The sequence below is a fragment of the Geobacillus sp. GHH01 genome (assembly GCF_000336445.1).
Lineage (GTDB): Bacteria > Bacillota > Bacilli > Bacillales > Anoxybacillaceae > Geobacillus > Geobacillus zalihae.
This window is the reverse complement of the sequence record NC_020210.1, coordinates 1,830,067-1,887,737: the sequence shown is the minus strand read 5'-3', so window position 1 is coordinate 1,887,737 and position 57,671 is coordinate 1,830,067. Positions and strand designations below refer to the sequence as shown.

The window sequence follows — 57,671 nt, the reverse complement described above, 5'->3', positions numbered from 1 at the left end:
AACGGCTCGAGCAGCTGAATGAGCGGCTCGCGGTGGAGGATGCGTATTATCGGGCCGCAGAAGATGAGAGGGCGCGCGAACGGTATTACCGCCATCTGCCGCTTGAAGGGGACGGATTGATGTTGTTTGTCCGCTATCATGAACTGGCGGCGCACACCCATAAGCGGCGGCTGCCGTATTTTTTCAGCAAGGATGAGTATTTGTACACATGGGTCGACTTGCACCCGGACGGAACGGTGCGCAGCTTGTATTCCGGCGAGCGGAAAGATCCACGAACACTGATCGTTCAAGATGTGGAAACGATGAAGCGGCGTTATGAAGAGTTTCGTCAACTGTTGAGAAGGACGAAAAATGGATGGGGCGATGTGCACGAGCGGGTGAACACGATCGAGCAGCAATGGAAATTCAATGCGGAACATGTTGTCCCGCAGTCGTGGTTTGGCGCCCGCGAACCGATGAAAGGCGATTTGCATCATTTATTCGTTTGCCAGCCGGAGTGCAATACGATGCGGTCGAATTTTCCGTACGCGGATTTCCCGTTTTACAATCCGGAAGATCCCGACGAGCAAATCCAAAACCGCTGCGGCGTCGTCCATAACGGCTATTTCGAGCCGGAATACGGCAAAGGGACGGCGGCAAGGGCGATGCTTTACTTTCTGCTTCGCTACCCGAAGGCGATCGCGAAATCATTCCGGCGCAAAATCGATATTCCGCTCCTTGTCCGTTGGCACGAACAATTTCCGCCAACGGTGTATGAGCATCATCGCAACAGCGCGATTTTCTTCATCCAAGGCAACCGCAATCCGTTCATTGATTTCCCGGAACTAGCGGGAAGGATGGTGTTTCCGTTTGAGGGGGCGCTGTGAAATGAGATTGAGGGCGGATGTCCGCTTTTTGTTTCCAAAGAGCGCCTAATCGTCCGAGAGCGGAAAAACAGCGTGATAATAGGCAGAAAAGCTGTCTCCGAAAAACGGTCGTTTCATTTCGGGAGACAGCTTTTTTGCGGCTAAACAAAGCGTGAGAGAGGTCAAGCGGAAATCGTTTGTTCATCCGTTGCCTGGCGGTCTGCTTGTTTGCGGAAGTACGTTGCGACAATCGGGCCGGAAATATTGTGCCAGACGCTGAAAATAGCGCTTGGAACGGCGGCGAGCGGCGAAAAATGGGCGGTCGCTAAAGCCGCACCAAGCCCAGAGTTTTGCATGCCCACTTCAATGGAAATCGCCTTTTGTTTTGGCGGCGACAGGCGAAACAGTTTGGCAAACCAATACCCAAGCAGCAAGCCCAATCCGTTATGAACAACGACAATAAGAAAAATCAGAAGCCCGCTTTTGGCAATGGCCGCTTGGTTTTGCCCGACGACGGCGGCGACGATGGCAACAATGGCGATGACCGAAACGAGCGGCAGCGCCGGGATGCACGCTTTTACTTGCTTTTGGAACAGCGCCTGGGCGATGAGCCCTAAAACAATCGGAATCAGCACGACTTTAACGATCGACCAAAACAAGGCGGCAGCGGACACCGACAGCCATTTTCCCGCTAAAAGCAAAATGAGCGACGGCGTCAAAATCGGCGCTAAAATCGTCGAAACAGAAGTGACGGCGACCGACAGCGCCGTATCCCCTTTCGCCAAATACGTCATGACGTTGGACGCCGTCCCGCCCGGGCAGCAGCCGACTAAAATAATGCCGAGCGCCACCTCACGTGAAACCGGCAGAAAGTAAGCGAGCAAAAACGCGACAAGCGGCATGATGAGAAACTGGGCAACGACGCCGATTAACACATCAAGCGGACGCTTGAACACCTCTTTAAAATCGTTCGCTGACAGCGTCAATCCCATGCCAAACATCACGATGCCTAGAAGCGGCACGATATACGGAGCGATCCACGTAAATGCGCTGGGAGCGAAAAAGGCGAGCGCTCCAAACAGAAGCACCCAGATGGCAAAGGTGTTGCCGACAAAGTTGCTGATTTTTCCTAGTGTGTTCATTGAGCTTCCTCCTTGAGCAAAGATGGGAAAGATATACAAAAGATTATATACACTTTTCAGAAAAATTCAACTGATGAGGTGGCGAATTTTGAAGAAATGATGACAATGAGGAATGATTGTGAAAAAAGTCACTCCTTTCTTCTTTGCTTATGGTATGATTGGAATTGAGAAGAAGAATCATTATTGAACCACAGGAGAGACGGATAGAAAAACAGGGGGAAATGATCATGGTGCTGACTGATTTGCATAAAGGGGAAACAGCGGTCGTCGTCCGTCTGGCCATTGAGCAGGAGGCACTGAAACAGCGTCTTCTTCATCTAGGGGTGAAAGAAGGGAAAACGGTGCGGTTGAAAGCCGCGATGCCGTTTGGCGGACCGGTGATGATCGAAATCGATGGACAGGCGATCGGCTTGCGGCGCAAAGAGGCGTCATCGATCGAGGTGAAATAAATGTCCTACATCGCTTTATTTGGCAATCCAAACACCGGCAAAACGTCATTGTTTAACTGCTTAACTGGGTCTTATGAATATGTGGGCAACTGGAGCGGGGTGACGGTCGAGAAAAAAATCGGAGTGCTCCGCCAGCACGGGGTTTCGGTGGTCGACTTGCCCGGCGTGTATTCGCTTCAGCCGCTGTCGCGTGATGAAGGAGTGGCGACCGATTTTTTATTGACCGAGCCGTGCTCAGCGATTGTCAATATCGTTGACGCGTCGCAGTTGCGCCGCAATTTGCATTTGACCGTTCAGCTGCTGGAATTTGGCCGTCCCGTTGTCATCGCGCTAAACATGGTCGATGTGGCGGAAAAACGGGGCGTGAAAGTGGACGCCGCTAAACTGTCGAAGTATCTTGGCGTTCCTGTTATCCCGGTCATCGCCCGAACAGGAAAAGGAACGAACGAATTGGTTCACGCCGTTTTGGCGGCAAAAGACAAGCCTCATTCCTCCATCGCCGTCGATTACGGCGTCGAGGTGGAGAATGCCATCCGGAGCATTGCCGAGCAGCTGCCGGACGATGTGCCTGGAAACAAACGATGGGTGGCGTTGCAGTTTTTGGAGGGGAATGAACGCATCGCCGCCTATTTGCGCGGGCGATTCGATTTGTCACCGTTGTTGGCGATCCGTGAGGAGACGGAACAGGCGCTCGGCTGTCAGGCAGCCAAGCATATTTATGAAACGCGTGACCGTTGGATCAGTGAAACAATCGCTGCGACGGCCATCGAGTTTGAGCAAAAACCGCTGACGCTAACGGAAAAAATCGACGCGGTTGTAACAAACCGTTATGTCGGGCTGCCGATTTTTTTGGCGCTGATGTATGTGGTGTTTATGCTGACGTTTAACTGGCTGGGGACGCCGCTTGCCGATCGGCTTGATGCGTTTTTCTCCGGGCCGCTTGCGGATTGGCTGTCCCGTCTTCTCGACTGGGCGGGGGCGTCGCCGTTTATCAAGGCGCTCATCTTGGACGGCATCGTTGCTGGGGTCGGCGGGGTGTTGGTGTTTGTCCCGCAAATTTTCATTTTGTTTTTTTTCATCTCGCTTCTCGAAGACTCCGGATATATGGCGCGCGTGGCGATGGTGATGGATCGGATGATGGAAGCGATCGGGTTAAACGGCAAGGCGTTCATCCCGATGATCATCGGCTTTGGCTGCAACGTTCCCGGAGTGATGGCGGCGCGGACGATCGAGCAGCCGAAAGAACGGCTGTTGACGATCTTGGCGCTGCCGTTTATGTCGTGTTCCGCCCGCTTGCCGGTGTACGCCTTGTTTGCCGGCACGTTTTTCGTCCGCGAACAGGCGCTTGTCGTCTTTTCGCTTTACGTGCTTGGCATTGTAGTGGCTTTGGGGCTCGCCAAGTTGTTCTCATCGACGCTCTTGAAAAACGAAAGTTCGCTGTTTGTCATTGAACTGCCGCCATACCGTATGCCGCAGGCGCTGACGTTATGGCGGAGCACATGGGAGAAAGGAAAAGGGTTCATCCGCAAGGCAGGGACGTTTATTTTCGGTGGTTCGGTCGCCATTTGGCTGTTGACGTACATCGGCCCGCGCGGAGTCGGCGTCGCGATGGATGACAGCTTTCTCGCCGCCATCGGCGGCCTCATCGCTCCGCTGCTCGCCCCGCTTGGCTTTGGCGCCTGGCAGGCGGGCGCGGCTTTGATCACCGGCTTTTTGGCGAAAGAAGTCGTGGTGTCGACGATGAATATTATTTACCACGTTCATGAGGAGAACGGGCTGAAGCAGGTGATCGCCTCCCATTTCACGCCGCTGTCGGCGTTCAGCTTTATGGTGTTCGTCCTGCTTTATACGCCGTGTCTAGCGACGGTGGCGGCGATTCGCAAAGAAACCGGGTCGCGGAAATGGACGTTGTTGTCAATCGGCTGCGCGCTGACGGTTGCGTATGTCATTTCGTTTGCCGTCTATCAGTTTGGGCATATGCTTGGTTATTCATGAAAGGAGAGAGAATCGATGATCGCGAATCTTGTGATTGGCGGAGCGATTTTTGCCTACGCCAGCTGGACGCTTGTCCGCCACGTGAAAAAAAGCGCCAAAGGCGCATGTGCGTCATGCCATGCGGCGAACCATTGCCGAGGCAACTGCGGGACAGAGAGGTAACCTGTTAAGGGCAAACGGATTCCTGACGATGATCGGAATCCGTTTTTCTCATTTTCCGACGAAAGACTTTCGCTTCCATGTTGTAGGATAGCCAAAAAATAAGGGGGGATGAATGGGCAAACTTTCGTTTCAACGGGCTCTGGAGGACAAAAGATCAGGCCGCCCTTTGTTTTGGCTGTTGGGTGTTGTTGCCTCAATGATGGCCGAAAACATCGGGGGTAGAAAGCTTTTTTCGTTCAACCGTTGAAACTCAAGGGAAGACCGTGAGTGTGGAGGATAAACTTTTGACAATACCCAATACCTGCCGCAAGGTAAAAGTATGAAAAGCTGCGAATAGCGAAAAGGCGGCTTTGGATCAAGGTTCGCACAGTTGCGTAAAAACAAAGCAGCAAAAAACGATGTTGTTGTCCTGTCATCCAAGTTTACTGGGTTGGCGATGGAATTTCACGCAATAATTGAACTTGACCCGGCTTTGGCCCGCTCTTTTCCTCACTCTTTTCCTCACTCTTTTCGTTTTTGGATGGGACGGATGTAACTCTCTAATTCGTGGGCAAGATGCTGGATGCAATCATTTCCCCGGAACTTGGCATCCTCGACAAGGTACACCGTGAAATCTTCCGCTTCTTTATTGGTCATAGTGAACTCATATCCATTCAAATCAAGGAACGTGACGAATACGGTTAAAGCCGTCCGCTTATTGCCGTTGTGGAAAATATGACCTGTCGTGATGGAATGGTAATAGCAGCAAGCCTTTTCAATAATCGAAGGGAACTGTTCCTCCCCGAACAATTTCGTTTTCGGTCTTTCCAACATCCACGCGAATTTATCGGGGAATTGGATCCCCGCTTGTTCTGCGTCGTCGTACATTTCCATGACCGTGTAATGGATAAATATGATTTCTTCCGCTGTCAAATAATAAACCATGTTTTCCTCCGGTTGCTCCTTTATCTATATTTCAAGTTGCGCAGCGCTTCGTCATATTTGGAGATCGCGCGGTTCATCGCCATCACGACTTCAGGACGGACTTCTTTTGGAATTCGGTTTGCGCGTTTCATCACGATTTCCCCTCGTTCCTTGTCGTAATATATTTCGATTTCATCGCCTTTATTTAGGTTTAGCATCGTGGCTAAATCTTTCGGGATGCTAACGGACAAACTATTCCCGACTTGGCTAATCCGACGTGTATACGTTTTGTCATTCTTGCTTCCCAACATTTCCGCGTCCATTTCTTTTCCATCTCCTTTCCATAATATGGACAAAAAGGACGTTTTTATCCATAAAATTATTACTGTATAAACAATTATAACAATAATCTTCCGAAAAGCAATACGGAATAATAAAAAAGGGCTTTTTGTCTTTCAACGAGAAAAACGCATGCCGCATTTTTAGAATCGATGTCGTTAGGAGGGAAAGAGGAGTGCCGCATAAAGTGAGCTTGTACGGATATGCCGTCTGTGTGTTATGCCATGCCGGACATAGTGAGGTCGGAAGCGTCAAGCAGTGGAACATGAAACAGCCGCGTCACGGAACGGATCAACGACGGCTATCTTTATTATTGCTTGGGGGATTTAGTTGGTTTATCAAATATCTTTGTCTTGCAGAAGGAATGAGGGATATTCATTGTTGCGACGGACCATCCGTTTATTATCTTGCGCCGTGAAGCCAATCCACATAAGCTTGGAAGCGGAACGGTGAGATGAACGAGGATGGCTTGCTGGCTGTGGGCAGGCGCGCCCAAGAATCTCCTGCCGCTAAGTGTTTGCGCAGTCGGGGGATCATTCCATTGAGGGTAGGTTCTTTTTCACTATTCAATGGATATACATGACGCTGTTTTTGTCGTTTCTTGTTTCAAAGAATGACGAAAACGAAAAGAAGGAAACGATATTCATCAAAATTTGTTTGTAGTTAGGACGAACGGACTATTTACATGGAATGAAAAAAACGGTAAAAATAGAAGCGAGGATAGCAGTTTAGAAAAAAGAGAAAATTCTGTTTATCAAGGGGACAGCATTATGGTTTACGATGGAATCATTTTGTCGTTGTTGATCGGCTGGTTTCGCGGCGGAAGCCTGAAAGGGTTGGCCAACATGAAATTGCGCGGCGGTTGGTTGTTTCCGCTCTTGTTGGCGGTGCAGTTTATCGTCTTTTTCCTTCAAGAACGCATCGAGTGGATCGCCAAAATGAGCAACGTTATTTTTCTTCTCGTCTATATCACAGGACTCGCATTTCTGTGGCTCAACCGCCATCAGCCGGGGTTTCCGGTCATCTTCGCCGGCGTCTTGCTTAACTTTATCGTCATGGCCGTAAACGGCGGACGGATGCCGGTATCGATCGAAGCCGCCCAATTTCTCGGCCGCGAATACATCGAAGCGTTAAAAGCCGGTCTGTACGGCAAGCACCAGGCGATCACATCGGATACACTTCTGCCGTTTCTCGGCGACATCATTCCGCTGTCTCCGCCGTACCCGCGCCAACAAGTCATCAGCATCGGCGACGTTGTGATGAACGTAGGGGCGTTCTTGTTCATCCAGCATCTGATGCTCAGCGCACCGCGCCATGGGGCAGACGATGCTGAGAAAGAAACAACGGCCGCTCCTGCGAATCAATAAACTAATTTTTAAGGGGGAAAAGGACATGAAATTCAAAGTAAAACAAGTATTGATCAATTTGTTCATCCTTGGTTCGGTGATTGTGGCATTGACTTCTGGATTTAGACTGATTGAATAGTTGTGGCTTTTCTGCAAGATTTGATTTAAGATGTTTTCAACACTTGATTAAGAAAATGATTTCATGTATTGCGTCTCTTTTTAGTCTTATTAATCGAATTTTATTCACATGAGAGTGGTTATATATGGCGTTGAATTTTAAAGAAACAGAAAAAATTTATATTATCATAATTTCATTTTTAGGTTTGTCCAGCTTTTGGATTAATCTTGATTTCTTTGCTCAATCCCTTTGGGATTGGGTTTTAATTTATATGTTAGTTGGTTCCATTATTTTGTTGAATTTTTTTCCGATTAGTTTACCTCCTAAAGCTAATTCTTTCTCAATGGACTCATCTATTTATCTTGCTATTTTATTTTTATATGGCATTAGTTTTACTCTGAAAGTTTTGTTTATTTATAGTGTTGTGGAACTGTTTTATAGGCGAAAAATGTCTTTTTGGAGGCATTTATTTAATTTTTCAATGTATTGTTTGATGATATCAGGTGCCTATTATTCCTTTTTGTTTTTCCACGGAGAAATTGGAAAGATAAATTACTACAATCTCCTGCCTTATTTAGTTAGTTTACTGGTTTATTTCGGGATTAATGTTATTTTGATATTGCTTTTCTTTCTCTGCGTGGGTCAAATCTTTAAAGGGGCCCTAGAACTAGGAATTTTAAAAGAGGCATGTGTCAGCTATTCTATTACTCTATTACTTTCATTAGTTTTAGCTATTTTGTTATGGGAAGCAAAATACTTTGGGCTATTCTTACTGATTATTTTAGTGACATTGTTATCTTTTATCTTTAAAAAATTTTTGCAATTATACCAACTAGTCTCCAACCGCGCCAACAAAGACCACCTCACCGGTCTTTACAACCATGGTTTTTTCAAGGAAGCGCTCAAGGAGCAGTTTTCCGACTGCAAACTGCTTAAACAGCCGTTGACATTGGCGTTCCTTGATCTAGACGATTTTAAAAAATACAATGACCGAAACGGCCATTTGCAAGGCGATCGTTTGTTGACTTTTTTCGGGAAACTGCTGCAAAAAGCAGTCGAAGGGACGAACTTCACGGTCGCCCGCTATGGCGGAGAAGAGTTTGCCATTTTAATGCCCAACACGACGAAAGAAGACGCGTACGCGTTTTTAAACCGACTGCGCAAAGAAGTGAACGATACATATTTTGAAGGCGTCGAGCATATTCCGTATCGTTGCCTGTCGTTTTCGTGCGGCATCGCCGAGATGGAAAAAGATATGTACGAAAGCGAGGAATTGATCCATCGCGCCGATCAAGCGCTGTATTACGCCAAGGCGCAAGGGAAAAACAACGTGCAGCTGTATGATAAGCACAATATGTGCTTGGATGAGATTAAGTTTAAGCAAGATTTGGAAGCGCTCGAGCAGCAAGTGAAATTTTTTCTTTCCAAAGATGTCTATACATACCGCCATAGCAAACGGGTGTTTAAATATGCGTTGGAGTTTGGCAGTCGTCTTGATGAGTTGACCGACCATGAACGGCAGACGCTCATTTTAGGGGCGCTCATCCACGACATTGGCAAAATTGAAGTGCCGCGCGATATTTTAAATAAGCGGGGAAAGTTGGAGAAGCATGAATGGGAGATCATCAAAAAGCACGTAACGTGGGGGCGCGAGATTGTGGCGGCGGAGAAGCGATTCGATGAGTTGCTTCCGCTTGTCGAGCTGCATCACGAACGATATGATGGGAAAGGGTATCCGTACGGGCTGAAAGGGGAAGAAATCCCGAAATTGGCCCGCATTTTGTGTATTATCGATTCATTTGACGCGATGACGACTGAGCGGCCGTACCAGCCGACGAAAACGTTTGACGAGGCGCTTGAGGAAATCGAACGTTGCGCAGGAACGCAGTTTGATCCGGTCTATGCGGCGAAGTTTGTCGCGTTTGTGCGGAAGCATTATTTGCCGCTTGCCGAGATGGAGCAACTGAATTAAGTGAAAGAAGGCACTTGCCGATGGCAAGTGTTTTTATTTTGGTTTCGAATGTTTTTGAATGGTTTTTCTTATTTATTGAATGATATTGATAGAAAATGAATGTTTTTGATTGATTTTTTCGTTGTCTTGGGATATGATAGAGTTGTAAGCGATATCCCCGGTGATCGGAGGTGGGAGTGTGCTAACCGAAGAACGCCACCGCTTCATTTTGGAGCTGTTGGCGCAAAAAGGGGTTGTCAAGCTGCAAGAGCTCGTTGACGCGACCGGGGCGTCAGAGTCGACGATTCGCCGTGATTTGACGCAGCTTGAGACCGAAAAGAAACTGCGCCGTGTGCACGGCGGGGCGGCCTTGTTGCAGCAAAAACGCGAAGAGTTGAGCGTGTCGGAAAAGTCGCTGAAATATATAGAGGAAAAGCGGCGGATCGCCGCCTATGCGGCCAGCTTGGTGCAAAAAGGAAACTGCATCTATTTGGACGCGGGAACGACAACGTGGGAAATGATTCCGCACTTGGCTGGCAAAGAGGTCATCGTGGTCACGAACGGCGTGATGCATGTCGAGCGGCTGCTTGAGCATAACGTCACGACGTATTTGGTCGGCGGCATGATCAAGCCGAAAACGAAGGCGTTGATCGGGCGGGGCGCCATCGAGTCGCTGCGGCAGTACCGCTTTGACCAATGCTTCATCGGCGCCAATGGCGTTCATTACGATTATGGTTATACGACGCCGGATCCGGAAGAAGCGCTGGTGAAATATACGGCGATGCAGCTGGCGCAACGTGCGTATGTGCTTGCTGACCATTCGAAGTTGAATGAAAGCTCGTTTGCGAAAATTGCGGATTTGCATGAAGCGGTGTTGATCACCGATGAATTGGATGAAGAGTGGAAAGATTTGTATCGAACTAAAACAACGGTAGAGGTTGTGGCTCCATGATTTACACATGTACGTTGAATCCATCTGTGGATTATATCGTTCACCTCGATGAGTTGCATGTTGGTGAACTGAATCGTTCGGTGAAAACGTTCACATTTCCGGGCGGGAAAGGGATCAATGTATCGCGCGTGTTGAAGCGTTTGGATGTTGACAGCACGGCGCTTGGATTCGTCGGCGGGTTCACCGGCGGGTTCATTGAAAGCGAGCTTCGGAAAGAAGGCATTGCCTGCGATTTTGTTCATGTCCCAGGGCAAACGCGCATTAACGTCAAACTGAAAGCTGGGCGGGAGACGGAAATTAACGGTGAAGGCCCGATGATTGCCGATGACGATGCAACGCAATTGATCGCGAAAGTCGGAGCGCTTTCGGCCGGTGATGTGCTTGTGCTCGCCGGAAGCGCGCCGATGTCGCTGTCGGCGGACATGTACGAGCGATTGGCGGCTCGAGCGGTGAAACGGCGTGTTCGTCTTGTTGTCGATACGAGCGGTCCGGCGCTCGAGGCGCTGCTCGCCTGCCGGCCGTTTCTTGCCAAGCCGAACCACCATGAGCTGGCCGAACTGTTTGGCGCCGCTGTGCTGACGAAAGAAGACATCATCCTCTATGGCCGCCGGTTGGTTGAAAGAGGAGTAGAGCATCTCATCGTCTCGATGGGCGGCGCGGGGGCGTTTTACTTCGGCCGGGAAGCAACGCTGTTTGCCGAAGCGCCAAAAGGAACGGTGAAAAATTCGGTCGGGGCGGGTGATTCGATGGTCGCTGGGTTTTTAGCCGCCCATACGAGCGGAAAACCGATCGAGGAAGCGTTCGCTTACAGTGTCGCCGCCGGAAGCGCGACCGCGTTTTCGGAAGATTTATGCACGAAAGAGGAAGTCGAAGCGCTCGTCGACCGCGTCCGCGTCGTGCGTTTATAGGAGGAAATCAAGGGGGGGCGTACAGATGAACGTCACGGATTTGTTAACAAAGGAAACGATGATTCTTGAACTTCGGGCAAAGACAAAAGAGGAAGTGATTGATGAATTGGCCGCGAAACTCGCCGAGGCGGGGGCGGTCAGCGATGTGGAGGCGTTCAAACGAGCGATTTGGGCGCGCGAACAACAAAGCACGACCGGCGTTGGAGATGGCGTCGCCATTCCGCACGCCAAAACGGCGGCGGTCAAGCGCCCGGCGGTGGCGTTTGGCCGTTCGACCGCCGGGATTGATTACGAGTCGCTGGACGGCCAGCCAAGCCATTTGTTTTTCATGATTGCGGCCCCGGAAGGCGGGGAACAGACGCATTTGCAGGCGTTGGCGAAACTATCGTCGCTGTTGATGGATGCCTCGTTCCGCACCCGGTTGGAGCGTGCTTCGGATGAAGAGGAGATCCTCCGTTTGTTCAAAGAGAAAGAGAACAAAGGGGAAGAACCGTCTCTGCAAGGCGCGCCATCTGGCGGCGGACGGAAAGTGCTGGCGGTGACCGCTTGTCCGACAGGAATCGCTCATACGTATATGGCCGCTGATGCGCTGAAAGCGAAAGCGGCGGAAATGGGGGTGGCGATCAAAGTCGAGACAAACGGCTCCGATGGAGTGAAAAACGCTCTGACGGCGCAGGAGATTGAAGAAGCAACGGCGATCATTGTGGCGGCCGATAAACAAGTCGAGATGGACCGTTTTGACGGCAAACATGTCATTCAAGTGCCGGTCGCCCAGGCGATCCGTGAGCCAGAGAAGCTCATCGAGCAGGCGCTGCGCCAAGACGCGCCGATTTATCGGGCAAGCGGTGCGGCACGGGGCAGCGTGGGAGCGGCGAAACCGCGAGCCGGTTTTTACAAGCATTTGATGAACGGCGTATCGAATATGCTGCCGTTTGTCGTCGGCGGCGGGATTTTGATTGCGCTTTCCTTCACGTTCGGCATTAAGGCGTTTGATCCGAAAGATCCGTCGTATCATCCGTTTGCCAAACTGTTAATGGACATTGGCGGCGGCAATGCGTTCGCGTTAATGGTCCCTGTACTGGCTGCATTCATCGCCATGAGCATTGCCGACCGGCCGGGGTTTGCGCCGGGGATGGTCGGCGGCTTTCTGGCGGCGAACGGCGGCGCTGGGTTTTTGGGCGGATTGATCGCCGGCTTTTTGGCCGGGTATTTAGTCGTCGGGCTGCGGAAACTGTTCAGCCGCTTGCCGCAGTCGCTTGAGGGGATTAAACCGGTGCTGCTCTATCCGGTATTCGGCATTTTTCTCACTGGCGTCATCATGATGTATGTGGTCATCGATCCTGTCAAAGCGTTGAATGAAGGGTTGAAACATTGGCTTTCCGGCATGGGAACCGCGAACTTAGTGCTGCTTGGTGCGGTGTTGGGCGGCATGATGGCGGTTGATATGGGCGGACCGATCAACAAAGCGGCGTATACGTTTGGGCTAGCCATGATTGAAGCGGGCAACTTTGCGCCGCATGCGGCGATTATGGCTGGCGGGATGGTGCCGCCGCTCGGCTTGGCGCTGGCGACGACGTTCTTTAAAAAGAAATTCACGAAAGCCGAGCGGGAAGCTGGAAAAACGTGCTATGTCATGGGCGCTTCGTTCATTACCGAAGGGGCGATACCGTTTGCGGCGGCTGATCCGGTGCGGGTTATTCCATCGATTATCGTCGGCTCGGCTGTAGCCGGAGCGTTGACGATGTGGTTCCATATCGGGCTGCCGGCGCCGCACGGCGGAATTTTCGTCATCCCGATCGTCAAAGGCAGCGCATGGCTTTATATATTGGCTATTTTGATTGGTTCCATCGTGACCGCATTGATGGTCGGGTTGTGGAAAAAAGAAGTGGAAGAATAATAGAAGAAGAGGCGTTTCGCCAAAGGCGAAGCGCCTTTTTGATTTTTCTTGCCAAATTTTCATGACAATGGCCATTTCTCATGGTAAAATGAACGGTTGTAAATGAGAGGAGAACCCATGATGAACACGTTTTTGCAGCTGAATACGATTTTTATCAGTATATTGATTGAATCGTTGCCGTTCGTCGTGCTTGGGGTGTTTGTTTCCGGAGTCATTCAAATGTTTGTCAGTGAAGAGACCGTACAACGGTGGGTGCCGAAAAATCGCTTTTTGGCAATTGTTTATGCGGCGTTGATCGGGGTGTTTTTCCCTTCATGCGAATGCAGCATCGTGCCGATCACCCGCCGTCTCGTCGCCAAGGGGGTGCCGCTTTACGCGGCCGTGCCGTTTATGTTAACGGCGCCCGTCATCAATCCGGTTGTGCTGTTTTCGACATATATCGCCTTCGGAAGCAGTTGGACGATGGTATTGTGCCGGGCGCTGTTCGCTTGCGCCGTCGCCGTCGCTGTCGGTGCCGTGATAGCGATTCGGCATGAAGGCAGCGAGTTGCGCCATGAACGGCGCGAGATGCCGATGATGCCCCGTACTTGGAAAGAGAAAATCGTCGGCACCCTGCGCCATACGATCGATGAATTTTTTGCGACCGGGAAGTATTTGATCATTGGGGCGTTCATTGCTTCGGCGATGCAAACGTATGTGAAAACGTCGGCGCTTGTGTCGATCGGCAATGGGAAAGTGGCGGCCTCTTTGGTCATGATGGCGCTCGCCTTCGTGCTGTCGCTCTGTTCCGAGGCGGACGCCTTTATCGCCTCGTCGTTTCAAAGCACATTTCCGTTTCACGCGCTGGCAGCGTTTCTCGTTTACGGGCCGATGCTCGATGTGAAAAATACGCTCATGTTGTTTCAGTCATTCCGCGCCCGGTTTGTGTGGAAACTGATTTCCTATATCACGTTGTTTGTGTTTGCCGGATCGCTATTGATCTAGCAAGGAGGTGGCGGCATGATTCGCATGTATATTTTGCTTGGGTTTGCGTTTTTGTTTTTTCATTTATATATTACTGGAGAGTTGAGCAAATACATTAATATGCGGTATTCGTATATTTCGTTTAGTGCGATGTTTGTGTTTGCTTTTTTAACGATCGTGCAATTTGTGCTGGCAAGCCGCAACGAGGAACCGCACGATCATGGGGAAGAATGCTGCGGCCATCATCATGAGCCGTCCGCGCGCTGGAAGCGGGCGGTGAATTACCTTATTTTTGTTTTTCCGCTTGTTTCCGCCTTCTTGTTTCCCGTTGCGACGCTGGATTCTGAAGTCGTAAAGGCGAAAGGGATTCATGTTCCTGGGATGGCGGCTGACAGCAGCGATCCGTTTGCCCAGCGGCAGTTTTTGCGTCCGGATACGAGCATGTATTATGGGCGGGATGATTATCAAAATGCCATGGAAAAAGAGCTGAAAAAATACAGCCGTCTCCCTCGCTTGGAGTTGAATGATCAAAATTATTTAAATGCCATGGAAACGATTTATCAGTTTCCTGGCGAATTTGCCGCCCGCGACATTGAATTCACCGGGTTTGTCTACCGTGAAGAAACGGCGCGCGCCAATGAGGCGTTTCTCCTTCGCTTTGGAATCATTCATTGTGTTGCGGATTCAGGGGTGTACGGGCTGCTCCTTCAGTTTCCAAAGACGGCGCCGCTTCAAAATGATGAATGGATTCATGTGAAAGGTACGCTATCCACCATGTATTACCAGCCGTTTCATATGACGCTTCCGTATGTAAAAGTGACGTCATGGGAGAGGGTGGCCAAACCGAAGGAGCCGTACGTATACCGCCAATTCAATGAATAAGAGCGAGCCGCGGACTGGCTCGCTCTTTTGGATAAAGTTGCGCTCATTCCTTTTGCCGCGCTTGTTTCACCATGGTGATTGCGCTTGTTTGGCTGAACGAATTGTCGAATGGGGAAAGGGCCGTCAACGCTTGGGCGGCATCGATCACCTCGCCGAGTTTCAAGCAAAGCAAGCGCTCCTCTTCCAATCCGCGCCGCCGCCATTCAGCCCATAGGCGGTCAAGCGCTTCTTTCGGCGTATCGTCCGCGAGGCGGAACGCCCCGTAATGCATCGGCACAAACAGCCGGGAGCGGCAGTCCAAAAACGCCTGCACCGCTTCTTCGGGTGTGGTGTGCTGCGGCCCCATGAACCATTCCGGTTCGTACGCGCCGATCGGCAAGAGCGCATAGTCGATGGAAAAGCGTTCGCCGATGTCGCGAAAGCCGCGGAAGTAGCCGCTGTCGCCGGCGAAGTAGATGGTGGGCGCGCCGTTTGATGTGATCACCCATCCGCCCCAATGCGACGTGTTCGTGTCCCACAGCGTCCGCCGCGTCCAATGCTGGGATGGAACAAACGTCAGCGACACATCACGGAAGACGACCGTTTCCCACCATGACAGTTCGGTGACATGGCGGTAGCCGCGGCGGCGGAACAAGCGGCCGAGGCCGACCGGCACGAACACGTGCGGATCGCCTTTTAAGCGGCGGAGGCTGCCGAAATGCAAATGGTCGTAGTGGCCGTGGGAGATGAGCACAACGTCCACAGGCGGCATCTTGTCAAGCGGAACACCGGGAGCCGTCAAGCGTTTGGCCGCGCCCATCCAATTCGCCCAGACGGGATCGGTGACGATGGTGATGCCATTGAGTTGAACGACAAAGGTCGAATGGCCGACCCAACAGAGCTGCGGCCTGCCATTCGGCTCCTGAAGCCTCTCGTATTGAGGCGGTGAAACATGCGGCACGACGTAGGACAAATCTTTTTGTTTTTGTTTCCGCTCCCGCTGCCAGCGGCGGAAATCGGCCCATGTTTTGTGCGTCGAGACGCCGTCTAAGTTTTCATAGCGCTTGGCCAACGATTTCTCACTCCATTTTTTGTGTTATATTATTTAGAGTAGCAAACCTTTTTTGCGAAGTACAAAATGTTTGCCCAGGTGGTGGAATGTATGCTTCGTTCGTTTACAATCCGCACGGCAAAGCGGGATGAAATGATCGACATTACTTCATTCGTCGAGGAGACGGTGCGCCAGGCTAACGTGACGGAAGGGATCGCTGTCGTTTATTGTCCGCATACAACGGCTGGCATCACCATTAACGAAAACGCGGATCCAGATGTCAAGCGCGACATGATGCGCCGCTTTGATGAAACATATCCGTGGGAGCATCCGCTTGACCGCCATATGGAGGGAAACACAGCCGCCCATATGAAAGCGAGCACGGTCGGTGCGTCGCAGCACGTCATCATTCATGAAGGCCGTCTGCTCCTTGGGCGGTGGCAAGGCGTCTATTTTTGCGAGTACGATGGGCCGCGCCACCGGACGTTTTACGTGAAAGTCATTGGAGGATGAAACCATAATTATATTATGTGAATATTAAACATAAGGAAAGACGATGGCTGAATCATACCGTCAGCAAATGGGGAAAAGCATAGAAAAGACCCGGGCGAATCGTTTGCCCGGGTTTTTCTATTGGCAAAAAGCCGGCTGGCGCCGTTGCCCTTACGCCGGCGTCGTCAAAATGAGCGGTCCGTTTTTCGTAATGGCGATCGTATGTTCATATTGCGCTGAATACGAGCCGTCGATCGTTCGCGCCGTCCAGCCGTTCGGATCCATTTTGCTTTGCCATGCCCCCATGTTGACCATCGGTTCGATCGTGATGACCATCCCTTCCTTTAAACGCATCCCTTTTCCTTTTTCACCGAAGTGGGGGACATACGGTTCTTCGTGGATCGTCGGGCCGATGCCGTGTCCGGTGAAATCGCGGACGACGGAAAAGCCGTGCGCTTCGACGTACGTTTGAATGGCGTGGCCGATGTCGCCGATCCGATTGCCGAGAACGGCTTGCTCGATTCCTTTATAGAGCGACTGCTCGGTGACGTTAAGCAGTTTTTGCACGTCTTCACCGACGTCGCCGATGGCGTACGTCCAGGCGGAATCGGCGAGCGCTCCGCGCAAATTGACGACAAAGTCGATCGTGACGATATCGCCTTCTTTCAGCGGCTCGTTGCGCGGAAACCCGTGGCAAATTTCATCGTTAATGGAAGCGCATGTCGCATACGGATAGCCGCGGTATCCTTTTTGTTCCGGTTTGGCGCCGTATTTAGCCAAAAACGTTTCAACGAACCGGTCGATTTCCATCGTTGTGACGCCCGGTCCGATGCGTTTGGCGATCTCTTGATGACAGGCGGCCAAGAGTTTCCCCGCCTCGCGCATCAATTGAATTTCCCGTTCCGTTTTGACGTGAATCATGCAACTGTCTCCTTTTCCCTCGATGTGTTTCGCTTCGATAAGTATTGTAGCAAAAAGAACGGTGATGTGAAACCGCGGCAATCCATTCTGAACTGCGGATCGATTCCAAGATTTCACCTCAAAATAGGATGCGAAAGAGGCGAAGATGCTCAGGAAAAAGAAAGGCCCTTTGATGGGGGCATACAGAATTTCGAGTGATTGATCCTTGCCTGCAAAAAGCTTTTCCAGCTCGCCTCTGCTATGTCAAAAGGCGGCAAACAGCTGTTTTTCTTTATCAGAAATCGTTGAGGAAGAAGGAGACGGTGCGAGCGGCAAATAAATCGACACCGTCGTTCCTTTATGTATTTCGCTTTCGATGCGAATCGTTCCGTTCATCGATTCAATGATGCGGTAGACGACCATCATCCCGAGCCCCGTGCCTTTGACGCCTTTCGTCGTAAAATACGGTTCGCCAAGCCGTTCGAGCTGTTCTTTCGTCATGCCAACGCCGGTATCGGCGATGCGGATGAGCACGCGTCCGTTGTCAATGGAGACGTATACTTGCAACGTCCCGCCGTTAGGCATCGCTTCGATGGCGTTTTTCATTACGTTGAGCAAACATTGACGGAATTTTTCGCGCTCACCGATGACGGAAAATGGCGCAAGCGTCGCTTGAATATCGACGCAGCTCATATTGGCGAGCGGGCGGAGGATGTCAATGACTCGCTCGATTTCGAGCTTCACGTTCAGCTTTTCCGGCGTCTCGGGCGCCGGCTTGGCAAACGTCAAGTAATCGGTGATGATCGCTTCAGCTCGGTCAAGCTCCTCAATGGCGATGCGCGCATACTGGCGGCGTTTGTCGGCAGCGAGCGGCTGCTCTTCGATCAGTTGGATAAACCCACGCGCCGCGGTGAGTGGATTGCGAATTTCATGGGAGATGGAAGCAGCTAAATGGGTGACGGCTTCCATTTTCTCGGCCCGAATCACTCGTTTGCGCAGCGCGATGTTATGGTGCACCATTTCCTGAAACGAACAAACGATGAGCATGCTGATGGGCTGTACAAACAAAAAGATAAGCGCAACGGAAGGCGGAGGAGAAACCGCAGCAGCCATCCACTCCGCTATGGCGACGGTCAATAGGCCAGAGCCGAAGCTGAGCGATGCAGCGAACAGCGTGCGCTGTTTGGTTGGCAGCTCGACAAACCGTTTTGTCAATAAACTGCTTGTTGCAGCGATGGCGATGGAAACGACGACGGTGACGAAGACGCCAGCTCCGCCGAACAGCGAGCGGTAGGCGATCGATGTCAACGCTAAAACCGTCGCCGCCCCCGCTCCGCCGTACAAACCGCCAAGCCATAGAGGAATTTGCCGCAAGTCGAAGATAAAGTCATTCTCTGTTCCGACCGGGAGGGTGATGCATAACATGATCACGACGGCGTAACAAATGGTCGGCAAATAAAGGCGGAATCGTTTTGGCCTCTTCTCCTGCTCCGTACAGAGGGGAACGAGGAACACCGGCAGAAGGATGAAAAACAAGTTGAGCAAAAAGTCTTTAAAAATATTCAGCATCGCGGCACCTTCTTTCCCATCGTCAAGCTGCATAACCAGAATTTCTACAAAAACTGCGAATATATTACATTGTAACCGGAAACCGACCCGCATGTTAAGGTCGAATTCATAGCCTTTTTTTGATATAAATCTTGTTTTTTCGACAAGAGCAGGAAAAAAGAACTATTTTTTGTTTATTTAGTAAAGTAGCGGTTTATTATTATCAAACTATTTTGTAATATTTTAATTGTATATATATTCTATCATAGTGAAGGAGGGGTTTTTCTGTCTAAGCGTTCGATCACTTCACTCGTTGCCGCGCTGTCGCTCGGCATCGGGCTGTGGGCATCTCCGGCGGAAGCGCCGAAAGCGGCTAACGCCCCCGGCATTCCGGCTGTGAAGCAAGGGGGACCGGTCGATTTTGCGATTGCCAATGAGGAAAAGCTGGCGGAAATGTTGAAACGGAGCGGAAAGCTTCGCGCTGATGCGACTCCTGCTGAGGTGGAACAAGCAGTGCGCGACTATTTGCGGCAAAAGGCGATTCATATGCCGCGAGGAAAAGGAGAATTATACGATAAAGAGGCAAAGCGCGCCGAGGCGATGCAGGACGGACAGCAGACAAATGGCGTGCTGAACGGGAAAGGGAAAAAGCTCGGACAATCGAAAACGGCTTCCGTGCCATCCGTCAAGCCGGAGCCATGGAACGGCGGCAAGCGGGTCGACCGTGTACTCGTTTTGCTCATCGAATATCCGGACTTTCCGCATAACAACATTCAGCCAACTGAAACGGATATGTATTATAAAGATTATACACGCGAACATTATGAAGATATGATTTTCGGCGGCGATGACGGCTATTACGATGGGCCGAATGGCGAGAAGCTTATCTCAGTAAAAAAATATTATGAAGAGCAATCAGGCGGCAGCTATTCCATTGAAGGAAAAGTGGCAGGCTGGTATCAGGCGAAGTATCCGGCTAAATACTATGGCGGAAATGTACCGGCGCCGGATGGCAATGACGCCAATCCACGGGCGCTTGTGCGCGAAGCGCTGGCGGCAGCCGCCCAGGACCCGACCATTGATTTGCGTGAGTTTGACCAAGAGGATCGGTATGATTTGGATGGCGACGGCAATTATCGCGAACCGGACGGTTTGATTGACCATTTAATGATCATTCACTCCAGCGTCGGAGAAGAATCGGGCGGCGGTTCGCTCGGCGGCGATGCCATTTGGTCGCACCGCTGGAATTTAGGATCGGTGTACCGCATTCCGAATACGACGACGGATGTGCCGTATTGGCGCGGTCAACTGGCGGCTTACGATTATACGATTGAACCGGCTGACGGGGCGGCGGGGGTGTTTGCTCACGAATACGGCCACGATTTAGGGTTGCCGGATGAATACGATACGATTTACTCCGGTCTGGGCGAGCCAGTTGCCTATTGGTCGATTATGTCAAGCGGAAGTTGGGCGGGACGCATTCCGGGCACCGAGCCGACCGGCTTCAGCGCCTGGGCGAAACAGTTTTTGCAGTCGACAATGCCCGGCAGCAACTGGCTGAGCGGAACGACCGTTGAGTGGAACGAAGTGACGCAAAACGGTGTTGAAGTCGTGCTCGATGAAGCGAGCACGAAAGGGACGAACAACGATGCCGTGCGCATCAATTTGCCGAAAAAAGAGACGGTCGTCACCATTCCGCCAAGCGGTGCGTATGCATATTTCTCCGGCAGTGGAAACAACTTAGATCATACGATGTCAACGACGATCGATTTGACGGGAGCGTCCAAGGCGACGCTGGCTTTTGATACATGGTATGCGATTGAGAAAGACTGGGATTATGGGGCGGTAGAAGTAAAACCGCATGGCAGCAACGAATGGACAACAATTCAAGGAAACATTACGACGACCGACAACCCGTACGGACAAAACCCGGGCAACGGCATTACCGGTGCGTCAAACGGCTGGGTGAAGGCGGAATTTGACTTGTCGGCCTATGCAGGACAAACGATTGACCTTCGCTTCCATTACATCACTGATGTAGCGGTGTCGGAAGCTGGCTGGTATGTTGACAACATTCAAGTGACGGCAGATGGCGCAGCTGTGCTTGCCGACGGCGCCGAAGGGGACAGCTCCTTTGTGATGACCGGCTTTGAAAAGAGTAATGGTAAGCGATACTCGGATCATTACTATTTGCTTGAATGGCGCAACCACCGCGGCGTCGATGAAGGGCTCGCCCATATTTTGCGCGGCGGCCGGCTCCTTTCGTACGATCCAGGTCTTGTCGTCTGGTATGTAGATGAAGGCTATGACAACAACTGGACGGGCGTCCATCCGGGCGAAGGGTTTCTTGGCGTTGTGGATGCCGACCAGCATACATTGAAATGGTCGGGCAACACGACAGCGTCGACTCGCTATCAAGTGCACGATGCGGCGTTCAGCCTGCAAAAAGGAGCCTCATTCCGCGTGGCGATCAATGGCTCACAGCTGATCGACAACGATACATCGCCGACGCCGGTGTTTGACGACAGCCGGTCGTATGACAATAAAGGGGCCGTTGACGCCGGCCGGAACGTGCCCAACTATGGCCTAAAAATCCGCGTCATCGGTGAAAGCGCTGACCGCACGGCAGCGCGCGTGTTGATCTACCGCTGACAACCTCCAAAGGCGCACGGAACATTTCCGTGCGCCGAGCATTTGTCGACACGGTTTGTCATCCCTTCGTCGAATTTGTTGATTTTTCTTTCCCCCTTTTTTCCGCTTTTTCCGTTTATAATCATAAGTAGGATTGGATGAGAAGGGGGAACAAACAGAATGGAATGGTATGAACAGCTGTCGGCGTGGATTGCCGAGAAGCAGCCGGTGCGTGTAAAAACCTATCAAGGGGAAGTGGTCGTGCTGCCGGTTAAGCTGTATCAGGACACCCGCAAATTGTTCGTTTACAACCGTCAAATGCGGCTGATGAACATTCCGTTGGACCGGATCATTTCCGTCGAGCCGACGCGCATCATCGGTTCCTTTGACCGTCGGGGAGAAGAGGCCATGGTACATACTCGTTGAACGGAGGGCACGCGTCTTTGGGCGCGTGTTTTTTGATGGTGGTCGGCTGTTTCTGCCTGCGGTCTGTTCTGTTGCGCTGGGCGCTATACCCAATGAAGGCGGCATTCGCGTTGCGATGTGCCAGGGAGCGGAATGGTTTTTGTTGCATAGGCAAAGACCATCTTTTAGAATGGAAAGGACAAACGACTGACCATAAGGGGGAAGGGACATGCATGGCAAACGGATTGCCTTGTGCGCGTCACGCAAACTGGACGAAATGACAACGCTTATTGAAAAGCAAGGAGGAACGGCCATCATTCGTCCGGCGCAAGGGACCGTCTTTTCAAAGGGAAGCGAACTGGGAGAGGAAATGCGAACCGTCATCGCCATGCGGCCGGACTGGATCGTATTTACGACGGGAATCGGCTTTGAGGCGCTGTTGGAAGCGGCCGACCGGGAGGGAATGGCTGCCCAATGGCATCGAACGATCAAGGAAGCGAACGTGGCTGCCCGCGGCTATAAAACGGTGGCGGCGTTGAAACAAATCGGCGTCACTCCGGTGGCAGTAAGCGAGGACGGGACGACGAAAGGGTTGATTGCTGCTCTTTATGGGCACGACTTTGCGGAAAAAAACGTTGTTGTACAGCTGTATGGCGACACTGCGCCAAGGCTTCGGCAATTTTTCCTTGAGCGTGGCGCGTCCTATACGGAACTACTTCCATACCGGCATGTCGCTCCGGATGAGAAGACGCTTGAGACGCTATACAATGAAGTTGTCGGTTGTGAGGTCGATGCCGTCTGTTTTACATCGGCGATGCAAGTCCGCTTTTTCTTTTCGTTCGCCCGCGAGAAAAAAGAGATCGCACCGCTGCTTGACGCGTTTCGCACCGATGTCGTGGCCTGCGCCGTTGGCAAAGTGACAAAAGAAGCATTGGAAGAAGAGGGAGTCGATCGCGTCATCGCCCCGGAACATGAGCGGATGGGAGCGATGATCGTGACGCTCGCTCGGTATTTTGATGCCCAAGCCCTTTAGGGGGCTTTTTTGTTTTATATAAATTGTTTATCCTATTATATAAAAAAACCCTTTATTTTAACGTGTTATATTACCCTGTTTAATAAAAAATTGAAACTGTTTATTTTTTTGTAACAGTTTTCCAACCATTTTTCGTTTATCATGAAAATGGAGGAATCGATGATGCATTCATTTTGCCATATGGGAGGCCCTGAAGGGGTGAAACTATGCGCTGGCTTGGCGCAATTAAAACAAGAGCACGGCCCGTTGCGCGCCCAAATGGAGCAGGTGCTCGCCGCAGCGGAAGCGATCGGCCAAGGGGCGGATGACCGCAACTGGCGTGGGCCGCTCGCCGATTTGAGGGAAAAAGTCGAATCGTTCGTCGCCGTTTTAGATCCTCATTCGGAGCGGGAAGAAGGCGTATTGTTCCCGATGATGGCCAAGTACATCGGGCGGACGACCGGCCCCATCGCCGTCATGGAATACGAACATGAACAGGCGAAAGCGCGTCTTTCGATGTTTTTGGAAAAAACCGCCCATTTGCCGGAAACGGTGGACCGCGAACAGGCGTTAACGCTCGCCGGCGCGGTGGTTGAGGCGCATCATATTTTGGATGAGCATTTCATGAAAGAAGAAAACGTGCTCTTCCCGATGGCCGAGCGGCTGTTGTCGGACGGGGAGAAAGAGGAGCTGTTTGCACGCATGAACGAGTGACGATGGAATGGAAAACGGGACGCTTCTTTGTATGGAGCATCCCGTTTTCTTCATGGCACGCGGATGAGTCGGGTTGGCGCCGGTCCGTGACGGAGAGGGACGGGAGGCGGATGAACGGCATCCCGTTTTTCGTGATAACGGTCTTGGTTGGGGACTTTATGCTGCCTGACATCCGCTTACTGGGCGCGGTCAAGCGAGTCGACGGATTTGGGCATCCGCTTTCGGTAGACGACGTAGCTGCGCTGCAAGTAGCGGAGCGGAAAGCTGAATACGTGAACGAGGCGGGTGAACGGCCAGACGGCGAACAAGCCAAACGCGGCGAGAATATGGATTTTGAACCAAAGCGGGACCGTTTCCATATAAACCGGGTCCGGGCGGAATGTGAGAAGGCCGCGGAACCATGGACCGATCGTCGTTCGGTAGTCAAAGCCATGTGAGTTGACGTTCAGCAATGTCGATGATAACCCGCTGGTGATCACGACAAGCAAAAATCCGAGCGCGACCCAGTCGCCGGTGCTGCTTGTCACCCGTACGCGCTTGACCGTCAAGCGGCGGCGAAAAAGGATCACGAAACCAGCGAGCGCCGCCAAGCCGGCCGGAATGCCGCCTGCCAAGGCGAGGGCGTGGTACATCTCTTCTGTCACGCCAAGCGCTTCGTAAAACGGCTCGGGAATGAGAATGCCCATCACGTGGCCGACAAACACGAACAAAATGCCCCAGTGGAACAGAAGGCTTCCAAGGCGCAACTGCCGTTTTTCGAGCAGTTCGCTTGATTTTGATGTCCAGCCAAACTGGTCGCGCTGGTAGCGCCAAATATGGCCGGCGACAAATAGGACAAGCGCCAAATACGGAACAATCACCCAGAGAAATTGGCTGGCCATGCCGTTGCACCTCCTTTCGGGAGCGGCGTCACGCCGAGTTGAGTGAATGTGTGATTGAGCGCGTCAAACAGCTGTGCATACGGGCTGCCTGCCGCTGCCAGCCGGTCGCCGATTTCGCGGATATGGCCGGCATAATCGGCGAGCAAGGCGGTCGTATGCTCTTGATCTGCATAGGCCATCCATTCAAGCATGAGCGGCAAGTAGTCGGGCAGCTCGTGATCGGAGACGGCGAATCCGGCCGCTTCGTAGCGCGCTTTTAAGGCGACGAGTTCGATTCCGCGCTCCCGCTGCTCGCCGTTTGTCATATACGTCAAGTACAAATTTGTTTTTTTGCCGAAATCGAATGTTTCGACATATTGCTCCATCCGCTCTCGAGCCGGGGTGACCGCGAGCTGTTCGGCCACTGCCAAAAGCGGCGCGCGGACGGTTTCATCGTCAAGCGAGCGGATGGCGTCTAGGCAGTCAGGAAGCGATTCGGCCCACTGTTCGTCCGGGTAAGACAACAAATACGATACACATAGAAAGACCGTTTGTTGTTGTTCGCTGTTCATCGTAAATCCTCCATTTCATTGTTGAAGGGGGCGGGGCTCGCCTTCTTTCTCCTTTTACAGCGTGCCGCAAGCGCCCGGGCCGCCGGCAAATGCAAGCCCGCAGCTGCCTTGTTCGGCGTAGAGGTCAGCGACTTCTTCGCGGTGCGATGCTGGAATGACGAAGCGGTCTTCGTATTTGGCAATCGCGAGCAAACGGTACATCTCTTCAATGTCTTCACGGCTTAAGCCGAGCGATTCAATGAGGCGGATGTCCGGCTGTTTGTTCGTTTGTTTCGCCCGCATGTATGAGCGCATGGCCGCCATTTTTTTCAATGTCGTGCGGATGTGCGCCGTATCGCCCGCCGTCAGCAAATTCGCCAAATACTCGATCGGAATGCGCATGTTGTCAATCGCGGGGAAAATGTCATTGGCGCTGGCGCTGCTTCCTTTTCCTTCGATTGTATTGATGATTGGGCTAAGCGGCGGAATGTACCATACCATCGGCAGTGTCCGGTATTCCGGATGGAGCGGCAAGGCGATTTTCCAGTCGACGATCATTTTGTAAATCGGCGAGCGCTGCGCGGCGGTGATCCATTCGTCCGGAATGCCGGCTTCTTTCGCGGCGGCGGCGACGGCTGGATCGTTTGGATCAAGGAAAATATCAAGCTGGGCGTGGTACAGCTGTTTCTCATCTTCGACGCTCGCTGCTTCTTTGACTTTATCCGCATCATACAGTATGACGCCGATGTAGCGAATGCGGCCGACGCACGTTTCCGAACAAATCGTCGGCATGCCGGCTTCGATGCGCGGGAAGCAGAGCGTGCATTTTTCCGCTTTGTTCGTTTGCCAGTTGAAATACACTTTTTTGTACGGGCAGCTTGTGACGCAATACCGCCAAGCGCGGCAGGCGTTTTGGTCGACGAGAACGATGCCGTCCTCGTCGCGTTTGTACATGGCGTCTGACGGGCAGCTTGAGACGCATGACGGATTGAGGCAATGCTCGCAAATGCGCGGCAAGTACATCATAAAGACGTTCTCGAATTCTGCCTGAATGGACTGCTCCATTTTGACGACGTTCGGGTCGCGCAACCCTGTGACGTGGGCGCCGGCCAGGTCGTCTTCCCAGTTCGGCCCCCATGACAGCTCCATCCATTCGCCGGTGATGCTGGATTTCGGCCGCGCCACTGGCTGGTATTGTTTTGACGGGCTGTTCGTCAACGTTTCATAGTCGTAATTCCACGGTTCGTAGTAATCGTCGATCGTAGGCTGGTACGGATTGTAGAACAAGTTGACGAGCCTCATCGCTTTCGAGCCGGATTTGAGCCGCAGTTCGCCGTTTTTCAACTCCCAGCCGCCTCTATACTTCTCTTGGTTTTCCCATTGTTTCGGATAGCCGATTCCGGGTTTCGTTTCAACGTTGTTAAAGTACATGTATTCAGCGCCGGGGCGGTTCGTCCATGTGTTTTTGCACGTGACGCTGCACGTATGGCAGCCGATGCATTTGTCCAAATTCATCACCATGCCGACTTGCGCTTTCATCTTCAAGCCAATCAACCTCCTCGAGTTTGCGGATGACGACGTACAGGTCGCGTTGGTTGCCCGTCGGTCCGTAATAGTTGAATCCGTAGCTTAACTGTGCATATCCGCCGATCATATGCGTCGGCTTTACGTGGATGCGCGTCGGGCTGTTGTGTGTGCCGCCGCGGTTGTTTGTCAGCTTCGTGCCCGGCACGTTAATATGGCGGTCTTGCGCGTGGTGCATAAACGCCATGCCGCGCGGCAGCCGGTGGGAGACGACGGCGCGGGCGACGACGACGCCGTTTTCGTTGAAACATTCGATCCAGTCGTTGTCGTTGATGCCGGCTTCGGCCGCATCATCTTTGTTCATCCACACGGTCGGCCCGCCGCGGAAAAGCGTCAACATCGGCAAGGAGTCGAAATACATGCTGTGGATCGACCATTTGTTATGCGGCGTCAAATAGTTCAAGATGACTTCCTTTCCGTTTTCTTTCGGGCGTTTGTTTGAAAACGGACGGTGCGGCAACACCGGCTTGAACGTCGCCATCGTTTCGCCGAACTCGTGCATCAGTTCATGATCGATGTAAAACGACTGCCGGCCGGTCAACGTCCGCCACGGGATGAGCCGTTCGACGTTCGTCGTAAACGGCGAGTAGCGCCGCCCGCCTTTTTCCGAGCCGCTGAACGCCGGCGAGGTGATGACCGTTTTCGGCTGGGCGGTGATTTGTTCAAACGTAAAGCATTCTTCCTCGCGTTCTTTCGCTAAATCGGCCAATTTCAAATCCGTCTTTTTCTCAAGCGCCTCCCACGCTTTGACCGCCATTTTTCCGTTTGTAGTCGATGACAGCGTCAAAATCGCTTCCGCCGCTTTTTTCGCTTCGCTGATATCCGGGCAGCCATCGGCGACCGAGGCGCGCCGGACAGTGCCAAGCCGGCGTTTCAGCTGTTCGTACTCGTCTTTCGCCGACCAGGCAATCCCTTTTGTGCCGATCGGCTGGCGGGCGACGTTCGGACCCAGGGCGGTCATTTGATCGTAAATGAGCGTATAGTCGCGCTCGATGACATGAATGTTCGGCATCGTTTTGCCCGGAATCGGTTCGGTTTCGCCTTTGCTCCAGTCTTTCACTTCACCGAACGGCTGCGCCAGCTCTTGCGCCGTATCGTGCAACAGCGGAGTGGCGACGACTTCTTTCATTGGCTTCAAGCCGGCTTGTTTCGCGACATCGGATACCGCTTTCGCGAGCGATTTGAAAATGTCCCAGTCCGAGCGCGCTTCCCAGAGCGGGGGCACCGCCGGGTTGAATGGGTGGACGAACGGGTGCATATCGGTGCTGCTTAAGTCATGTTTTTCATACCAGGTCGCCGCCGGCAGGACGACATCGGAGTAAAGAGCCGTTCCCGCCATGCGGAAGTCTAGGTTGACGAGCAAGTCGAGCTTGCCTTCCGGCGCTTCGTCGCGCCAGCGGATTTCTTCCGGGCGCAGGCTGTCTCGGTCATCGTTTAACAAGCCGTTCGTCGTGCCAAGCAAATGTTTTAAGAAATATTCGTGCCCTTTGCCGGAGCTTGAAATTAAGTTGGCGCGCCAGACGATCAAGTTGCGCGGGAAGTTGGCCTCATCGTCCGGGTCTTCAATGGCAAACTGCAGCTTTTTCTCTTTCAGCTGTTTCGCGACATAGGCGCCGATTTCTTCCGGTGTGCGGGCGCCGGCGTGAACGGCTTCGTTGTACAGCTCGATGCCGTTTTTGTTAAATGTCGGGTACGACGGCAGCCAGCCGAGCCGCGTGGCCAAGACGTTGTAATCGCCAGGATGCAAGTAGCGCGCTTTTTTGGCCAGCGGCGAGACGAGTTCGTCGACCGGCCGCTCTTCATAGCGCCATTGATCGGTCGCAAAGTAAAAGAACGACGTGCCGTTTTGCAATTTCGCCGGTCCGACCCAGTCGCGCGCCATGGCGATTGTCTGCCATCCTTCCGCTGGGCGCAGTTTTTCTTGCCCGACGTAATGCGCCCAGCCGCCGCCATTCACCCCTTGGGCGCCGACGAACAAGACAAGGTTCAAGACGGCGCGGTAAATCGTATCGGAGTTGAACCAATGGTTGATCCCGGCGCCGACGATGATCATGGACCGGCCGTTTGTGTCGATCGCGTTGTCGGCAAACTCGCGGGCGATTTTGACGACGAGATCCCGCTTGACACCGGTGATCGCTTCTTGCCATGCTGGCGTGAACGGCACCTCGTCGTCGTACGAGCGGGCGACTGTGCCGCCGATGCCGCGGTCAATGCCGTAGTTGGCCAAAACCAAGTCATAGACGGTCGTGACATACACGTCGCCCGCTTCGGTGTGCACTTTTTTCACCGGCACAGCACGCTCGATTGTTTTTCCACCGTCATCCGTGAAATATGGCAACTGAATCGGGAAGATTCCATCTTCGCTGCCTAAAAACGACAGGCGCGGTTCAATGGGCTGCCCCGTTTCCTCGTCGACGAGGCGCAAGTTCCATTTCCCCTTATCCTCCCAGCGGGCGCCGATCGTTCCATTCGGCACGACAAACGAGTCGGTGTTTTCATCATAGATGACCGGCTTCCATTCGGCATTGTTCGTTTGTTTGCCAAGGTCTTTCGCCAACAAGAAGCGGCCGGCCGTCCATGTGTCTCCCTCTTGTTTTAAAGTGACGACAAATGGAAAATCGGTATACGTTTTCGCATATTGTTCAAAATACGGGACGGTCCGTTTGACATAATATTCGTTTAAAATAACATGTCCCATCGCCATCGCCAAGGCGCCGTCCATTCCTTGTTTCACCGACAGCCAATCGTCGGCGAATTTTGTCGACTCGGCGTAATCCGGGCTGACGGAGACGACTTTCGTGCCGCGGTAGCGCACTTCGGCTAAAAAGTGAGCGTCCGGAGTCCGGGTGAGCGGGACGTTCGAGCCCCAGGTGATGATGTAGCCGGCGTTGTACCAGTCGCTTGACTCCGGCACGTCCGTTTGGTCGCCCCAAATTTGCGGCGAGGCTGGCGGCAAGTCGGCGTACCAGTCGTAAAAGCTTAACATCGGCCCGCCCATCAACTGCATGAAGCGCGATCCGGCGGCATGGCTGACCATCGACATCGCCGGAATCGGCGAGAAGCCGATGTTGCGGTCCGGTCCGTATTTCACAACCGTATACAATAAGGAAGCGGCGACAAGCGTCAACGCTTCGTCCCAGCTGACGCGGACAAACCCGCCTTTTCCGCGCGCCTGTTTGTAGCGTTTTGCTTTTTCGCGGTCTTCGACGATGCTTTTCCACGCTTCAAGCGGATTGTTCGGATGAGCCGCGAGCGCCTCGCGCCACATGTCAAGCAAAACGCCGCGCACGTACGGGTATTTGACGCGCAACGGGCTGTACATGTACCATGAGAAGCTCGCGCCGCGCGGACAGCCGCGCGGTTCAAAATCCGGCATATCCGGCCCGGTTGACGGGTAGTCAAGCTGCTGCCCTTCCCACGTGACGATGCCGTTTTTGACATAAATGTTCCAGCTGCACGATCCTGTGCAGTTGACGCCGTGAGTCGAGCGGACGACTTTGTCGTGCTGCCAGCGGCGGCGGTAGGCGTCTTCCCAGGCGCGGTCGCCGTAAGTTGTTTCACTGTGGCCGTCGGCTTGGCGCTCAATCGGCCGAATATATTTGAAACGGTTGGCAAGCGGGGATCGTTTTCGTTTCATTTTGTTCAACTCCTTTACGCGTTCTGTACTTTTAACAATAACCATGATGCCAATAACACGATGTTAACTTTGTCACACTTCGCGGCATTGTCACAAATTCGTCAAAGAAACGAACAAATATTCTTTTCTGTGGTATAATGGGGAAAACGATAAAAGTTTGAGGGGATTTCGTTGCGATACTCCAGCCATGTCATTGCCACATTATGCCTCGGCGCGGCGGCGGCCGCGCATACAAAGCTGCCGTTTACCGCCGCCTATACGGCGGGGCTTGTCATCGGCAGCCTTCTTCCTGATATTGACGAGCCGTCGTCATACGTCGGCCGCCGTTCGTTCGGCGTCGCCGGCAAAGTGAAAGAAGCGTTCGGCCATCGCGGCATGACGCATTCGCTCATCGTCTGGGGGGTGCTTGCCGCCCTCGTCTGGCGAGATTCGGCGTCGCCGTTTGCCGCGGGGCTCGTGCTCGGCTACTTGTTTCACATTGTGGAAGACTTTTTTTCCGTCCAGGGAGTGCCGCTGTTTTGGCCGTTTTCGTCCAAGCGGTGGAAAGTGCCGCTCTATCGGACGGGAAAAGGGGTGGAAAAAGCATTAGTTGGCGTTGCTTGGATCGGGTTCGTTTATTTTGGATTCAACGGCTTGTTTCACGAATGGTGGCGGTCATGGTTGTCGATGTGGTAACGGCGCCCGATAAAAAAAAGGAAAAAAGAGGCGCGGCGGCGAATATGGTGAAAGAAACGAATTGACTAGATAAGGGGGAGAGGAAGATGAGCGAACAATACCCGGTGCTCCCTGGCGCCGAGCCGTTTTATGCCGAAAACGGGCCGGCCGGGGTGCTGCTCGTGCACGGGTTCACCGGCACGCCCCACAGCATGCGCCCGCTCGCTGAGGCGTATGCGAAAGCCGGCTACACGGTCTGCCTGCCGCGCTTAAAAGGGCACGGAACGCATTATGAAGACATGGAGCGGACGACGTTCCACGACTGGATCGCCTCGGTCGAAGAAGGATATGAATGGCTGAAAAAACGATGCCAAACCATTTTTGTCACCGGTCTGTCCATGGGTGGGACGCTGACGCTTTATATGGCGGAACGTTACCCGTCCATCCGCGGCATCGTCTTGATCAATGCGGCGATTGACATTCCGGCCATTCGCGCTGGGATGGCGGCCGGGGGTGAGCTGCCGAGGTATCTGGATTCGATCGGTTCGGATTTGAAAAATCCGGATGTGAAAGAGCTGGCGTACGAGAAAACGCCGACGGCTTCGCTTCTTCAGCTGGCTAGGCTGATGGAGCAAGTGAAAGGCGAACTGGAACGTGTGACATGCCCGATTTTAATTTTCGTCTCGAACGAAGACCATGTCGTGCCGCCTGAGAACGCGGACATCATTTTTCGCGGCGTCCACTCGTCAGACAAAGAGATCGTTCGGCTGAAAAACAGCTATCATGTTGCGACACTTGATTACGACCAAACGACGATTATCGAACGATCGCTGGAATTTTTCGCTAAGCATGCGGATTGAGTGCGTCTGTTCTGAGCCTTGTCCTGTCAAAACAGGGCAGGGCAATTTTTGTTGTCGTTATTTTTCTAAAAAAATAGGTGGCTGTTTTCGACGGCTTGTTCTAAACTAATGATAGTGAAAATGATAAAGGAGCTTTCAGTTGCATGATGATGGAACAAATTTCGTTGCTTATTCAAGAAAAGAGAATAATAGAGGCTCTAAACAAAGTAAAACCGTATTTGGAAAACGTAGGATTATTCGAGTGGCGGCCGCTCATGGCTTCGTGGGACGAGATCGAACCGTTTCGGACGCTCATCCGCCTGTTCGATTACGCGCTCATGTACCGGCATAGCGGGCTTGTCGCTCGGTACGCCCATCGGAAGTTCAACACGCTGCAGACGCTCGCTTGGGTGTGCGATGAGTGGCTCGAGAACCGCCGGCCGCTCGATGTGGAAGAGGCGCTCACCCCGCGTCTTACAGAAGCGCTCGAAGGCCGGGTGGAGGAGCCGAGGGAAGCGATCGCCCGGGCGGCGTTTGCGTTGGTGCGCGCTTTATTGGATATGCAGCGGATCGATGAGGCGCGGGAATGGATGGATGTGGTTGCCCGCTATGAGACGGTGCCGATGCATGACAAGTGGGGCTATTTTTATATCGAAACCGGCGACCGGAAGCGAGCGGAACAAGCGATCCGGGCTGGGTTGGACGACCCGGAGCGCGGCGACATGTGCTATTTGCTTCTTGCCGATTTGTACGCGCTTGACGGCCGCCACCACGAGGCGCTTGCCGTTCTGGAGGAAGGAGGGCAACGTTTTCCGCAAGTGCTGGCGTTTTACGCTGAGCGCGTGCGCCGCTTGCGCGATGTGCGTGCCTACCGCGAGGCGCTCGCGGCGATGGATGAACTTGACCGCCTGAATCCGCTTCATATGCATCGCCGTTATTTCGCCCATTTGCGCGCCGAACTGTATTACCAGCTTGACGAATGGGAGAAGCTTGAATCGCTTGTGAAAGCGGAGCCGCAGCTTGAAAAAACGCCGTACGCCCGCGCGCTTGGGCGGCAAGGGGAGCGGGCGGTTGCGCTGCCGCTTGTGCCGGTCGTGCAAAAGCATAACTATTGCGTGCCGGCGAGCCTGGAAATGATGCTTCGTTTGCTTGGCGCTCCGCGGACGCAAGATGAGGTGGCTCGGCATATTTTTGATGTGCGCGGCTCAAAGTTGTCGACGACGGTTCATTATTTGGAACAACTCGGGTTTGTTTGCCGCTTTTTCATCGGCACGCTGCCGCGCTGGAAGCGGCTCATTGATGAGGGCGTTCCGGTGCTGTTGAGCGTCGATTACGAACAGTCATCACACGTCCAAGTGCTGTTTGGCTATGACGAACGGCTCGAGGCGTTTTATGTGCAAGACCCGAATCTGTTTGATCCGTTTGTCGTTTCCGAGGACGAGCTTGCCAAATGGTATGCAGGGACGCATTATTTGTCGATTGTGGCGCTTCCCCGGGAAAAAGCGGCGCTCGCCGCCGAGCTCCCCGAAGAGGAAGACCGCTATTTCCGCGAATTGCATGCGTTGGCCGAAAAGATGGATGAGGACGAGCAGGCGCATTTCGCCGTGTTTGTCGCCTTTTTGCGCCAGCATGAGCACATCCCGTACACATGGCTGTATGTCATGAAGCATTTTAGCAGCGATGAGGCGAAGCCGCTTGTGTTGGATTACACCGGGCGCGTCTTGAGCGAGTATCCCGAACATAACGACTTGCTGCTGATGGCGGCGAAAGCGTACGTCTACACGCAAGAAATGGAGAAGGCCGAAGACGTTCTCAAACGGGTGAAAGGAAAGGCGCAAAGCCCGCTCTACCATTATTTGCGCGGCCGCATTGCCTTTTTTGCCAGCCGCTACGAAGAGGCGGCACGCTATTTTCGCACCTCGCTCCAGTTGGACCCAGATCAGCCGGAAGTGTGGAGCTATTTCGGGCTCGCCTCGGCGTACGCCGGTCATATCGAAAAAGGGCTCATCTCTTCGCGCGTGGCAGTCAGCCTGTATCCGGGGGATTTGTTTATCGAAACAAACCACGGTGTGCTGTTGTTCCACGCGAAGCGGTTCGCCGAAGCGCGCGCCTGGTTTGACCGCCTTGTGCGCCGCGAACGGCGGGATGCCCAGCTTTGGTATGAGCGGGCCCGCTGCGACATGGAGCTCGGCCGCCGGCGCAAGGCGGAACGCGGCTTTTGCGTCGCGAAAGCGCTCGACCCGCAGGAACCGCACCCGTATTTGATGTTGGCTGACTTGTATGATGACGACGGCGATCGAGAAAAAGCGAAAATGGTGCTGGAAGAGGGATTGGCGGCCGCCTGGCGGTTGGCGCCGCTTTACGTCCGCCTTGGCGATCTCTATATGGAGGAAGGAGAGGCGGAACAAGCGGTTTCGTGCTACGAAGAGGCGGTCCGTCATGACCGCGATGACGTGTTCGCCCATCTCGGCTTGGCGGCCGCCCTTGCAGAACGCGGGGATATGGATGAAGCGCGTCGATATGTGATCGAGCAGCGCGCCCGTTTTGCCAACAACAGCGAATATTGGCTCAATGCAGGCAAATGGCTCATCGCCCACGGTTTCGCTGATGAGGGGGAAGGACGCGAGACGGCGCTGTCGTGGTTGGAAGAAGGGTTGCGTCTGGCTGAGTTTGAGGCGGAAGAAGCGTACGAGTTTTACCTTGATCAGCTGGCAACGCCGTCTTTAGAGGAACGCGGCCGGGCGTTTTTAGAGCAGCTTGTCTCAGCTCGCCCGACACTCGTTTCGGCCCATTCCGCTCTCGGCGCCCTTTATGAACGGCAAGGACGGCCGTCGAAGGCTATGGATTTGTACCGCGAAGCTGCCGCCATGGGCCATGCGCTTTCCCGCTTTCGGCTCGCGGAGCTGTGCGCCTCACTTGGACGCCACGAAGAGGCGAAACAACAGTATGAGACGTGTCTCAAAGCCGATCCATCGTTTGTCCTTTGCCATTTTCGCTTAGCTGCGCTCTATGAGGCAGAAGGAAACGAAGAGCGGCAGCATACGCATTTGCTTCAGGCGGTCCGCCTTGCCCCGAAGCGTGTCGATATGGAGCAGCTTGCCGCGATTGCGGAGCCTTCAGCGCTTCTCCGCGCTTTGGCTGATGCCCGTCCGCATGCAGGGGAGGCGTGGTATTACGACAGTCTTGGATATGTCTATGGAGCGCTCGGACGCCGCGATCAAGAAAAGGCGGCGGTCGAGAAGGCGCTTGCTCTTGACCCGGACCATCCTGAAGTGCTCCGCCATTGGGCGATGGTGCTGATCGCGGAAGGAAGCCAAAAAGAGGCGGCGAAACTGCTCGAACAGTTGATGGTGCGCCATCCGGACGATGAATCGTTGTACCCGTTGTATGTGGCTCTCTTTCCGAAAACGATGCGCGGCTTAGGGAAGCTGCGCCATCGACTCGAGCGGCTGAAGGCAAGCCGCGAGGCGAAAAGCGTGATGTATCGGAACACCGCCTCGGCTCTTTTCCCGTATTTTGGCGAGGAGCAGGGGGAGCATGACGAACCGGTGCGATGGTGGACAAAAGCGAAAGAATGGGTCGGCACCGTTGTCTTGTTTTCGATTGTGACCGATTTCTACGACGAAGCGATTCGCCTCAACCGCAGCGATGCGGAAGCCTACAGGCGGCTCGCCCGCTTATATGCCGCGCTCGAATTGGACAGCGATGCCGTGAAAACGTGGCGCAAAGCGCTCGCCCGCGTTTGGGATCCGTCTTTGGCGCAAGAATTTGTGGAATATTTATTGGCCGCCGATGAGGAAAGAAAACGCGAGGAAGCGAAGCGCTGGCTGGAGCGGCTGCTGGCTGATGACCCGGATGATGTCGACCTGCGCGTGCTGCAGGCGGTCGTTTGGCTTCAAGAAGGACAGCGCGAGAAAGCCAAGCGGCAGCTCGAGGAGATTGTGGCGGAAGAACCGCTCGCCCGTGAGGCGCTCATGTTGCTTGGCGAGCATTATATGGAAACGGGCCGCTATCAAGAAGCGGCGGCGCTTTGGGAGCGCTATGCCGATTGGTATCCTGAGGATGAAGAGTTCCATATGCAGCTTGCGGCTGTTTATGAAGAAGCGGGGCGCATCGATCAAGCGCTCGCGGCCATCGAGCGGTGCGTCCATATGGCCAACGATGCCCGGCTTCGCTACGAACGAGCCCGCTATCTCGCGTTGCTTGGACGCTTCGATGAGGCGAAAGAAGAGCTTCGGGCGGCGCTGGCGGCCGATGAAAGCGGGGAGCTGGCCGTCTTGGCAGCCGACGAGCCGGCATTTCACCGCTTGGAGCGGATGTGATCAATTGTTGCTTTTCTTTCGGTTGAAAGTTTGCTATTGTATGGAAAGAGAACAATCGACAGGCGAAAGGGAAGTGGACGCATGGAAGCGCCTATTGATTTGCTTGTGTATATGTCGCTTGTCGGCGCGCTATGGATCATCATGAAAGGACATACGAGCGCGCGCCGGATGGCAGGTTCGCTGTTTTATGAACCGGCGTTGGCCGCGGTTCGCGAGCATGAAGCAGAGGGAGGCGCCGAACGGGCGGCGCTTCCATGGCGCCCGCTGTTTTTGCCGCAACGGCGGAAAATTCCCGTTCGGGAACGGACAAGCCGAACGGATGAGGATGGAAGGCCCTTTCCTTTATGTTGAAACGGCATGATTTTGCAACATGATATTGAAGGAGGGCTTTTCATGAAAAAATGGGTATTGGTGCTGCTTGGCGCCGTTTTGCTTCTTGCCGGCTGCAACCGCAACGAACCGATCGACGAACATAGCCAAGGCATTTGGAACCATTATTTTGTCTATCCAATGTCGAAGCTTCTTTTGACGCTTGGGCACTGGTTTGGCGACAATTACGGCATCGCCATTATCGTGCTGACGCTCATCGTCCGCTTTTGCTTGCTGCCGCTCATTTTGAAGCAGTTCCGCGCATCGATCGCCATGCAAAAACTGCGCCCGGAGCTTATGAAGCTGCAAGAAAAATATAAAAGCAAAGACCCGGAAACGCAGCGCAAGCTCCAGCAAGAAATGATGCAGCTGTATCAAAAGCACGGCGTCAACCCGGCGAGCGGCTGCCTGCCGGTGCTCATTCAAATGCCGATTTTTATGGCGCTGTATTACGCGATTTCGCGGACGCAAGAAATTAAAACGCATTCGTTCTTATGGGTCGAGCTCGGCCATCGCGATCCGTATTTCATTTTGCCCGTTTTAGCGGCGTTGACGACGTTCATCTCGCTCCGCCTGTCGCCGTCGATGGCTGAAGAACAAATGCCGCAAATGGCGATGATGTCGTACATCATGCCGGTCATGATTTTTATCGGCGCCAGCTCCGTTCCATCGGCGCTGTCGCTCTATTGGGTCGTCGGCGGCTGCTTCTCGATCATCCAGTCGCTCATTTTGCGTGCTCAAATGAAAGCGGCCAAAGCGGCGGAAAACAGCTAAAACGACTTCGACAATCCCCTGTCTGCTTCAAAGCAGGCAGGGGATTTGTTGTCTTGTCTGCTGTCCATATTGCTATGGTATAATGGTAGAAAAGCCCAACAAGATGTAGGCGGGATGAAAAAACAGCAACCCGACCATGCAGGAAGAGGAAAAGGAGTGAACGGGAATGAACAAAGCGCTTATTAACATCGACTACACCGTCGATTTCATCGCCGATCATGGCGCGCTTACATGCGGGAAACCGGGGCAGGCGATTGAAAAAGAGCTCGTGCGGGTGACGAAACAGTTTATTGACAACGGTGATTTTGTCGTCTTTGCCATTGACAAGCATGTGGCGGGAGACGACTATCATCCGGAAACGAAGTTGTTTCCGCCGCATAACATTGAAGGGACGGAGGGGCGAAAGCTGTACGGGGAGCTCGAGGCGGTGTATCAGGGGAACAAGCATAAAAACAATGTGTATTGGATGGACAAAACGCGCTACAGCGCGTTCGCCGGAACGGATTTGGAGCTGAAATTGCGCGAAAGAGGCATCACGGAAGTGCATTTGGTCGGCTGCTGCACCGATATTTGCGTTCTTCATACGGCGGTCGATGCGTACAACAAAGGATTTCGCATCGTCGTCCACCGGCGGGCGGTGGCGAGCTTCGACGCGGCGGGACACGAATGGGCGCTCCGCCATTTTCGCCATACGCTAGGCGCGGAAATAGTGGAATAATGGAGAAAACGTGATAGAATAGACGATGAACATTGTTTTATTCGGCGGCGCCGTCATTCGTGTGTTGGAGGTAGCAATTCATGAAGACATATGCTGATGACAGTTTGATGCTTCATACGGACTTATATCAAATCAATATGGTCGAGACGTATTGGGAAGATCGTATGCATGAGCGCCGCGCTGTGTTTGAAGTGTTTTTCCGCAAGCTGCCGTTTGGCAACGGCTATGCGGTGTTCGCTGGGTTGGAGCGCGTCATTCAGTTTTTGCAGCAGTTCCGATTTTCTGACAGCGACATCGACTATTTGCGCCAAGAGCTTGGCTACCGTGATGACTTTTTAGACTATTTGCGGACGCTTCGCTTCACCGGCACGGTCCGTTCGATGCGCGAAGGGGAAGTGGTGTTTGCCAACGAGCCGATTATGCGCATTGAGGCGCCGCTTGCGGAGGCGCAGCTCATTGAAACCGCCATTTTAAACATCATCAATTTTCAGACGCTCATCGCCACGAAAGCGTCGCGCATTAAGCATATTCTCGGGGATGAGCCGGCCTTGGAGTTCGGCAGCCGGCGGGCGCAGGAGATGGATGCGGCGCTTTGGGGCGCGCGCGCAGCGTATATCGGCGGGATTGAGGCGACATCAAACGTGCGTGCCGGGAAGCTGTTTGGCATTCCGGTCGCCGGAACGCACGCCCATTCAATGATTCAAGCGTATCAGGATGAATACACGGCCTTTTTGAAGTATGCACGCCGCCATAAAGACTGTGTCTTTCTTGTCGATACGTACGATACGTTGAAGTCGGGGGTGCCAAACGCCATTCGCGTCGCGAAGGAGCTGGGCGACCAAATCAACTTTATCGGCATCCGCATCGACAGCGGCGATTTGGCCTATTTGTCGAAAGAAGCGCGGAAAATGCTCGATGAAGCCGGATTTCCGAACGCGAAAATTTTCGCCTCAAACGATTTGGACGAAGATACGATTTTAAACTTGAAGTCGCAAGGGGCGAAAATCGATGTGTGGGGGATCGGCACAAAGCTCATTACGGCGTACGATCAGCCAGCGCTCGGCGCCGTGTACAAAATGGTGGCGATTGAAAACGAACGCGGTGAGATGGTCGATACAATCAAAATCAGCGGCAATCCAGAGAAAGTGACGACGCCGGGGCTGAAGCGGGTGTACCGCATCGTCAACAAAATCAACCATAAAGCGGAAGGCGACTACATCGCCTTAGAGAGCGAAAACCCGCAGCAAGAAGAGCGGCTGAAAATGTTCCATCCGGTGTACACGTTCATCAGCAAATTCGTCACCAATTTCGAAGCGCGTGATTTGCATGTGACGATCTTCGACAACGGCCGGCTCGTGTATACGTCGCCCCCGCTTCCGGACATTCAAGCGTATGCGAAAGAAAGCTTGCGCTTGTTTTGGGAGGAGTACAAACGGACGCTCAATCCCGAGCAATATCCCGTCGATTTGAGCCAAGCGTGCTGGGACAATAAGATGGAAAACATCCGCAAGGTGAAAGAAAAAATTGCAGGTGCATCTTTAAGTGAATAAACCGCCTTGGCTGCGGGGCAAGCGCATGGTGTCGCTTTGCGCGCGATCGACCGCCTTAACCGGTCCGGCGCGTTGCAGCGCAAAGCGATATTCTTTTTTCCGCCGCAATAACAAAGGTGTCCCGAACGGCGCGGGACACCTCTTTCATGTAGACCGCTGACGGTTTTGGCTTGGCAGCTGTCGATCGAGTTCGTCAACGAGTTCGGCGAAATGACCTAAGACCAGCTCGATCGGTTCGGGGCTTGTCATATCCACTCCGGCTCGCTTGAGCAGACGGATCGGATCATCGGATGCGCCGGAGCGCAAAAATTGTTTGTACCGCTTCACCGCCTTGCCGCTTGTATCGGTTTGGATGTCGCTCACAATGGTGTACGACGCCGCGAGCGAAGTGGCATATTTGTATACATAAAAGGCGTCATAAAAATGCGGGATGCGCAGCCAGCCGTGCGCGGCGCCGGGATCGGCGGCGTACGCCGGGCCGTAATACGTTTTGAGCAGGCCAAGCCAAAGATGGTTCAGTTCGTCCGCTGTCAGACTGCCGCCTTGGCGCACTTTGTCATGAATCATCCGTTCAAATTCGGAATACATCACTTGCGTGTACAACGTGCCGCGGATTTGCTCGATTTGTTCGATGAGCAGGCGGAGTTTTTCTTCTTTTGTTTTCGCCTGTTTGTACAAATAATCGAGCATGAGCCATTCGTTCGCGGTCGAGGCGACTTCGGCGGTGAAAATCGAATGACCGGAATAATGGTACGGCTGCGCGCGGTTCGTGTATACGGAATGCATGGCGTGCCCAAGCTCGTGAGCCATCGTCAATACGCTGTCGAGCGAACCGTTGTAATTGAGCAAGATGAACGGATGGGTGTCATACGCTCCCGTGTTGTAGCCGCCGGTATATTTTTTCGGACGCGGGAAGACATCAAGCCATCGTTCTTGAAACGCTCGGTGCACCTGTTTGATATAGTCGGCGCCGAGCGGCTTGAGTCCTTCCACTATGAGCGTCTTCGCCGTTTCGACCGGAATCGGTTTCATTGTTTCGCCGACGAGCGGCACGTACAAGTCATAGCTATGGACGCGGTCAAGCCCGAGCGCGCGCCGCCGCAGTTCGACATAGCGGTGAAGCGCCGGCAAGTGGCGGCGAGTGGCGGCGATCAAGTGATCGAACACTTCCTTTGGTACGTCATCGGCGGCTAGCGCGGCGGCAAGGCCGGATGGATAGCGGCGCACGTTCGCATACAATTCATCCGCTTTGACCGAGGCATACAGCGTCGCGGCTGCGGTTTGTTCCATGGCTTCATAACTTTTGGCTTTCGCTTCAAACGCCGCCTTTCGATAGCGGCGGTCCGGGTGCTCGAGCATGGCGGCGTATTGGTCGTCGGTCAATGTCACTGTCTTTCCGTTCGGCATCTTGACAGATGGCGGCTCGTAATCGCCGCGGGCGGCGTGGTCATAAATGTTCTCCGCTTCGCCGAGCGCCGGCGATAGTTTCGCGAGCAGCTGTTCTTCGCGTTTCGTGAGCGTATGCGGCTTTTGCTCACGCAACTCATGGAAGTAATAGCGGTACGCTTTCAGCGGTTTGCTTTTTTGGAGCTTCCTGAGCGTCTGCTCTGGGAGGGCGAGCAGTTCCGGCTCGATAAACGCTGTTTTCGCCGCATATTGGGCGGCGAGCGCTTCCACTTTTGCCCCGAGCCGGGCCGCCGTTTCATCTTCAATGTTGATATCGCGTTTTAAATGGGCGTAAAGCGACAGTTTTTCGAGCTTGCGGGCCGTTTGTTCGTTTAGGGCGAACAGTTTGGCGATCGTCTTCGCATCGTCAAGCTTCCCTTCAAACGCCGCCAGTTTCGGCAAGGCGTTTTTCACCGTCTTGTAGTCGCGCATCCATTCGTGTTCGGATGGGTAAATGTCGGCCACATTCCATTCGTATGCAGTTTCGGCGGCTGATGTCGGCCATGGGGAGGCCAAAAGAAGCACGGCGGCGAGCCCAAGAAGCCAGCGCTTCATATCATCACGTCCTTTCCGTTTTTTCCTCTTGTTGGTAGTATGCGCAAGCGGAACGATTTTAGCCAAAACCAAAAAAAGAAAGGGAGACGATCAATGGAACGAATCCGTTTAGCGGACGATTTGACTTTTTCCCGCCTCATTCACGGCTGTTGTCGGCTTGCGGACTGGGGCTATTCGCGCGAGCAGCTGCTCGGGCTCATTGAATTTTGTCTTGAGCGCGGCATTACGACGTTTGACCATGCTGATATTTACGGCGACTACACGTGTGAATCGCGCTTTGGCGAAGCGCTGGCGTTAAAGCCAAGCTTGCGCGGTCAGATCGAGATTGTGACGAAATGCGGCATCAAGCGGCCGCCAAAATACGGGATGAAATTATATGATACAAGCAAAACCCATATCATCGCCTCGGTCGAGCAGTCGCTCGCCAATTTCCGCACGGATTATATCGATGTCTTGCTCATTCACCGTCCGGATCCGTTCATGAATCCAGAAGAGGTGGCCGAGGCGTTTTGCCAGCTGAAACAGGACGGAAAAGTGCGCTATTTCGGCGTCTCGAACTTTAAACGTTCGCAGTGGGAAATGCTTCAGTCGTATTTGCCGTTTCCGCTCGTGACCAACCAAATCGAAGTATCGGCGTATCGGTTGGAAAATCTTGAAGACGGCACAGTTGACCTTTGCCTTGAGAAGCGCGTTCCGCCAATGGTATGGTCGCCGCTCGCCGGTGGAGCGATTTTTTCCGCTGACGATGACCGGGCGGTGCGGCTGCGCGGGACGCTTGAACAAGTGCGGGGTGAGGTGGGCGCTGAGACGATCGACGAAGTGCTGTACGCGTGGCTCCTCGTTCATCCAGCGCGGATGATGCCGATTGTCGGCTCGGGGAAACAAGAACGCATCGAGCGGGCGGTGCGGGCGCTGTCTTTGTCGCTTTCCCGCGAGCAATGGTTCCCCATTTTGCAAAGCTCCATGGGGCATGATGTGCCGTAAGGGGAAAGGACGATGAAAGTCATTATTGCGGAAAAGCCGGACCAAGGGGCGACGCTCGCCTCGATTTTTCGGACGAAAAAACGGCAAGGCTATATCGAAATTTTGCCGAATGACTTGTTTCCCGACGGGGCGTATATGACATGGGCGATCGGGCATTTGTTCCAACTCGCAGCTCCTGAGCGGTACCGCCCCGAGTGGAAACGGTGGACGCTCAACACGTTGCCGATCATCCCGGAACGGTTCGAGTATGAGATCGAAAAAGCGAAGGCGAAACAGTTTCAAGTGGTCAAGGAACTGTTGCGAAAGCCGGAAGTGACGGAAATCATTCACGCTGGCGACGCGGGGCGCGAAGGGGAGCTCATTGTGCGCAACATCATCCGCATGAGCGGCGTCAACAAGCCGATCAAGCGGCTTTGGCTGTCATCATTGACCCCGAAGGCGATTGAGGAAGGGTTCCGCCGTTTGCTTGATGAGCAGACGACGCGCCCGCTCTATGAGGAAGCGTACGCCCGCGCCTGCGCTGATTGGCTCGTCGGCATGAACGCCTCGCGCGTGTACAGCCTCTTGCTGAAAGAGCGCGGGATGAATGATGTGTTTTCCGTCGGACGCGTGCAGACGCCGACATTGGCGCTGATCGTCCGGCGTGAACGGGAAATTGAGCAGTTCCGCCCTGAATCGTTTTGGGAAGTCGTCGCTTCGTTTGTCATCGGCGATAAGCGCTATGAAGGAAAATGGAAGGATGAAAACGGCCAAACGCGCCTCAAGGACGAGGAGATGGCGAAAAAGATCGCTGCCTTTTGCCAAGGAAAACGAGCGGAAGTCGCCGACGTCCGCACGGAGCGGAAAACGTATCAGCCGCCCCTGTTGTTCAACTTATCGACGCTGCAGGCGACAGCGAACAAGCTGTACCGCTTCTCGCCGAAAAAGACGCTTGATGTGCTGCAATCGCTCTACCAAAAAGGGATCGTTTCGTACCCGCGTTCCGATTCGATGCATGTGACGAAAGGGGAAGCGGAAACGTTCCCTGCCATTTTGCAAAAGTTGTCATCGTTTCCAGCGTACGCGCCGTATTTTCCGCTGCCGCAGCCGTCGATTTTACAGAATAAGCGTTATGTAAACGAGAAAAAAGTCACCGACCACTACGCGATCATCCCGACTGAACAAGTTGTTGCCCCGGAGAAGCTGTCGGACGACGAGCGGAAGGTGTATGATTTGGTCGTCCGCCGCTTGATTGCCGCCCACCACCAGGCGGCGGTCATCGATTATACGACCGTCACGACGCTCGTTGACGGTCGGGCTCGCTTCGTTTCGAAAGGAAGGCAGGTCGTCGAGGAAGGATGGCGCGCGGTCATCCGCCCGCATGAGGAGGAGAAAGATGCTGCGCTGCCTCCCCTTGAGCGAGGGGAGGCGGGGAAAGCGGCCGCTGTAAAGGTGAAAGAAGGGAAGACCGAGCCGCCGAAACGGTATACAGAAGGCGAACTCATCACCTTGATGAAAACGGCGGGAAAATTTTTGGACGATGAGGAACTGGAAAAAGTGCTCGCCAAAACGGAAGGGCTTGGCACGGAAGCAACAAGGGCGGCGATCATTACCATGCTGAAAGAGCGGAAGTATATTGAAGTGAAAAAGAACCTCGTGTACGCGACCGACAAGGCGAAAGTGTTGATCGAGGCGCTTGGCGGCACGATCCTCGCCTCGCCGGAAATGACGGCGAAATGGGAGCAGCGCTTAAGCGAAATCGGCGAAGGGAGCGCCTCGCCCGCCGCCTTTATGGAACAGGTGAAAAAGTTGGCGCAAAAAGTGGTCGCTGACGCCATCGCCGCCGCGCCGAATTGGAATTTCAGAGGGGTTGACACCGCCTCGATCCAGCGGACAAGGAAGAAAAAAACGATGGGCGAGAAGCTTGGGCCGTGCCCGCTTTGCGGCGGGACCGTCATCGACAAAGGAACGTTGTACGGTTGCGACCAGTACGCGAAAACAAAATGCTCGTTTACGATCTCCAAACGCATTCTCGGCAAATCGATTTCGGCGGCGAATGTGAAAAAGCTGCTGGCGCAAGGGAAAACAAATGTCATAAAAGGGTTTAAAAAAGGCGGGAAAACGTTTGACGCCATACTCGTTTGGGATGAAAACGAGAAGAAATTGTCGTTTCAGTTTCCGAAGTGGTGACGAAGGCAACAGGCGTTGGGGGATGGGAGGTTTGGCGAAAAGGCGGACCGATGGCGGCCCGCCTTTTTTTGCCCTTTACTCCGTTCGCGGCTCTTGAATCCGCTCCATCAACCGCTCCGGCTCGCTCGGCGCGGCAAAGCCGAACTGCCTGTACAGCCCGTGCGCGTCTTTGGTCGCGAGCATCACCTTGCGGACAGCGGCGACATCAGGATGGGCGAGCACGCATGATAACAGCCATTTCCCGAGACCTTGCCCACGGTATGCTTCATCGATGAACACGTCGCACAGATAGGCGAACGTCGCCCGGTCGGTGATGACGCGCGCCATGCCAATTTGCCTGTCGCCGTGAAAAAGGGAAAAGCAGAGCGAATGGTCAAGCGATTTGAGGATCGTTTCGCGGCTGCGCTCATTCGCCCAATACGAGCGGGCAAGGAAGTCAAACACGCGCTCAAGCTGGACGCGGCGGCGGTCCGTCGTCACGGTAAATGGGCCGTTTTCGTAATCGATGATCGTCCACATGATCTGGCCTCCTTTTTCTCAAATGATACACCGAATCGGGTCAAATGGGAACGATTTTCGTTTTTATTAACCATAATAACATTATGTAAACAATAAGCTCCCCCTGGCTCCCTGAAGGCCGGTCAATGGCGGGGCAGACGACGGCAGGCGGCAATGCGGCCAGGGCGGTCTGGATAATCGGTGAACAGGCCGTCAACGCCCATGGCGCATAGGCGAGCGAGATCGTGTGGTTCATTGACAGTATAGACGTGAACAATGAGCCCGCGGCCATGGGCGGCGCGCACCCACTCTTCGGTGACGGCCGAAAGCGGCAAGCCGATGCCATCGGCATAGACGGCGATTTGTTGCAGCAGCTCGTCGCGGCCGCTGTGCGCTTCCTTCTCGTCGACCAATTGAATGAGCCGAATGCCGTACGGGATGAGCGGCCGGAGCGCTTGCAAGCTTTCCGGGTGGAACGATTGAAACATGACGCGGCGCTGTTGCAGGAAACCGTGTTTTTTCAATAGATGGACGACCGCCTCTTCGATGCCGGGCTGTTTCGTTTCGATGTACAACGGGGCTTCCACACGCTCCGCTTTCAGCATCTGAATCACCTCATCAAGCGTCGGGATGCGCTCGCCGGCAAAGCGTGGATGAAACCACGACCCGGCATCCAGCCGCCTCAGTTCAGCGAACGAAAAATCATTTACCCGCCACGGAGCACGGCGCGGGTAGACCGTTTCGGCATTTGTCGTCCGGGCGAGCGTCGCATCATGCAGAGCAACGAGCTTCCCGTCTTTGGCTGCGCGCACATCGACTTCGATATAGTCCGCCTGCATGCGGGCGGCAAGGCGGTAGGATGAGAGCGTATGCTCCGGCGCGTATCCGGACGCGCCGCGGTGGGCGATGACGGCGGTTTTCGGCTGGCTGGATGGCTGCCAGGCAGCCGCGGCCGCTAAGACGATCGGCAACGATAACAAAAACAATGTGCAAAGATAGAAGCGAAAAACCGTGATCCGGCGCATATACATCTCTCCCCTTCCAGTTATCATATCGGGAAAACAAGTGCGAGGGAAAAACGAGGTGATATAGTGGGGAAAGGATGCTTGTACCGATAGTTTCGCACATCAAGCAAAGGGATATTCAGTTTGATGCATAAAGTGCGTTATCATGCCGCATACTGTAAACGACAACAAAACGTTGGGCTATAGCCAAGCGGTAAGGCAACGGACTTTGACTCCGTGATGCGCTGGTTCGAATCCAGCTAGCCCAGCTGAACGTCTGGTCAAACCGGAGGGGCTTTGAGCCGGTGAAAACGGTCTCCGCTATATATCGGCGCGGGGCCGTTTTTTATGGTTTCAATGCGATCGGTGGAATACATCGAAGCGATTGACGGCCACACAATGGTTTGGTTCACATCGCCGCGTTCGTGTCAGTCGTTCGAATGAAAGATCGTCGACAAAAAACTGCTGAGGCAGAAGGATTTTGGCGAATGACGGCGAATGCAAAACATGAAAGGGGAGAGCGACAATGAAAACAGCCGATTTATGCGATCAATTTTTAGACGAGTTGCAAGTATGCGAGTTGCCGTTCCAATCGTACGGCGGAAAGCGGGCATTTTCCGGGCCGATTGCGACGGTCGATGTGTTTGAAGACAACGTCCTTGTCCGAGAAGCGCTGGAGACGGTGCCGCCGGGGACGGTGCTCGTGGTCGATGGAAAAGGCTCGCGCCGCGTCGCGCTATTAGGCGACCGGCTGGCGCAAATCGCTTGCGAGAGGGGGCTTGCTGGCGTCATCATCCACGGCTGCATCCGCGATTCAGCGGAAATTGGCGCCATGCCGATTGGCGTGATGGCGATCGGCACATGCCCGGTGAAAAGCAAAAAAGAGGGAAAAGGCTCACGCGACGTTGCGCTCGAGTTTGGCGGCGTCCGCTGGGAGCCAGGGGCGTACGTGTACGCTGATGCGGACGGCGTTGTCGTCGCCAACAAAGATTTGTTGGCGAAAAATGGTTGACGGCTGCGGTCGAGTCTCGTTCAATACAACGAACAGGTTGAGGCGATGGAGATGGAATGGCAGGAAGTGCGTTCATTGTATCCAAATCAATTTGTGAAATTACAAGTATTAAAGTCCCATTTAGAGGGAGATCAAGAAATCATTGAAGAGGTGGCTGTTATCGGAACGGTTTCGGACAAGGATGCAACTCGTGAGTTGCTGCAATCGAAAGGGAATCAGCTTGTTTATCATACTAGCCACAAGGAGATTGTTTTAAAAGTTCGGGGAGCGATTGGCCTGAGAGGGAAATTTCATTATGCAGATTGAATATCGTGAAGGCTTGCTGTTTGCATCGATCGAAATCGTTTATCAAGGAAGGTCTAAGTTGATTCATAATATGGTGATTGATACTGGTGCGGCGAAAACAGTGATTTCTCAAAATGCAGTAGAAGATATTCATTTGCGGGTAGAGCCGGGCGATCGTATTGTGGCTTATTACGGAATCGGTGGGAAAGAGTACGCGTTTACAAAAAAATTAGACTGTATTCAGCTAGATTCTTTCCAGCTAAGAGAGTATGAAATTGATTTTAGCGGGATGGACTATGAGGGGATTAACGGTTTGTTAGGATTGGATATATTGCTGGGCGCTGGATTTGTCTTAGACCTGGACAAGTTGGAGATGTATCGTTCTGGTTGAAATGGAACGCCCGCTCGAAATGCCAAAAAGAAGGAAAAGGCGCCCGCGACGTTGCGCTCGAGTTTGGCGGCGTCCGCTGGGAGCCAGGGGCGTACGTGTACGCTGATGCGGACGGCGTTGTCGTCGCCAACAAAGATTTGTCGGCAAAAAACGGTTGACGGCAACGCATTGGTTGTACTACGATGAAAACGGATGCTTGTTCCATGACAGCGCATATATGGCGGTAAGACAAACAAGGTGCCTAAGCCTGCTTAAGGGCTTGGGTGAAAAGGGAAGCCCGGTGAAAATCCGGCACGGTGCCCGCCACTGTGATGGAGAGCTTTGCGGCAACAAGTCACTGAAGGATGCTTCGGGAAGACGCCGCCAAGCGATGATCCTAAGTCAGGAGACCTGCCTTGTTTGGATCGGACGGATGCCTACGGGACTATAGGCAGACGTGCGGGAGAATGACGGCTTTAGGGGCCCTGTTTGGGCCGTTTACGGCTTTCGTATACATTTTTCTGCACCTCTGCTGTAGAGGTGCTTTTTCTTTTGTCGAAAAACCGTCCGTCTGCCGCATTTCATTCTACCATTCTAGCAAAAGGGGGGATTTGGTGGCGACGTGGGATTTGCGGGGAATGAAGCATCATGTGCTCATTTGCAACGGAGGGACGTGCCTCCGCCATGGCGGAGATGACGTGACAACCGCGGTGCGCGAGGAAATCGCCCGCCTTGGGCTTGACGACGCTGTCCATACAACAAGGACGCGCTGCAACGGACGCTGTCAAGATGCGTGTGTGATGATCGTCTACCCGGATGGCGTCTGGTACCGGTTGATGACACCGGAGAAGGCAAAAGAGGTCGTCCATCGCCATTTGCAAAACGGCGAGCCGCTTCGCGCGTGGGCGACGTATGAATACCGTGAAGACGGGTTGACCCGTCTTGGTGGGACGGAGTCGGTTATTGGCGTTCGAAAGAGGAGGACGTAATGATGGAATGGGCCAGTTATGTAATGTTAGCGATATTTCTCGGCATGCGTCATGGGATGGACAGCGACCATGTCGCGGCCATTGCGGATATGGTCGGAAGCGAGTCGCGGCGAAGACAGCAGTTGGCGCTCGGAATCATGTACGCTATTGGACACGGAGCAATCGTGTTTGTCATGGGGGTGGCGGCGCTCATGGTCGGCGCCCGGCTTCCCGAGTCGTCAGCCGCCGCCATTGAGCTCTTAGTTGGCGTTACGCTTGTGCTTCTTGGCGGGATGATGCTTTTTTCTCTTTTTCGGCGGGGTGAGGTGAAAAGCCGGTTTCAGCTCCTTTATGAGTTCGGCCATACGGTTACTCGATGGCTGCGGGGAAGGCGGGAAATGGACAGTTGCCGTTCTTTTTCGCATGTTGGTTGGGCTGGCGCCTTGATCATCGGCATCATTCATGGCATTGGCGTCGAAAGCCCGACCCAGCTAGCCATTATCACCCACGCGGTCGGAAAAGTGCGTGTGAGCGCCGCTGTCCTTCAGCTTGTGCTGTTTGTCGCCGGCTTGCTCATTGCGACGATTGCTACAGCGGCTGGATTATCGTGGGGATTTTGGAAAGCAAAGCAGCGGGAACGACTGTTTTATGTCCTTGGTGCGGTCACAGGGATTTACAGCATATGGTTAGGGATGTCGATGATAATCGAGATATGGAGAGGGGGGCTGTAAAGTGGGCGGCAAATTGCTCATTGTCGGCTTTGGCCCGGGAAGCGTCGACCATATGACGAAACGGGCTCGGGAAGCGATTGAAGAAAGCGACGTCATCATTGGCTACAAAACGTACATCGAACTTGTGCGCGATCTGATTGTCGGAAAGGAAATCATCAGCACGGGCATGACGGAAGAGGTGAGCCGCGCCCAAGCGGCGGTGAAATGGGCGGAGCGCGGCAAAACGGTCGCCGTCATTTCAAGCGGTGACGCCGGGTTGTACGGCATGGCCGGGCTCGTGTATGAAGTGCTGATCGAAAAAGGGTGGACGAAAGACAGCTCGATTGAAGTCGAAGTCATCCCCGGCATTTCCGCGATCCATTCGTGCGCCGCGCTGCTTGGCGCACCGATTATGCACGATGCGTGCACGATCAGCTTGAGCGACCATTTGACGCCGTGGGAGCTGATTGAAAAGCGGATTGACGCCGCCGCCGCGGCCGATTTTGTCATCGCGCTTTACAACCCGAAAAGCGGACGGCGCACTAGACAGATTGTGGAAGCACAGCGCATCCTGCTCCGCCATCGGTCTCCGGAAACCCCGGTCGGTCTGGTGAAAAGCGCGTACCGCGAGCGGCAGCATATCGTCCTCACCGACTTGGCGCATATGCTTGACCATGAGATCGGCATGTTGACGACGGTGATTATCGGCAACTCAACGACATTCGTCCATGACGGCGTGATGATCACGCCGCGCGGCTACCAGCGCAAGTATCAACTAGCAGCCGCCGTCCAGCCGCTCAAACCGCATGAACGGCTGCGCAAAGAAGCGGAGCCGTGGGCGCTTGACCAGACGAAACCGCTGGAAGATGAGGACGAAGGAAGCACGGGGGCATCAGGACCGTCCGAAGCGGCTGTCCTCGCCGGGGACAACCAGAAGGATCGTGCTTTCACCGCCTTGGCCACCGCGGTTCGACCGTCGTCTGTTGCCGCGGCCACGAAGGAGGCCGAGCCAACGCCGCTGGCTGCCGTTTTGCCGCCGCTTGCTGCACCGCTGGCAAAAACAGCCAAACGGCAGCCGACCGCCGCGCCAAAACGGGTGAAAGAAACAGCCGAAGACGCGCTCGCCGCTTTAGAGAGACGGAAAACAAGAAAGACGGCGGTCGTGTTGTTGGAAGCGGCGGTGAGCCCGGGCGTGGCCAATAAACAGTTCACCCCGGAACAGCTCATCGTGCTTGCGGAAGTGGTAGGGATGGATGGAAAAATGACCTACACACCGGATCATTATATGAAAATCGAACGGTTGACAGAGGACCCAGATGGGCTTGTGGCCCGTCTCGTTGACGCCGGACTGATCGTGATGCCGGTCGGTGATGTGCTGACGGTGAAGGCATGTGATTTTTGCGATGGAGAGAAAAAAGACGCCATTCCATACGCGGAGGAATTGGCGCGCCGGTTTGGCGGCATGGCGCTGCCGAAAGAGTTGAAGCTTGGCATCAACGGCTGCGGGATGGCGTGCTACGGCGCGGTGCACGAAGACATCGGGCTTGTGTACCGGAAAGGGAAATTTGATTTGTTTTTGGGCGGGAAAACGGTCGGCCGCAACGCCCATCCCGGCCAGCTCGTCGCGGAAGGCATTCCGCCGGAAGAAATTGTGGCGGTTATGGCAGAAATCATCGAACAGTATCAAGAACAAGCACATCCAAATGAACGGTTTCATAAGTTTTTCCGCCGCGTGAAGCAAGTCGGACGTTTTTCACACGAAGAGGCAAAACCGGCCGCGTCCATCGAAATGCCGGCTTGCGGTGAGTGACGGAAGCATGCGTTATATAAGTGCAGCTTGAACGTCTGCAGATGTCGTTGGTGTCGAAGCGACGCATCTTTTTCCGACAGTCGATCGAATAACCGGCTGGTTCCATAAAAGAGCATAGATGGGCGCCTCGCATTTGGATGAAGCGCCCATCGAGTCATTGCGCTTATAGGGAACAGCGGAAGACGTCCGCTAACAAAAGGGGGAAAACAAGGATGAGAGCCATTTTATTTGTCGGCCATGGCAGCCGCGACCCGGAAGGGAACGAGCAAGTGCGGCAGTTTGTCGACCGCCTGCGGCCGCGTTTGCGCGATTCGTTTCATATTGAAACAAGTTTTTTAGAATTTGGCCGTCCGTCGATCGGCGAAGGAATCGAACGCTGCGCCGAAGCCGGGGCAATGGAAGTGGCGGTCATTCCGCTCATTTTATTGCCGGCCGGGCATTCGAAGCTGCATATCCCGGCGGAAATCGATGAGGCCAAAGCGCGCTATCCGCATATGGTGTTCCGCTACGGCCGCCCCATCGGCGTCCATGAGCAGACATTTGCTATTTTGCGCGAACGATTGCAAGAAATCGGCGAGCGGCCGGAGCAGCCGGATGACGGAACAGCGGTCATTTTGCTTGGCCGCGGCGGGAGCGATCCGGATGCGAACAGCGACTTGTATAAAATCGCCCGCCTCTTTTGGGAACAGACCGGCTATGCGCTCATCGAGCCGGCGTTTATGGGCGTGACGACGCCGTCGCTTGATGATGCTGTCCGCCGCTGTCTCATGCTCGGAGCTAGGCGGATCGTTGTTCTTCCGTATTTTTTATTCACCGGCATCCTGATTAAGCGGCTTGAGCAGCAAATGGCGCAATACCAAGCTGAGCACTCGCATATCTCGTTTGCGCTTGCCGGCTATTTTGGATTTCATCCGAAGCTTGAGGAGATCGTGCTTGACCGCCTCAACGAGGTGCTCGGCCAAACGGTGGCGATGAATTGCGACATCTGTCAATATCGGCTGCACGCCGCCCATCATCACCATCATCATCATCACCATCATTGAAGGAGGAAGCGTCCGATGATTTTATTGTTAGCTGGAACAAGCGATGCCCGCGAATTGGCGGTGATGATCCAACAAGCCGGCTATAACGTAACCGCGACGGTCGTCACCGATCACGCGGCCGAACAGCTCCGATCGGCCGGCATTCGCGCCTATGTCGGCCGCTTGGATGCGTCCCAGCTTGCCGATCTGGCCAAAGCCGAGGGGGCCAAAGCGATTGTGGACGCGAGCCATCCATTTGCTGAAGAGGCGTCAAAAAACGCCATGCAAGCGGCAGCAGACGCCGGGTTGCCCTACATTCGCTACGAGCGGCAGGCGTCTTCGTTTTCATCCGAGAAGGTGACATTTGTCGACAGCTATGAAGAAGCGGCTGACTTGGCGGCGGAAAAAGGCGGCGTCGTGATGCTGACGACCGGCAGCAAAACGCTCGACATTTTCGCCGCGAGGCTCATCGGTCGCCCGGGCGTCAAGGTGATTGCGCGGATGCTGCCGCGGAAAGACAATCTCGACAAATGCGAGCGGCTCGGGTTTTCCCAAGAGCAGATCGTCATGATGCAAGGGCCGTTTACGAAAGAGCTCGATCGGGCGCTATACCGCCATTTTGGCGTCACGGTCGTCGTCACGAAAGAAAGCGGCAAAGTCGGGTTTGTCGATGAGAAAATCGCTGCCGCCGAGGAGCTCGGCATTGATGTCATCGTCATCCGCCGCCCACGGTTGTCATACGGCATCGTGCATCACGATTTTGCCGGCGTGCTCGAGGCGTTGAAGCAGCATGCGCCGCTTCCGGCCGTGTAAAGAATGGGATTCTAGCGGCCGCTCATGCAAGCGATCATGAAGAAAGGAGAGAATTGTCATGGACTTCCATACAACATTTCGTCCGGCGACGGTGCAGCCGGAACAAATTGAAGCGCGCAGCTTTCAAATCATTGATGAAGAGATCGGCGAGCATTCATTTACAGAAGAACAATACCGAATCGTTCAGCGCGTCATCCATGCATCGGCTGATTTTGAGCTGGGCAAAAGCCTCATTTTCCACCCGGATGCGATCCGCTCAGGCATTGATGCCATTCGCAGCGGCAAGCTCGTCGTCGCCGATGTGCAAATGGTGCAAGCCGGCGTCAATCAAGCGCGGCTTGCGAAGTTCGGCGGTGCGGTGCGCGTCTATATTTCTGATGAAGACGTGATCGCTGAAGCGAAACGGTTGAATACGACGAGGGCGATTGTGGCGATGCGCAAAGCGGTGAAAGAAGCGGAAGGCGGCATTTTTGCCATCGGCAACGCTCCGACAGCGTTATTGGAGCTCATTCGCCTCATCAAAGAAGGAGAGGCGCGGCCGGGATTGGTGATCGGCTTGCCGGTCGGATTCGTCTCGGCGGCGGAATCGAAAGAAGAATTGGCGAAGCTCGATGTGCCGTTCATCACCAACCGCGGCCGCAAAGGAGGAAGCACCGTGACCGTCGCTGCCTTGAATGCTTTATCGCTGCTCGCCGAGCGAGCGTGACGAACGATGGAAACGAAAAAAACGCTGCGTGAAGGGTATACGACCGGATCGTGCGCGACAGCGGCAACGAAAGCCGCGCTCACGGCGCTCATCACTGGCCAAGTGCAGGCGGAGGCGACGATTCGGATTCCGATCGGGCGGGTGGTGACCTTTTCGCTCGCCTCTTGTTCGTTCGATGGCGAAACGGCGACGGCCTCGGTCGTGAAGGATGGCGGCGATGACCCAGATGCGACGCACGGCGCGCTCATCGTTTCCACTGTCTCGTGGGCCTCGTCGCCGGGCGTTCATATCGACGGCGGTGAAGGGGTCGGACGCGTCACCAAACCCGGCTTGCCGGTGCCGGTCGGGGAAGCGGCGATCAATCCAGTACCGCGGCAAATGATCCGCGAAGCCGTCAATGAAGTGCTGGCGCAATACGGTCTACATCGCGGGGTGAAGGTCGTCATTTCTGTGCCCGGCGGCGAGGAAATCGCCAAAAAAACGTTGAACCCGAGACTAGGCATCATTGGCGGCATTTCGATTTTGGGGACGCGCGGCATCGTCGTTCCGTTCTCCACCGCCGCCTACCGGGCGAGCATCGTGCAGGCGCTTCAAGTGGCGAAAGCGAACGGCTGCCGCCATGTTGTCATCACGACCGGGGGGCGGAGCGAGAAATACGCCATGCAAGAATATCCACATTTGCCGGAAGAAGCGTTTATCGAAATGGGCGATTTTGTCGGCTTTACGCTGAAACAATGCAAACGGCTTGGCATCAAGATGGTGTCGATGGTCGGGATGATGGGGAAATTTTCGAAAGTCGCTCAAGGAGTGATGATGGTGCACTCGAAAAGCGCCCCGGTCGACTTTGGCTTTTTGGCTGCCATCGCCGAGCAGGCAGGTGCTGGCCCAGAACTGGTGGCTGCGGTGCGCGGCGCGAATACGGCGGCGCAAGTCGGCGACATGATGCAAGAGGCCGGTTGCATGAAGTTTTTCGAGCTTTTGTGCGAAGCGTGCTGCCAGGCGGCGCTTCACGAAGTGGGAGGCGGTCTGACGGTGGCGACGTCCATTTACACAATGAACGGACAACAATTAGGAAAGGCGGTGCAGACCGATGGGGACGATGAAGTTGATCGGTGTGGGTGCTGATGGGCAAGCAAGTCTTCCTGAGCTGTATCGACGCTGGATTGATGAAAGCGAGCTGCTTGTCGGCGGCGAACGGCAGCTGGCGATGTTTCCTGAATACAAAGGAGAAACGATCATCATCCGCCGCGGACTGGCGGAGCTGGTGGAGCGGCTCCGCCATGAGACGCGCAACACGGTCGTGCTTGCTTCCGGCGATCCGCTCTTTTACGGCATCGGCAGCTATTTGGCCGGCAAATTGCCGATCGACGTGTATCCGGCCGTCAGCTCAGTGCAATGGGCGTTTGCGAAAATGGGCGAGTCTTGGCAAGACGCGGCGTTTGTCAGCGTCCATGGCCGGCCGCTCACCGGTTTGGCTCAGCGGGTCGACGGGCGGCGCAAAGTCGCCATCTTAACCGATGAGACGAACTCGCCGGCCGCCATCGCCCGCTATTTGCTCGAGTACGGCATGACGGAATATGAGGCGTTTGTCGGCGAGGAGCTCGGCGGGCCGAATGAGCGATGCCGGTTTTTCAAGCTAGAAGAAATGGCAGAAACCGAGTTTCTTCCATTAAATATAGTCATTTTGCGGCAAACCGCTCCTGGTCCGATTTGGCCGCTCGGCATTGACGATGATGAATTTTTCCAACGCAAGCCGGACAAAGGGCTGATTACAAAGAAAGAAATTCGCGTCTTAAGTGTAAGCGCCTTGCGCTTGCGCCCGGACAGCGTCGTCTGGGACATTGGGACGTGCACCGGTTCGGTCGCGATTGAAGCGGCGAAAATCGCCCGCGACGGGGCGGTGTTTGCGATTGAAAAAAATGAATACGACCTCGAGATTTGCCGGCAAAACTTGCGCAAATTCCGCGTTGACATCACGCTTGTGCACGGCAGGGCGCCCGATCGGCTCGATGAGTTTGCCGACCCGGATGCCATCTTTATCGGCGGCACGTCAGGCGCGATGTCGCCGTTGTTGGACGTCTGTGCGAAACGGCTGAAGAAAAATGGACGCATCGTGATCAACGCGGCAACGGTTGAGACGCTTGCTGAAGCGGGCCGCGAGCTGCGCAGCCGTGGATTTCATGTTGACATCACGCTCGCGCAAGTGTCGCGAAGCAAGCCCATTTTAGAGTTGACGCGCTTTGAGGCGCTCAATCCGGTGTATATCATGACAGCCAAGCGGGAGGGAGACGAATGACCGGCACGTTGTACGGCATCGGTGTTGGCCCGGGCGATCCAGAGCTCATGACGGTGAAAGCATACCGCCTCCTAAAAGAAGTGGATGTCATCGCCTATCCAAAAAAAGGGCGGCAAAGCAAAAGCTATGCGGAACAAATTATTGATGCGTATTTTGCGCCAGAGGAAAAACGGCGGCTCGGCCTGCATTTTCCGATGACAAAAGACCGAGCCTTGCTTGAGCCGAAGTGGAACGAGGCAGCGGACGCCATTTGGGCGGAGCTGTCGGCCGGGCGCGATGTCGCGTTTGTGACCGAAGGCGATCCGCTGTTGTACAGCACGTTCATCCATTTGATGCACGTAATGGAGCGCCGCTATCCGGAAGCGCCGATTGAAGTCGTCCCCGGCGTCAGTTCGGCCAACGCTGCTGCCGCTAGGCTTCGTCTGCCGCTGGCGGATGGTGATGAAACCGTGGCGATCGTGCCCGCCCGCGACGATGTTGAGGCGATGAAAGCAGTGCTTCTTGAGCACGATTGCGTTGTCTTTTTTAAAGTGGCGAAAGTGATCGATTTGCTGGTTCGTCTGTTGCGGGAACTCGATTTGCTTCATCGCGCCGCTGTTGTGACGAAAGTGACGTCCGGCGAGGAAGTCGTGTGGAAGATCGAGGAGCTCGACGGAGCGGAACTCGAATATTTGACATTGATGGTGGTGAGAAAGTGAAGCTGTATATCGTAGGGGCGGGGCCGGGAGCGCCGGATTTGATCACGGTTCGCGGCGCCGAGCTTCTCGCTGCTGCCGACGCCATTTTTTACACCGACTCGCTAGTGAGCGCGGAATTGATCGAGCGCTACCGGAAGCCGGATGCTGACGTTTTCCATACTGCCGGCATGCATTTAGAAGAAATGGTCGCGGCAATGGCGGAGCAAGTGAAACAAGGACGGCTTGTCGTGCGCGTCCATACCGGTGATCCATCGATTTACGGGGCGACGCTTGAGCAAATCGCCTTGTTGAAAGAAGAAGGAATTGAAGTGGAAATCGTCCCCGGCGTCAGTTCGGCGTTTGCCGCCGCGGCCGCCGTGCAGGCGGAGCTCACCGTTCCGGAATTGACGCAGACGGTCATTTTCACCCGCGCCGAGGGGCGGACGCCGATGCCGCCGCGTGAGAAATTGCAGGAGCTGGCGCAGCATCATTGCACGCTCGTTCTTTTTTTAAGCGCGACGCTTGCCAAAAAAGTAAGCGCGGCGCTCCTTGAAGCGGGTTGGAGCGGTGATACGCCTGTCGCGATCGTCTATAAGGCGACATGGCCGGATGAAGTCGTGATTCGTTCCACCGTTGCCACAATGGCTGACGATATGCGGCGCCATGGTGTGACGAAACACGCGATCATGTTGGCCGGTTGGGCGCTCGATCCCCATATTCATGAGCGCGGCTACCGTTCGAAGCTGTACGACCGCACGTTTACGCACGGATATCGAAAGGGGGAGAAGTAAGGTGGGAGTTGCTGCCGCGAACAACAAAAGACACGGCGCCTATGCTGTCGTGGCCATTACGAAACACGGGGTCGAGATCGCCCGACGCCTTGGAGGCGCTCTTGCGGGAGCGG

At 54.1% G+C, this 57,671-nt stretch carries 52 protein-coding genes, 1 tRNA gene, 2 pseudogenes and 1 riboswitch (2 of these 56 only partly in view); of the genes and pseudogenes, 42 read left to right on the top strand and 13 right to left on the bottom strand.

Going from position 1 to position 57,671, the window contains the following annotated elements:
- A protein-coding gene (locus tag GHH_RS09325) for an endonuclease I family protein (RefSeq protein WP_015374940.1) crosses the window boundary here: on the top strand, window positions 1-866 show its 3' portion. Its footprint begins 61 nt before the window's first position; the window shows 866 of its 927 coding nt (coding positions 62-927); the start codon falls outside the window, past its left edge; the stop codon is at window positions 864-866.
- Between the two features lie 161 nt (window positions 867-1,027).
- Here the strand turns inward: GHH_RS09325 and GHH_RS09320 are convergent, their stop codons facing one another.
- A complete protein-coding gene (locus tag GHH_RS09320) occupies window positions 1,028-1,987 on the bottom strand; it encodes a bile acid:sodium symporter family protein (protein WP_015374939.1) in 960 nt (319 codons plus the stop codon).
- Between the two features lie 227 nt (window positions 1,988-2,214).
- Here GHH_RS09320 and GHH_RS09315 point away from each other — a divergent pair, with 227 nt between their 5' ends.
- The 3 genes from GHH_RS09315 to GHH_RS18255 are packed head-to-tail and all read left to right on the top strand — an operon-like array spanning window position 2,215 to window position 4,593.
- A complete protein-coding gene (locus tag GHH_RS09315) occupies window positions 2,215-2,436 on the top strand; it encodes a FeoA family protein (RefSeq protein WP_015374938.1) in 222 nt (73 codons plus the stop codon).
- A complete protein-coding gene (gene feoB, locus GHH_RS09310) occupies window positions 2,437-4,431 on the top strand; it encodes a ferrous iron transport protein B (protein WP_015374937.1) in 1,995 nt (664 codons plus the stop codon).
- A gap of 15 nt (window positions 4,432-4,446) precedes the next feature.
- Window positions 4,447-4,593 (top strand): FeoB-associated Cys-rich membrane protein, encoded by a 147-nt coding sequence (locus GHH_RS18255; protein ID WP_015374936.1) that lies wholly within the window; start codon window positions 4,447-4,449, stop codon window positions 4,591-4,593.
- Window positions 4,594-5,094: 501 nt separating this feature from the next.
- Here the strand turns inward: GHH_RS18255 and GHH_RS09305 are convergent.
- Window positions 5,095-5,517 carry a type II toxin-antitoxin system death-on-curing family toxin gene (locus GHH_RS09305; RefSeq protein ID WP_015374934.1) on the bottom strand — a complete coding sequence of 141 codons (423 nt, stop codon included), beginning with the start codon at window positions 5,515-5,517 and terminating at the stop codon, window positions 5,095-5,097.
- A 20-nt stretch (window positions 5,518-5,537) separates the two neighbouring features.
- Window positions 5,538-5,819, bottom strand: a complete 282-nt coding sequence (locus GHH_RS09300) for an AbrB/MazE/SpoVT family DNA-binding domain-containing protein (RefSeq protein ID WP_014195946.1) — start codon at window positions 5,817-5,819, stop codon at window positions 5,538-5,540.
- Between the two features lie 191 nt (window positions 5,820-6,010).
- Here GHH_RS09300 and GHH_RS19170 point away from each other — a divergent pair, with 191 nt between their 5' ends.
- From GHH_RS19170 to GHH_RS09265, 8 genes are all read left to right on the top strand, one after another.
- Complete coding sequence (locus GHH_RS19170) at window positions 6,011-6,253, top strand: hypothetical protein (protein ID WP_015374933.1); 243 nt, start codon at window positions 6,011-6,013, stop codon at window positions 6,251-6,253.
- A gap of 352 nt (window positions 6,254-6,605) precedes the next feature.
- Window positions 6,606-7,202 carry a DUF5317 domain-containing protein gene (locus GHH_RS09295; protein ID WP_015374932.1) on the top strand — a complete coding sequence of 199 codons (597 nt, stop codon included), beginning with the start codon at window positions 6,606-6,608 and terminating at the stop codon, window positions 7,200-7,202.
- Between the two features lie 242 nt (window positions 7,203-7,444).
- Window positions 7,445-9,271: a diguanylate cyclase gene (locus tag GHH_RS09290; protein ID WP_015374930.1), complete on the top strand. Its 1,827-nt coding sequence runs from the start codon at window positions 7,445-7,447 to the stop codon at window positions 9,269-9,271.
- A 178-nt stretch (window positions 9,272-9,449) separates the two neighbouring features.
- Entirely contained in the window at window positions 9,450-10,202 is a 753-nt protein-coding gene (locus GHH_RS09285; RefSeq protein ID WP_015374929.1) for a DeoR/GlpR family DNA-binding transcription regulator, read from the top strand.
- Window positions 10,199-11,110 carry a 1-phosphofructokinase gene (pfkB, locus tag GHH_RS09280; protein ID WP_015374928.1) on the top strand — a complete coding sequence of 304 codons (912 nt, stop codon included), beginning with the start codon at window positions 10,199-10,201 and terminating at the stop codon, window positions 11,108-11,110. Before GHH_RS09285 ends, pfkB begins: the two co-directional genes overlap by 4 nt.
- A 25-nt stretch (window positions 11,111-11,135) precedes the next feature.
- On the top strand, window positions 11,136-13,007 hold the full coding sequence (locus GHH_RS09275) for a PTS fructose transporter subunit IIABC (RefSeq protein ID WP_015374927.1): 1,872 nt from the start codon (window positions 11,136-11,138) through the stop codon (window positions 13,005-13,007).
- A 117-nt stretch (window positions 13,008-13,124) separates the two neighbouring features.
- Window positions 13,125-13,991: a permease gene (locus GHH_RS09270; protein ID WP_015374926.1), complete on the top strand. Its 867-nt coding sequence runs from the start codon at window positions 13,125-13,127 to the stop codon at window positions 13,989-13,991.
- Between the two features lie 15 nt (window positions 13,992-14,006).
- Window positions 14,007-14,852, top strand: coding sequence for a TIGR03943 family protein (locus GHH_RS09265; RefSeq protein WP_015374925.1), 846 nt, complete (start codon window positions 14,007-14,009; stop codon window positions 14,850-14,852).
- A 43-nt stretch (window positions 14,853-14,895) separates the two neighbouring features.
- On the opposite strand, the gene GHH_RS09260 is transcribed toward GHH_RS09265, so the two are convergent.
- Window positions 14,896-15,903, bottom strand: coding sequence for an MBL fold metallo-hydrolase (locus GHH_RS09260; protein WP_013523837.1), 1,008 nt, complete (start codon window positions 15,901-15,903; stop codon window positions 14,896-14,898).
- 90 nt (window positions 15,904-15,993) lie between these two features.
- Between GHH_RS09260 and GHH_RS09255 the strand changes: the two genes are divergently transcribed.
- Window positions 15,994-16,395 carry a secondary thiamine-phosphate synthase enzyme YjbQ gene (locus tag GHH_RS09255; protein ID WP_013145243.1) on the top strand — a complete coding sequence of 134 codons (402 nt, stop codon included), beginning with the start codon at window positions 15,994-15,996 and terminating at the stop codon, window positions 16,393-16,395.
- 150 nt (window positions 16,396-16,545) lie between these two features.
- Here the strand turns inward: GHH_RS09255 and map are convergent, their stop codons facing one another.
- Window positions 16,546-17,295 carry a type I methionyl aminopeptidase gene (gene map, locus GHH_RS09250; RefSeq protein WP_013145244.1) on the bottom strand — a complete coding sequence of 250 codons (750 nt, stop codon included), beginning with the start codon at window positions 17,293-17,295 and terminating at the stop codon, window positions 16,546-16,548.
- A gap of 243 nt (window positions 17,296-17,538) precedes the next feature.
- Window positions 17,539-18,843: an ATP-binding protein gene (locus tag GHH_RS09245; RefSeq protein WP_015374924.1), complete on the bottom strand. Its 1,305-nt coding sequence runs from the start codon at window positions 18,841-18,843 to the stop codon at window positions 17,539-17,541.
- 264 nt (window positions 18,844-19,107) lie between these two features.
- On the opposite strand from GHH_RS09245, the gene GHH_RS09240 reads away from it, so the two are divergent.
- The 4 genes from GHH_RS09240 (at window position 19,108) to GHH_RS09225 (ending at window position 23,584) form a co-directional block, all read left to right on the top strand.
- A complete protein-coding gene (locus GHH_RS09240; RefSeq protein ID WP_041470492.1) occupies window positions 19,108-21,474 on the top strand; it encodes an immune inhibitor A domain-containing protein in 2,367 nt (788 codons plus the stop codon).
- A gap of 159 nt (window positions 21,475-21,633) precedes the next feature.
- Window positions 21,634-21,879 carry a hypothetical protein gene (locus tag GHH_RS09235; protein WP_013145247.1) on the top strand — a complete coding sequence of 82 codons (246 nt, stop codon included), beginning with the start codon at window positions 21,634-21,636 and terminating at the stop codon, window positions 21,877-21,879.
- A gap of 208 nt (window positions 21,880-22,087) precedes the next feature.
- On the top strand, window positions 22,088-22,891 hold the full coding sequence (locus GHH_RS09230; protein WP_015374922.1) for a uroporphyrinogen-III synthase: 804 nt from the start codon (window positions 22,088-22,090) through the stop codon (window positions 22,889-22,891).
- Window positions 22,892-23,053: 162 nt separating this feature from the next.
- Window positions 23,054-23,584 carry a hemerythrin domain-containing protein gene (locus GHH_RS09225; protein WP_015374921.1) on the top strand — a complete coding sequence of 177 codons (531 nt, stop codon included), beginning with the start codon at window positions 23,054-23,056 and terminating at the stop codon, window positions 23,582-23,584.
- Window positions 23,585-23,760: 176 nt separating this feature from the next.
- On the opposite strand, the gene narI is transcribed toward GHH_RS09225, so the two are convergent.
- The 4 genes and pseudogenes from narI to GHH_RS09205 form a co-directional block, all read right to left on the bottom strand.
- Window positions 23,761-24,465 carry a respiratory nitrate reductase subunit gamma gene (gene narI / locus GHH_RS09220; RefSeq protein WP_015374920.1) on the bottom strand — a complete coding sequence of 235 codons (705 nt, stop codon included), beginning with the start codon at window positions 24,463-24,465 and terminating at the stop codon, window positions 23,761-23,763.
- Window positions 24,441-25,016: a nitrate reductase molybdenum cofactor assembly chaperone gene (gene narJ, locus GHH_RS09215; RefSeq protein WP_014195921.1), complete on the bottom strand. Its 576-nt coding sequence runs from the start codon at window positions 25,014-25,016 to the stop codon at window positions 24,441-24,443. The genes narI and narJ overlap by 25 nt, the downstream gene beginning before the upstream one ends.
- 54 nt (window positions 25,017-25,070) lie before the next feature.
- The gene (gene narH / locus GHH_RS09210) at window positions 25,071-26,540 is read right to left on the bottom strand and encodes a nitrate reductase subunit beta (protein WP_041470491.1); all 1,470 of its coding nucleotides are present in this window, start codon (window positions 26,538-26,540) and stop codon (window positions 25,071-25,073) included.
- Window positions 26,533-30,216 (bottom strand): annotated as a pseudogene (locus GHH_RS09205) (nitrate reductase subunit alpha); the annotation flags it as partial. The gene narH and the pseudogene GHH_RS09205, both read right to left, overlap by 8 nt.
- A gap of 171 nt (window positions 30,217-30,387) precedes the next feature.
- Here GHH_RS09205 and GHH_RS09200 point away from each other — a divergent pair.
- From GHH_RS09200 to GHH_RS09170, 7 genes are all read left to right on the top strand, one after another.
- A complete protein-coding gene (locus GHH_RS09200; RefSeq protein WP_015374917.1) occupies window positions 30,388-30,891 on the top strand; it encodes a metal-dependent hydrolase in 504 nt (167 codons plus the stop codon).
- 86 nt (window positions 30,892-30,977) lie between these two features.
- Window positions 30,978-31,730, top strand: a complete 753-nt coding sequence (locus GHH_RS09195) for a carboxylesterase (protein WP_015374916.1) — start codon at window positions 30,978-30,980, stop codon at window positions 31,728-31,730.
- Window positions 31,731-31,873: 143 nt separating this feature from the next.
- Window positions 31,874-36,031 (top strand): bacteriocin-processing peptidase family protein, encoded by a 4,158-nt coding sequence (locus tag GHH_RS09190; protein ID WP_015374915.1) that lies wholly within the window; start codon window positions 31,874-31,876, stop codon window positions 36,029-36,031.
- Window positions 36,032-36,112: 81 nt separating this feature from the next.
- Complete coding sequence (locus GHH_RS09185; protein WP_015374914.1) at window positions 36,113-36,382, top strand: hypothetical protein; 270 nt, start codon at window positions 36,113-36,115, stop codon at window positions 36,380-36,382.
- A 42-nt stretch (window positions 36,383-36,424) separates the two neighbouring features.
- On the top strand, window positions 36,425-37,174 hold the full coding sequence (gene yidC / locus GHH_RS09180) for a membrane protein insertase YidC (RefSeq protein WP_015374913.1): 750 nt from the start codon (window positions 36,425-36,427) through the stop codon (window positions 37,172-37,174).
- A 166-nt stretch (window positions 37,175-37,340) separates the two neighbouring features.
- Window positions 37,341-37,892, top strand: coding sequence for a cysteine hydrolase family protein (locus tag GHH_RS09175; RefSeq protein WP_015374912.1), 552 nt, complete (start codon window positions 37,341-37,343; stop codon window positions 37,890-37,892).
- Between the two features lie 80 nt (window positions 37,893-37,972).
- Complete coding sequence (locus GHH_RS09170) at window positions 37,973-39,442, top strand: nicotinate phosphoribosyltransferase (protein ID WP_015374911.1); 1,470 nt, start codon at window positions 37,973-37,975, stop codon at window positions 39,440-39,442.
- Window positions 39,443-39,586: 144 nt separating this feature from the next.
- On the opposite strand, the gene pepF is transcribed toward GHH_RS09170, so the two are convergent.
- The gene (pepF, locus tag GHH_RS09165; RefSeq protein ID WP_015374910.1) at window positions 39,587-41,443 is read right to left on the bottom strand and encodes an oligoendopeptidase F; all 1,857 of its coding nucleotides are present in this window, start codon (window positions 41,441-41,443) and stop codon (window positions 39,587-39,589) included.
- Between the two features lie 93 nt (window positions 41,444-41,536).
- Between pepF and GHH_RS09160 the strand changes: the two genes are divergently transcribed.
- Window positions 41,537-42,427 (top strand): aldo/keto reductase family oxidoreductase, encoded by an 891-nt coding sequence (locus tag GHH_RS09160; RefSeq protein ID WP_015374909.1) that lies wholly within the window; start codon window positions 41,537-41,539, stop codon window positions 42,425-42,427.
- A 12-nt stretch (window positions 42,428-42,439) separates the two neighbouring features.
- The gene (locus GHH_RS09155) at window positions 42,440-44,596 is read left to right on the top strand and encodes a DNA topoisomerase III (protein ID WP_015374908.1); all 2,157 of its coding nucleotides are present in this window, start codon (window positions 42,440-42,442) and stop codon (window positions 44,594-44,596) included.
- Window positions 44,597-44,671: 75 nt separating this feature from the next.
- Here the strand turns inward: GHH_RS09155 and GHH_RS09150 are convergent, their stop codons facing one another.
- Together GHH_RS09150 and GHH_RS09145 are read right to left on the bottom strand one after the other, a co-directional pair.
- The gene (locus GHH_RS09150) at window positions 44,672-45,115 is read right to left on the bottom strand and encodes a GNAT family N-acetyltransferase (protein WP_014195907.1); all 444 of its coding nucleotides are present in this window, start codon (window positions 45,113-45,115) and stop codon (window positions 44,672-44,674) included.
- Window positions 45,116-45,237: 122 nt separating this feature from the next.
- A complete protein-coding gene (locus GHH_RS09145; RefSeq protein WP_015374907.1) occupies window positions 45,238-46,119 on the bottom strand; it encodes a glycerophosphodiester phosphodiesterase family protein in 882 nt (293 codons plus the stop codon).
- A gap of 176 nt (window positions 46,120-46,295) precedes the next feature.
- Between GHH_RS09145 and GHH_RS09140 the strand changes: the two genes are divergently transcribed.
- The 16 genes and pseudogenes from GHH_RS09140 to GHH_RS09065 form a co-directional block, all read left to right on the top strand.
- Window positions 46,296-46,367 (top strand) — tRNA-Gln (locus tag GHH_RS09140).
- 257 nt (window positions 46,368-46,624) lie between these two features.
- Window positions 46,625-47,110, top strand: a complete 486-nt coding sequence (gene rraA / locus GHH_RS09135) for a ribonuclease E activity regulator RraA (RefSeq protein ID WP_008880144.1) — start codon at window positions 46,625-46,627, stop codon at window positions 47,108-47,110.
- Between the two features lie 51 nt (window positions 47,111-47,161).
- Complete coding sequence (locus GHH_RS09130; RefSeq protein ID WP_008880145.1) at window positions 47,162-47,416, top strand: hypothetical protein; 255 nt, start codon at window positions 47,162-47,164, stop codon at window positions 47,414-47,416.
- Window positions 47,406-47,786, top strand: coding sequence for a retropepsin-like aspartic protease (locus GHH_RS09125; protein ID WP_008880146.1), 381 nt, complete (start codon window positions 47,406-47,408; stop codon window positions 47,784-47,786). The genes GHH_RS09130 and GHH_RS09125 overlap by 11 nt, the downstream gene beginning before the upstream one ends.
- Window positions 47,787-47,803: 17 nt before the next feature.
- A pseudogene (locus GHH_RS09120) lies at window positions 47,804-47,944 on the top strand (S-adenosylmethionine--2-demethylmenaquinone methyltransferase); the annotation flags it as partial.
- Between the two features lie 60 nt (window positions 47,945-48,004).
- Window positions 48,005-48,199, top strand: a riboswitch (cobalamin riboswitch).
- Window positions 48,200-48,379: 180 nt separating this feature from the next.
- Window positions 48,380-48,754 carry a ferredoxin gene (locus tag GHH_RS09115; protein WP_025039121.1) on the top strand — a complete coding sequence of 125 codons (375 nt, stop codon included), beginning with the start codon at window positions 48,380-48,382 and terminating at the stop codon, window positions 48,752-48,754.
- 2 nt (window positions 48,755-48,756) lie between these two features.
- On the top strand, window positions 48,757-49,464 hold the full coding sequence (locus GHH_RS09110; RefSeq protein WP_236612559.1) for a High-affinity nickel-transporter: 708 nt from the start codon (window positions 48,757-48,759) through the stop codon (window positions 49,462-49,464).
- A 1-nt stretch (window position 49,465) separates the two neighbouring features.
- Window positions 49,466-51,253: a precorrin-3B C(17)-methyltransferase gene (gene cobJ, locus GHH_RS09105; protein ID WP_015374904.1), complete on the top strand. Its 1,788-nt coding sequence runs from the start codon at window positions 49,466-49,468 to the stop codon at window positions 51,251-51,253.
- Between the two features lie 212 nt (window positions 51,254-51,465).
- On the top strand, window positions 51,466-52,296 hold the full coding sequence (locus GHH_RS09100) for a sirohydrochlorin chelatase (RefSeq protein WP_015374903.1): 831 nt from the start codon (window positions 51,466-51,468) through the stop codon (window positions 52,294-52,296).
- A gap of 15 nt (window positions 52,297-52,311) precedes the next feature.
- Complete coding sequence (gene cobK, locus GHH_RS09095; protein WP_015374902.1) at window positions 52,312-53,088, top strand: precorrin-6A reductase; 777 nt, start codon at window positions 52,312-52,314, stop codon at window positions 53,086-53,088.
- Between the two features lie 58 nt (window positions 53,089-53,146).
- Entirely contained in the window at window positions 53,147-53,794 is a 648-nt protein-coding gene (locus GHH_RS09090) for a precorrin-8X methylmutase (RefSeq protein ID WP_015374901.1), read from the top strand.
- A 6-nt stretch (window positions 53,795-53,800) separates the two neighbouring features.
- A complete protein-coding gene (locus GHH_RS09085; RefSeq protein ID WP_014195897.1) occupies window positions 53,801-54,919 on the top strand; it encodes a cobalt-precorrin-5B (C(1))-methyltransferase in 1,119 nt (372 codons plus the stop codon).
- Window positions 54,885-56,090, top strand: coding sequence for a bifunctional cobalt-precorrin-7 (C(5))-methyltransferase/cobalt-precorrin-6B (C(15))-methyltransferase (locus GHH_RS09080; protein WP_020754788.1), 1,206 nt, complete (start codon window positions 54,885-54,887; stop codon window positions 56,088-56,090). The genes GHH_RS09085 and GHH_RS09080 overlap by 35 nt, the downstream gene beginning before the upstream one ends.
- Window positions 56,087-56,788, top strand: coding sequence for a precorrin-2 C(20)-methyltransferase (cobI, locus tag GHH_RS09075; protein WP_015374899.1), 702 nt, complete (start codon window positions 56,087-56,089; stop codon window positions 56,786-56,788). The genes GHH_RS09080 and cobI overlap by 4 nt, the downstream gene beginning before the upstream one ends.
- Complete coding sequence (gene cobM, locus GHH_RS09070; protein ID WP_011231288.1) at window positions 56,785-57,558, top strand: precorrin-4 C(11)-methyltransferase; 774 nt, start codon at window positions 56,785-56,787, stop codon at window positions 57,556-57,558. The genes cobI and cobM overlap by 4 nt, the downstream gene beginning before the upstream one ends.
- A 1-nt stretch (window position 57,559) precedes the next feature.
- A protein-coding gene (locus GHH_RS09065) for a cobalt-precorrin 5A hydrolase (RefSeq protein ID WP_008880161.1) crosses the window boundary here: on the top strand, window positions 57,560-57,671 show its 5' portion. 1,088 nt of this gene lie beyond the right edge of the window; 112 of the gene's 1,200 nt are visible here — the first part of the coding sequence; the start codon lies at window positions 57,560-57,562; the stop codon falls past the right edge of the window.

What these genes read in the sequence shown, in the direction of transcription:
- GHH_RS09225 (WP_015374921.1), top strand. Translation starts at nt 23,054, where the DNA reads ATGCATTCATTTTGCCATATGGGAGGCCCTGAAGGGGTGAAACTATGC.
- GHH_RS09125 (WP_008880146.1), top strand. Translation starts at nt 47,406, where the DNA reads ATGCAGATTGAATATCGTGAAGGCTTGCTGTTTGCATCGATCGAAATC.
- GHH_RS09175 (WP_015374912.1), top strand. Translation starts at nt 37,341, where the DNA reads ATGAACAAAGCGCTTATTAACATCGACTACACCGTCGATTTCATCGCC.
- map (WP_013145244.1), bottom strand. Translation starts at nt 17,295, where the DNA reads ATGATTCACGTCAAAACGGAACGGGAAATTCAATTGATGCGCGAGGCG.
- GHH_RS09265 (WP_015374925.1), top strand. Translation starts at nt 14,007, where the DNA reads ATGATTCGCATGTATATTTTGCTTGGGTTTGCGTTTTTGTTTTTTCAT.
- GHH_RS09300 (WP_014195946.1), bottom strand. Translation starts at nt 5,819, where the DNA reads ATGGACGCGGAAATGTTGGGAAGCAAGAATGACAAAACGTATACACGT.
- GHH_RS09230 (WP_015374922.1), top strand. Translation starts at nt 22,088, where the DNA reads ATGCATGGCAAACGGATTGCCTTGTGCGCGTCACGCAAACTGGACGAA.
- GHH_RS09185 (WP_015374914.1), top strand. Translation starts at nt 36,113, where the DNA reads ATGGAAGCGCCTATTGATTTGCTTGTGTATATGTCGCTTGTCGGCGCG.
- feoB (WP_015374937.1), top strand. Translation starts at nt 2,437, where the DNA reads ATGTCCTACATCGCTTTATTTGGCAATCCAAACACCGGCAAAACGTCA.
- GHH_RS09160 (WP_015374909.1), top strand. Translation starts at nt 41,537, where the DNA reads ATGGAACGAATCCGTTTAGCGGACGATTTGACTTTTTCCCGCCTCATT.
- GHH_RS09245 (WP_015374924.1), bottom strand. Translation starts at nt 18,843, where the DNA reads ATGCTGAATATTTTTAAAGACTTTTTGCTCAACTTGTTTTTCATCCTT.
- rraA (WP_008880144.1), top strand. Translation starts at nt 46,625, where the DNA reads ATGAAAACAGCCGATTTATGCGATCAATTTTTAGACGAGTTGCAAGTA.
- GHH_RS09090 (WP_015374901.1), top strand. Translation starts at nt 53,147, where the DNA reads ATGGACTTCCATACAACATTTCGTCCGGCGACGGTGCAGCCGGAACAA.
- GHH_RS09255 (WP_013145243.1), top strand. Translation starts at nt 15,994, where the DNA reads ATGCTTCGTTCGTTTACAATCCGCACGGCAAAGCGGGATGAAATGATC.
- GHH_RS09130 (WP_008880145.1), top strand. Translation starts at nt 47,162, where the DNA reads ATGGAATGGCAGGAAGTGCGTTCATTGTATCCAAATCAATTTGTGAAA.
- cobK (WP_015374902.1), top strand. Translation starts at nt 52,312, where the DNA reads ATGATTTTATTGTTAGCTGGAACAAGCGATGCCCGCGAATTGGCGGTG.
- pepF (WP_015374910.1), bottom strand. Translation starts at nt 41,443, where the DNA reads ATGAAGCGCTGGCTTCTTGGGCTCGCCGCCGTGCTTCTTTTGGCCTCC.
- GHH_RS09155 (WP_015374908.1), top strand. Translation starts at nt 42,440, where the DNA reads ATGAAAGTCATTATTGCGGAAAAGCCGGACCAAGGGGCGACGCTCGCC.
- GHH_RS09100 (WP_015374903.1), top strand. Translation starts at nt 51,466, where the DNA reads ATGAGAGCCATTTTATTTGTCGGCCATGGCAGCCGCGACCCGGAAGGG.
- GHH_RS09150 (WP_014195907.1), bottom strand. Translation starts at nt 45,115, where the DNA reads ATGTGGACGATCATCGATTACGAAAACGGCCCATTTACCGTGACGACG.
- GHH_RS09315 (WP_015374938.1), top strand. Translation starts at nt 2,215, where the DNA reads ATGGTGCTGACTGATTTGCATAAAGGGGAAACAGCGGTCGTCGTCCGT.
- GHH_RS09275 (WP_015374927.1), top strand. Translation starts at nt 11,136, where the DNA reads ATGAACGTCACGGATTTGTTAACAAAGGAAACGATGATTCTTGAACTT.
- GHH_RS09305 (WP_015374934.1), bottom strand. Translation starts at nt 5,517, where the DNA reads ATGGTTTATTATTTGACAGCGGAAGAAATCATATTTATCCATTACACG.
- GHH_RS09195 (WP_015374916.1), top strand. Translation starts at nt 30,978, where the DNA reads ATGAGCGAACAATACCCGGTGCTCCCTGGCGCCGAGCCGTTTTATGCC.
- GHH_RS09295 (WP_015374932.1), top strand. Translation starts at nt 6,606, where the DNA reads ATGGTTTACGATGGAATCATTTTGTCGTTGTTGATCGGCTGGTTTCGC.
- GHH_RS09085 (WP_014195897.1), top strand. Translation starts at nt 53,801, where the DNA reads ATGGAAACGAAAAAAACGCTGCGTGAAGGGTATACGACCGGATCGTGC.
- GHH_RS09320 (WP_015374939.1), bottom strand. Translation starts at nt 1,987, where the DNA reads ATGAACACACTAGGAAAAATCAGCAACTTTGTCGGCAACACCTTTGCC.
- GHH_RS09145 (WP_015374907.1), bottom strand. Translation starts at nt 46,119, where the DNA reads ATGCGCCGGATCACGGTTTTTCGCTTCTATCTTTGCACATTGTTTTTG.
- GHH_RS09190 (WP_015374915.1), top strand. Translation starts at nt 31,874, where the DNA reads ATGATGATGGAACAAATTTCGTTGCTTATTCAAGAAAAGAGAATAATA.
- GHH_RS09290 (WP_015374930.1), top strand. Translation starts at nt 7,445, where the DNA reads ATGGCGTTGAATTTTAAAGAAACAGAAAAAATTTATATTATCATAATT.
- GHH_RS18255 (WP_015374936.1), top strand. Translation starts at nt 4,447, where the DNA reads ATGATCGCGAATCTTGTGATTGGCGGAGCGATTTTTGCCTACGCCAGC.
- pfkB (WP_015374928.1), top strand. Translation starts at nt 10,199, where the DNA reads ATGATTTACACATGTACGTTGAATCCATCTGTGGATTATATCGTTCAC.
- GHH_RS09110 (WP_236612559.1), top strand. Translation starts at nt 48,757, where the DNA reads ATGGAATGGGCCAGTTATGTAATGTTAGCGATATTTCTCGGCATGCGT.
- GHH_RS09080 (WP_020754788.1), top strand. Translation starts at nt 54,885, where the DNA reads ATGGGGACGATGAAGTTGATCGGTGTGGGTGCTGATGGGCAAGCAAGT.
- narI (WP_015374920.1), bottom strand. Translation starts at nt 24,465, where the DNA reads ATGGCCAGCCAATTTCTCTGGGTGATTGTTCCGTATTTGGCGCTTGTC.
- GHH_RS09235 (WP_013145247.1), top strand. Translation starts at nt 21,634, where the DNA reads ATGGAATGGTATGAACAGCTGTCGGCGTGGATTGCCGAGAAGCAGCCG.
- cobI (WP_015374899.1), top strand. Translation starts at nt 56,087, where the DNA reads ATGACCGGCACGTTGTACGGCATCGGTGTTGGCCCGGGCGATCCAGAG.
- GHH_RS09170 (WP_015374911.1), top strand. Translation starts at nt 37,973, where the DNA reads ATGAAGACATATGCTGATGACAGTTTGATGCTTCATACGGACTTATAT.
- narJ (WP_014195921.1), bottom strand. Translation starts at nt 25,016, where the DNA reads ATGAACAGCGAACAACAACAAACGGTCTTTCTATGTGTATCGTATTTG.
- yidC (WP_015374913.1), top strand. Translation starts at nt 36,425, where the DNA reads ATGAAAAAATGGGTATTGGTGCTGCTTGGCGCCGTTTTGCTTCTTGCC.
- GHH_RS09270 (WP_015374926.1), top strand. Translation starts at nt 13,125, where the DNA reads ATGATGAACACGTTTTTGCAGCTGAATACGATTTTTATCAGTATATTG.